We start from the raw sequence: 50,723 nt of genomic DNA on the forward strand, positions 1-50,723 counted from the left end.
TCGAAGATCCTTCCGAAGTTTCGCGCCGTCGCATTGATCGCATTGCGCATCGTCGGCTGCCGAGCCGCATCATCTGTCGCCTGCGCCTCCAGCTCCAGCGAGGTCACCGCACGGTCCGTGATTCCGCACGGCACAATCAGATCGAAGTCGCGCAGGTCCGTCGTCACATTCAGCGCGAAGCCATGCGACGTCACCCCCTGTGAGACATGAATCCCCATCGCGCAAAGCTTCTTCTCGTTCGCAGGATTTGGCGTCGACCCGCTGGCAATGGTCCAGACCCCCGTGCGCCCCGCAATCCGCTGCCCCGGCACGCCGAAGTCGTAACACACCCGGATCATCACCTCTTCCAGCATGCGCATGAAGTCCACCGGCCCCAGGTGCGGCCCCTTCTTGCCCGGCAGATCGCCGCGCAGATCCACGATGGGATATCCCACCAGCTGCCCCGGCCCGTGATACGTCACATCCCCGCCACGATTGATCTCATGCAGCTCCACGCCACGCGCCGCCAGCAGCTCCTCGCTCACCAGCAGATTCTCCCGATGCGAGTTCCGCCCCAGCGTCAGCACCGGAGGATGCTCCAGCAACAACAACGTGTCGCCGATCAGCCCGGCCTTCCGCGCCTCCACCACGCGGCGCTGCGCCTCCAGCCCCTCGGCATACGAAACACGCCCCAGCTCCAGAAGATGGATGTACCCTTCGCTCACGCTTCTATTATCCGCCTAAGGCAAAGTTGATGACGAAACAACGCGTTATGCGAACAAGCCCGTTTCGATTTGTTGGTCATCGCTCTTTGTCCCCATGTCTGCATCAAGCGGCAATACGCCACTACGAAGAAGAAAGCGGGCAGTCGCGTCGAACTCCTCCGGCGCATTTGTTGGATCATCTGTCGATCCGCGCGGCACAAAGATGACCATCCCTTGCCGCGCGCGTGTCAGCAGCACGCGGTAAGCGTTCTTACGGTAGCTCCTCTTCTCTTCATTCTTCATGATGTTCCATTTGCTTGGAGCACCATGGCGCAGCGCACGTAGCTGCCACTGCTTTGCTATCCACACCATATCGCCACCCCAGCAGAGTCCAATCCAGTCCAGCTCCAGTCCCTGAATCTCAAACTCCGTAGCAAAGACTTCACAGCAATAGCTCGAGCGAACATCATTCGGGCCGGCAAGATACCAATGCTCCCACGCGTATTCCGCGTGAAACGATGAGCTTGGCTCCAAGCCCTCCGCACGCAACCTGGCTGCACCCGATGACCCAACTAAACAGTATCGATTGTCACCACGTCGTTGTGCATGCAGCTTCCTCCGGAGCGTATCGAGGCTGCGGGTAAGAAAGATTGGGAAACGCTGCGTGACACCAATCGCTGCGGCTCCATCAGCATCTCCATCAAGGACGCAGTTCACCCAACTCGCCAGCTTCTCCGCTCGCAAACTGCGGTTTGAAGTGCGCAGATGAAGGTGTGGATTCGTGATAACAGTACAGTCGCTCGCTGCGTCTTCAAACAACTTGTGGCCAGCGGTCGAAGGCCCTCCTTGAAGCACTTCTGGCGATGCATAAATAGTCCACTTCTTCCTGCTGCTACGCAGAGCGCGCCCCCACTCCTCGAGCCCCGCTTCACCATCGTTGATCTCCTGGCCGCCACCCACCAGTGCCACAACAAAAGACCAGTCCTCATGTCGTTCCATAATGCGGAGCAGCATCTCCGGTTCGGAGTAATCGCGCTGAAATTTCTTCATGTTTTGCGCACGATTCCATGCCCTTTGCGCTTCATCAAAAACGATGGCGTGATTCGATGGAGCACCTTGATCTCTGTCGGTATAGTTCTTTGCAAACACATGAACGTTTTCGATCAACGTCCGCGCATGTTCCTTGGCCTCATGCGCTCGAGTCCCCTGGCGTTGACTCTCCTGCGCGAAGAGATGCTGTAACACCTTTACCAGCGGACCATTTCCACTCATGAAGTGAATAGGGTTCTCTTTGTTCTCGCTCGCGTGAGCGAGCCCCAGGCCCACCAGTGTCTTTCCCGAACCCGGCACGCCGGTAAGAAAACAGATACCGTGTCGCTGCTGCTCTCGCGCTATGTTCATGTAGTCCTGAATTGTCTCCCGGACGGCTTCAATCTCGTGTTCCGAGGCCTCTGACTTGGCAATCGCTCCGATGGATAGGCCGTTCCGCAGTGCAAGCGCGGCGTCGATGATACTCGGCACAGGAAAGTACGGACTGCTCTCCCATTCCGACACCGCAATCTGTCCCGTTGCATGCCGCTCGATGTTCAACAGGAGTGCCGGCAGATGCTCCCACGAACAGCTCGTCACAGGAGCAATCCAGTACGAGGACGTCTGAGGATAAAACTCCTGCTGATTTAGGGCCAGGTAATCAGGCGCCGATGCCCCAGCTAATACGAGCACCGGTACAATCTTCCGCTTGTCGGAGGCCTTGTGAAAGTAGTGCAACAAAAGTGCATACGTCTCTGCCTGTTGCTTTGCGCCTGCGCCCGCCTCACTCGTCTTCGCTTCGACGATCACGATCGTGTCCCGAACCAGCACAACGACATCAATTCGTCGCGCCTTCCGCGGCACGTCAAACTCCAGCACCACTCCCCACCCGGTAGCCGTCGCGGACTGCTGCATGCATTCCCCGAGGGTTTGTCGCAACGATCGAAGATCGCGCTCCCAGGTCAGTGTCTGATCCACAAACTGGGCAGTGAAGCCTTCGTGCGCGTATGCCGTCGACAATCTCGCCAGCAACGTATCAAACGATTCCGATAAGAACTGCGCCGCAGTAGAAAAGTAAAAGGAGGCCATAAGACAAGGTTGGAGGCCAGGATATCAACCATCTCGCATGCACCTGCAAAAGAAAAGGCGGCCCGAAGGCCGCCTCTTTATGCATCAGTCTATGCCACTAAACGTTGATCGCCTTACCCTCAACGCTCGAGAACGCATCCAGCAGTGCCTCCGCAACCGTCGGGTGAGCGTGGATGGTGAACATCATCTCCTCCACCGTCGCCTCCAGCTGCATCGCCGTCACGGCCTCTGCGATGATCTCCGTCGCATACGGTCCGATGATGTGTACGCCGAGAATCTCGCCGTACTTCGCATCCGCGACCACCTTCACGAAGCCGTCATGTGCATCGAGAATCGTCGCCTTCGAGTTGCCGACGAACGGGAACTTGCCGATCTTGACCTGGTAGCCCTTCTCCTTCGCCTGCGCTTCGGTGAGGCCGACGCTGCCGATCTGCGGCTCCGTGTACGTGCAGCCCGGGATACGCAGCCGGTTGATCGGCTTTGCATACTGCCCGGCAATCTTCGCCGCCACCACCAGACCCGCCATCGCACCCACGTGCGCCAGCTGCGGCATGCCGCCGACGATATCGCCGATCGCATACACGCCCGGCTCCGTCGTCTCCATCCACTCATTGGTCATCACAAAGCCGCGCTCTGGCTTGATCGACGTCTTCTCCAGGCCAATGCCCTCCGTGCGCGGCGAGCGGCCAACGGCCATCAGCACCTTCTCGGCTTCCTTCACCTGCGGCTTACCGTTCGAGTCCGTCCAGGTGACCTTCACGCCGCCCTTGGTCTTCTCGATCTTGGTGTCCTTGATCGACAGGTTCACGTCGATGCCGCGCTTCTTGAACTGGCGCAGCAGCTCCTTCGACACGTCCTCATCCTCCACCGGAACCAGCCGCGGCAGCACTTCGAGGATCGTTACCTCCGCGCCAAAGCTCTTGAAGATCGACGCAAACTCAACACCCACCGCACCCGAGCCGATCACGATCAGCGACTTCGGCGCCTCGGCGATCTTCAGAATCTCGTAGTTGGTCAGGATCGTGTCATCCGGCTTGTAGCCCGGCAGAACGCGCGCATCCGACCCCGTGGCCAGCACAACCTTCTTCGCCTTGATGGTGTCAGTCTTGCCGTCGGCCAACTTCACGCTGATGGTGTGAACGCCGTCCTTCGCCGAACCGGTCAGCGTGCCGAATCCCTTGAAGGTCGTGATCTTGTTCTTCTTCATCAGGAAGTCGAGCCCCTTGGTGTGACGCGTGATCACGTCGTCCTTGCGGGCCATCACGTTCTTCCAGTTCAGCTTCGGCGCCGAGACGCCGTCGATACCGTAGGTCTCGCCATGCTTCAGATGGTCCCAGATCTCCGCCGTAAACAGCAGCGCCTTGGTAGGAATGCAGCCCCAAAGCAGGCAAGTGCCGCCGAGTCTGTCATTTGCATCGACCAACGCTACCTTCAAACCGTACTGCGCCGCGCGGATGCCGCAGGTATAACCCGCCGGGCCGCCGCCAAGAACCACAACGTCAAAGATCGTATCTGCCAAAGCACTCTCTCCTTCTGTATACCCCTGACATTTTAGAGTACCGAAGCTGTCAAGGGCTTAAACGACCGATACCCGCACGGAGAGGCCATCCCCGGCGGGTATCGGTCGTTCTGTCAGTTAGTTGCCGTACGTCGCGTCCATATACCCCACGCGAGCCGCCATCCACGTCTTCAGGTAGACGATCTCGCCTTGATATGTCCCCTCAGCCACCTCATTCGGCACGCCATTCTGCTGTGAACCGCCCGAACACGATAAAGTGTTGGCGAAGAGGGGGAGGACACACCCATGTGCCGCAACATCAGAATGCTCTTTAACTTCGACCCGCCCGTCACCGACGACGAGATCCACGCCGCCGCCCTGCAGTTCGTCCGCAAGATCAGCGGCTTCAACAAGCCCTCGAAGGCAAACGAAGAGGCCTTCCAGCAGGCCATCGACGAGATCGCCCAGACCTCCGCCAAGCTCCTCGCCGCCCTCGAAACCAACGCCGCACCAAGAAACCGCGAAGAAGAGGCCGCACGCCTCAGGGCCCGCAGCGCGCTCCGCTTCCAGAGCTGAACCAACGAGGTCACCCGGAGACTATGCCGGCCTTTCGCCTGTCTTCACCGAAATATTGGCAAAACCCCGGTAGTTGCCCCAGGCCATCACCGCATCGACCAGCGGCCAGCCAATCGGAGCCCCCTTGGGGCGATAGAACACAGATAGCGGCAGCTTGATGGCGTCTTTGGCAATACGAAGCAGGGTCACGCGCAGAAGCTGTCTCCGCTTCCTGTCTCCCGTAGGGTCGCCGAAGATCGAGCCATGCTTTTGCGCCAGAATAAAGTTCCGCTCACCATACTTCAGGCGATGCTCATACAGCTCTGCCAGAGTCACGGGGTTACGATGCACCACAACGGCTTCGGGAACGAAGCCGAATCGATACCCCGCGGCGGAGAGCCTGAGCCCCAGATCCGTGTCATCGTGTCCTGCGCTCGCATCGAAGCCACCGATCTCCTCTACCGCCGCTCGATTGAAGATCGCGTTCGGCGTAGCGGTATAGCGAACCTTATTTCCAGGATCTGACAGATCGGGCTGCGCCACCCAGGCTGGCTGGTGCCGCTCCACCAGCGTCCTCAGCCGATAAGGCCTTACATAGCCTCCAAGAGCCCCTGTGTTTTCCGGAGCTTCCTCCATGGCATCGATCAGCCGGGCCATCCACTGCGGATCGGCCACGCAGTCACTGTCAATGCTGAGAACCCACTGACCCTTGGCAGCAGCAAATCCCGCATTGCGCGCGTTGCCGGACCCCTTTTCAAGGGCGCGAACCAGCTTTACCTGCGGGAAGCGTTCCGCAATCCACTCCCAGCTACCGTCCGTCGAGCCGTTGTCGGCCACGATGACTTCGAAGCGCTCGCGAGGATAGCTTTGCGCCTCCACGCTTTCCAGAGTGTCCCCAATCGTGCCACGCGAGTTATAGCAGGGCATGACGACTGAGACGAATGGTTTCAGAGGTTTAGTGGTGGAGTTCATGGTGCTCGCTGGGGCAAATGAGATGGACCATTGCAGCTAGCTTAGCAGCCGGACTCCCTCGTCACTACGCGCCAGCCGCCGAAAACTGGCAGATACTTGCCCTGCCGAAGAGCCCTGACAGGGCTCACTCGCTACTAATTCAGCGTCGGCTCGCTGACCTGCACTGCGGGGAAGTGACGGTCTTTCCATCGAAGCATTGGCTTCTCAATAAAGTGCCACGAAAGCCATGCGGAGAGAATCGTCAACACCACTGACAGCAGTGCCTGCGGAATCTCATAAGGCCGCTTGAGGGCTGCCATGAAGACTCGATTGACCAGGAACGCGACGATCATATGAAACAGATACATCGCATAGCTGATGGTTCCGATAAATTGGAACGGCCTCGTACGTAGTAGTCGGCAGACCCACCACTCTGTATTTGCGCGCATGACAAGCAATCCCACCAGGCTGGTCGCCGCAATAGAGATCAGGCCCAGCCCGATGCTGAGAAACAGCGGCGATTGCCGGAGGTCGGCTCCCGGCGCAGGCCGCAGGACGATGACGATAAGCGCCAGAAGGCATACGGAAACCAGAGCGACAATCTGCAGACCGCGTGTCATCCGAAGCTTGCCGTACATCTCGCGTATATCGAACATGTCGAAGAGCATTGCGAGGAACGCCCCATAAAGTAGAGCGTCGAGCCGCGTAAAAATACAGAAGTATGCGGCTTGCTCGCCGTACTGCATGCGAAGCCAGGCCGACACAAGGCAAACCGCAATCCCAACGCCGATTGCGACATTCCTATTGAAATGAAGAACCACCGGGGCCCAAAGCAGGTAGAAGTACTCCTCCACCGAAAGTGACCAGTAGATTGTCGTCGCGGCGGATAGCTTGGGATCCAGGCCGACCTCCGCCACCGTCAGATGCGGGAAAAGCGTAGGAATATGCGTCAGGTAATAGCCGAGGTGAGTCAACAGGCCGCGGAAGAACTCAAGGTCTTTAGGAGAGATCGCCTGCAGGAACAACAGCTGATGCAGCAGAAACTCTCCCGGATGAATAGCGTGTTTTGCGATAAGCCCCAACAACAATACGGCCGCGGTCGCAACAAGATACGGTGGCGCAATGCGGATCATGCGGCGCGAATAAAACGTCTTGTACGCTTGCTGCTTGCCACGCAGACCAAGAAGGATCTTCGTGATCAGATACCCGGACAGAGCAAAGAAAATGTCGACGCCAACCCATCCATAGGTGGGCAATTTCCAGAGCATATGCGAGAAGCCCGCATAATGAACGCCGAAGACCAGGAAGATAGCGATAGCGCGGAGACCGTCGAGCTCGACAATTCTTCTGTTCATACCAGGAAATTCACCACCATTGAATCCTTCGATAAAGAAGGTCGTATTTAGCCACTCACCGCTTCAGCAGTGAACCGGAGCGAAAGACTCCAAATGCAAAATCACGCGCCATGCCGCGCATCGGTGAGCGGCGAGGATACTGCCCGGTGCGGCCGGAACGTAATGCAGGAACGGCATATCCACCCGATGCAGTGAGCTTGAGAAACGCACCCAGGCGAGCCGGAAGGCCGGCATCCGTGTCAAAGATCCGTGCGCGCACGCGGTTGGACTTTGCGCCGCGCTCGAGAATGCGTGCTGCCTTGTGCGCCAGAGGAGCAGTTCCTTCCGCAAGGGGATGGGCTGCAAGACCATCAAGATATTCGACAGCGTGCTCCTCGATCATTGCCCGCTGGAGGTCGTTGCGTGGCCTGGATGCACCAGCAAGCGAATCACCCAGCCCGGTTGCGATGCCTCCCATCACGTTGTTGCCGTGCTGCCGGTACAGTGCCAGCGCATCCGGAAGCAACACGACACCACCGAAGATCGTTCCAAGAAACCAGATCCAGCGATCGTGGGACATCGGTTCTTCTCCCGGAAGCGAGCAGAAGCGATCGTGATTGTTCGCTACCTGCAACAGCTCGCGTCGAAAGACCATGGCATAGCCATACGACCCCTGCAGCGGATGAAGGGCGCATGGCTCAAATGCCTCGCGTCGTGGATAGTCGGGGATGCGGCGGCCGCTGCGCTCCTCGCCCCCTTCCCAGAGTTCTCCGGAATGGACACACAGCTTCACGCCGGGGTCGCGGAAGGTCTCCGCACAGATCTCCAGCTTGTTCTCCATCCACACGTCGTCCTGATCGCAGAAGGAGATGAGATCGCCCCTGCAAAGCTCGACTGCCTTGATGAAGTTGTCGCCGTACCCAAGCCGCGTCTCATTGCGATGAAAACGAACCGCAAAGGGGGCGGTGCGGGCAAATGCAGCGACGACCTCTGCCGTCTCGTCGCTGGATTGGTCGTCTGTGATGACGATCTCCATCGGCAGACGCGTTTGACGCGCCAGGCTATCGAGTTGATCCCGAAGAAAGCGCGCGCCATTGTAGGTAGCCATGCAGATAGAGATACTTCGCTCCGCGACTGCCTTGGATGAATAAGCGCCCGCGTCCGCGGAAGAGGTCATGCAACCACCTCTTGTGAGGGGCCCTTTGAACCAAACTTCAACCGCAGCAATTTGCCGACTGCGGGGCTAATCCTGAGGGACCAAACAATCGAGACCGCAATGATCGCAAGCTCGATGAGTGTGCGCACCGAAAGAATCTTTTGCGGCGGGAAGACGGCTGCCAGCAACACCAGGCCAAGGCCAGTCAGCACGCGCGTCCATCCGTTGATCTTGCTGCCGACGGCGAACAGCAGGGCGGAGTCAATCGCCATGCGGAAGGTCCACGCCCATGCCGCTCCAATCAGACCGAAAAAATGCAGTCCCAGCCACAACACACCGAGAAAGGGAACCAGTTCAATGGCATGAAACTTCGCCACCACATCGGGCTTCTCCATCGCCTGCAGCTGGCCGTACGGAATGTAACCGAGGGCGTTGAGCCATATTCCAATCAGCAGTACGACGCCGACTCCCCAGGAATGATCCGCAAAGCTGCTTCCGACCCACAGCCGCATGAAGATAGGCATGGAGGCGATGCCAATCACACAGATCGGCGTCATGACCGCCGCCAGTGCTGCCACCGCGCTGTAAGCCAGCTTGCCGCTCTCTTCTGGAGTGCTCGCCTGGCTCAGCCTCGGGAACAGGCTGGTCTGCAATGACCCTGGAATAACCGATGCGCGACTGACGAGGTTGAACGGCACGGAGTAAAAGGCAACAGCTTGTGCGTTCAGCACGCTGCCCACCAGCATGCGATCGGCAGTTGTCAGAATCGGATTCAGAAGATTGGTGACAGTAATCCAGCCGCCGTAAGAGAACAGTGGCTTGACCAGCCTGCGGTCGTACCCACCGCCCTTGAAAAGCGGCATCGCCGTCCACAAGGTAAAGCAATAAGGAGCGGCAGACACGATGCGTGTGATCAGTACTGCTGCAATCAGCCATTCCAGGTTAGGCCCGTGGAACTTGGCCACCGCCAGCGGCACGATCTGCGAAAGTATGGCGCCCACGACACCCACAATGTTGTAGGAAGCGAAGCGCTCGCGCGCCTGCACGGCGCCGCCGATCATTCCGGTTACGATGGAGATCGGCACCGAGGAGGCAAGCCAGGGCAGGCTGGCCATCACCTCTGCCCGCATGTTCTCCGGCATCTTGAACGTCGTCATGAAGACCGGCCGTGCAGCAAGATAAACCGCGATCCCGCCAACCAGACCGAATCCCAGATTCACCAGCAGTGCCGTCCAGAAAACGCTCTCGCGTTCCTTCGTCTGCTCCGGCTTATGAAGCCGCGCAATGTGGTACGTTGCAGCGCGGCTGATGCCGGGATCGAAGAGGCCAAAGTATCCCAGGAAAAGCCAGACCAGAGCCAGAACGCCGTACCGCGCATCCCCAATCGTACGCAGGTAGATTGGAACGGTCACCATACCGATAAACATGGGGAGGATGGAACCAAGAAGGTTGTAAAGGGTATTTCGTTTTAGGCTCATGGGCTGATATCAGTCTAACCGGATTTTGGCGCCTCACGAGCCGGCTTCCGAAAGAGCCGGCCGACCATAATATGGTGACCAACATCGTTAATAATGTGGCAGGAGCGCATCATACATAGGCAATTCAGTCTGCAGCGCAGCACAACTGATGCGCCTATGGATCAGTCCTGAAAAGCTATTTGTTTCACGACGAGCCTGTTCAGGATCCGTAGCGCCCCACTTCAAAGCACCCCTTCGTCTTGATAAACGGCTATAGATTGAGCAGTGTGCAGCCGCTCGTTTTTGCCGCAGCAAACCAGTGCGATCAGAACATTTTGAGATAAATGAATATTCTGCATAATCTTCATTTAAATGCGGGTTACGTTCGCCAGACGAGATAGTGCATCGCTCATCTTGCTAGAGATATTCACCAGCCGTGAGAAACTGACAGAAGAAAGCAACTCCCCTTTAAGTAGGTACATGCATGACCGGAGCCGTTCTGGAACATTCCCGGATGCGCACTGAGAGCAGCCAGCGATTTTATCGTCCTGAACTGGATGTCCTGCGCTTCTTCGCGTTCCTCCTTGTTTTCATGTATCACGCGATTTCACCGACGGCGCATCTGCCCTTTTTATTGGGGTTACTCAAGGACGCGGGTTCGTTCGGGGTTCCTATCTTCTTCCTGCTGAGCGCCTACTTGATCACAGAGCTGCTTCTCCGTGAGAAAGCGAAATCAGGAACGATCTCACTACGGCGTTTTTACGTCCGCCGCATTCTTCGCATCTGGCCGCTCTACTTTGGTTTTCTTTTTTCTGCCTTCGCGCTTGGCCAGCTGATTCACCGGCCTGAGTTGCACTTCGCCCCGATCACACTACTTGGCGCAATCCTCATGGCGGGCAATTTCATGCAGGCCGCTGGCTACAATATGGGCCTTGCTTCAATGCTCTGGAGTATCAGCGTAGAAGAACAGTTTTACCTGCTCTGGCCATTTCTGGCACGTATCCTCACTCGCGAGCGAGTGGTACTCGCCGGTGCAACGATCTGGGTTATTTCGCAGATCATCACCGCAGCCATGATTTATCACCACGTCCCTTACTACAATGCCCAATGGTATTCGTCCTTCCCGCACTTTCAGTACTTCGGGCTGGGCATCATGATGAGCGCCTATCGGCCACGAGCGCTGCCGATTGTGGCTCGCATCCTTATGGGCATCGCAGGATTCTTTGTACTCGTTGCCGCAGGATCCATTGCTGGACCTTATTTTGTCTTTCCCACCGCCGGGATCGGCGCCTTACTCATCTTTCTCGCGTTTCTCGGCTTCCCCATGGCAGCGGAAGGACCACTGCAAAGTCTAGGCAAGATCTCCTACGGGCTCTACGTTTTTCATGGCTCGGCGCTCTTAATCACACATGTCCTGTCGCACCGCCTTCCGTACTTTCGAGAGCATCCTGCCTGGCTCGTATACACCCTGTCCTTGCCGCTAACAATCCTGTTTGCATCGCTCTCTTACCGCTATTGGGAATTGCCCTTCCTGCGTCTCAAAGAGCGTTTTGAGGTCGTCAAGTCCCGGCCTGCATAGATGGCGCCTGGAAGTATTTTTCTCCTGTTACTTCATTGGCTTCCGCTCTGAAGCTCAGGCCACATTCTCAATCATGGGCTTCGCTTTGCGGCCGTCCCAAAGTTGCTGGAGAAACACAACAGCGATCACAGCAACCAGGCTTTGCGTTTCAAACCGGTAGCGCATGTTCTCGTTTACCTCTACCAGTGCCACTAGAAAAAATGCATAGTTCACCGTGGAGGAGAGCAACAAGCACAGGAGTTTTCGATCCTGATCCTTCCGCCAGAATGATTCCTTCTGCAGAGTCAACAGAAACGCAAGAATGACGAGCTCTCCTAGAACCGCGCCGATACAAAGTTTGGCGAGAAGATCGGAACCTGAGTGCCCGCCTTCCACATTTGACGCGCTATCAGAGTGGTTCTTAGGAGCAAAAACATTGCAGCAGAATCGATTAGCCCACACGTCGACTCCTGCCAGCTTCTTATACTGCGACTCGCTCTCTCCACCACGAAACATCAGATAATCTGAGGCAGGCTCAAAATATTGCACAATCCCGTGCATCACGGCCACTGCATACACTTTGGGCGCATGTTTGAAGAGAAAGACATCGTCTTTGAGCTCTGCATCATGCATACGCAGCATGGACAGGGAGTTCCAATTGGGATCGCCACCAACCGATTTCGTCACAGCATCGAGCTCAGGAAAACCCGTTGGTGCAGCAGGCCAGTGACGTCTCAGCTCCGTCGGCAGATCAGAACCGTCATTACGAAATGTCTGAATCTGGCCCTGAGCAACGAAGCCATCGATGATGGCTCTGTCTCTCTCCGCATTCCAGTGCTTCGCCAGACTGTAGGGCCCCCACGTGGAAGACGCAAAATGGCGGAATAGAAGATAGTTCTTTGCCGGCCACAGAAGAGATATCCCTACACAGATGGCCCCCGCTGTCACGATCTGCCGTCGATTGGAAGGAATGTAAAAGAACAAGATTCCAAACAGCAGGATCACCCACGGCCATTGATAACTGGACCGAAGCAGGGTGAGGCAGCCCATTAGGAAGCAGATACAGGCAATGGAAACAGAAGAGCGACGCTGCACATAGGAAACAATGGCAAGCGCGATCAGACAATGCAGACTTGAAACAAGCGCTGTATACAATCCATCGAAGTCAAAAGCGATAACCGTTGGATTGAGGAGCAATGCTGCACTTACGAGATAGGCGATGCCTAAACGGACGCGCAGCTTAACAAGAATGATGAAAACAGAGACGAAGGAAAGAAAGCTGAGCACAAACTGGATGGCAAGCAACAGGGAGCCATATCGCGAACCACCAAACTTTAAACACATGCCCACCAGAGCATTGAAGAGCGGTGGCTGTCCGTGAAGATGAACGAGCCCTCGCCAAAGGTGATGACGCAGGATATCGAGATCGAGCAGCTGCCACGACGCAGGATGCTGTGTGACTAGATAGTGAAAGCCATACCGCATTGCAATTCCACGGCTACCGAAGAACAGTATTGCGAGCCCTGCAATGGATAACCAGTTTTCCGCATACAGGGCTTTGTTGCCCTGTGAAGGCACCCTCGAACGGTCTACCTGAAGAATGGCGCCTGACAATCTGTGCCTCTAGCTCGCCGGATTTTACTGGGTCGATCTCAGTGTAGCGCAGTCAGCGTCTCATCTGATTATTTTTGGTCGCCCGGTCAGGCGCTCTTGAATTCAATCAGATTCAGCAATACGCACACTGAGCGTTATTGGGTGCATACGTGAGCTGCACAGCGACTCATAACCTCGCTCGCGCAGCCAGGTTCACTGCCACTCCTGCAGCCCTTACTGGATCATCTGCGAGAGCATCTCATCTTATTATGCGATTGATATCGCGTGGGTAAATACCACTTTACGGGGAGGGAATTGTTTCGCTCCGTCATTGCAGCGACGTGAACTCACGCTTCCATCGATCTCCGCAATGTGCCCTCTTACACCTGTATCAAAACTGGTCTTATTCCAGACAGAATCCTTGTTTTTCAAGAGTCATTCCGCTGCGCCGATGGGTCTACAAGCGCAGCGTGTTCGCATTCCGTGGACTGCTTTGACAGAGACTCGTGAACCGGCGCAAGGAGTACTTGTGTGCGACGGAACACGACTCATTCCTGGCTCACTGCCATAACCACTCTCGCCTTCATCACGCCCTTTTCAGGCTGCGGAGGTGGCAACCCATCAGCCCCCTCTTCCACGTCAGCGAGCAGCTCCCCCGTTGGTTCCTCATCAAAGCCGACGACCATCGCAGTCGCAGGTCCCACCTCAGTAATTGCAGGCGCGCCACAGCAGTTCAAAGCGACGGTGGCCAACAGCACCTCGGCCGTGCAGTGGCAAGTGAACGGAGTCGCCGGCGGTTCGTCGACTGTTGGATCAATTACCAGCAGCGGTATTTACACCCCACCTTCAATCGTTCCATCGCCAAACATCATCACCATCTCTGCCGCGATTGGTGCAGCAAATGGAAAGCTTGGCGTCACCGTCATGCAACCTGTTCCGACGATCTCTTCGGCCTCCCTCGTCTCCACCGATGGCGGCGCGACGGCATTGCTTACCGTCAACGGATCGTCGTTCAACAATGCTCCAGCGTTGCTGCTTCAGGGATCACCGATGTCCTCTCAGAGCACAGGAACGATTCTGACGGCGATGCTTTCGGCCTCTGCGTTTGGCAAAGGGCCAATCCAGATCGCAATCGAAAACTCCGGGCCAGGCGAACAAACATCCGGGACCACCTCCGTTCCCCTGCAGCTTCAAATGGCGTCGGCACGTGCAGCAGGCCGCCTGCTGGCGCAAAGCACCTTCGGTGCGACCATGCCGCTGATCCGGCAGGTGCAATCCGAGGGTTTGGACGCCTATCTGGATGAGCAGATCAAGGCAACACCAACGGAGTTCGCTCCTCTCGACATCACGGTTGCAGTGCCAGCCTATTGCGATAACAACATCAACTATTGCATCTGGTACAGCTGGTGGCAGCATGCGATGGAATCGCCCGATCAGCTGCGCCAGCGTATTGCATTCGCTCTCACAGACATGTTCGTGGTTGCCGGTCAAAGAGCGGATACGATGCCGACCTACCTCAACGCTCTGTCCGATAACTCCCTTGGCAACTGGCGCCAGCTCATGCACGACGTAACGCTCTCACTTGCGATGGGCGGCTATCTGAATATGTTCCAAAGTGCCAAGCCAACCGCCAGCGACATCGCCAACGAAAACTACGCGCGCGAGTTCATGCAGTTGTTTTCTCTGGGTATCTACCAGATGAACATGGATGGCTCGCTGGACCTGGATGCCTCCGGCAATCCCATCCCCAATTACACGCCTGCACAGATACAGGCCTTTGCGCGGGCTTATACCGGGTGGACCTACCCCGTCCCTGGAGGCGGCCCGGCAAGAAGCTGGACTCAACCGCAGACAGTCTCTCTATCCGGTTTCATGAGCCCCTACGATTCGCAACACGATACCGGATCGAAGGCAATCATCAGTGGCGTGGTCCTGCCCGCGGGCCAGACAGCAGAGCAGGATCTTGATGGAGCGCTGGACGCTATCTTCCAACATCCTTCACTGCCGCCCTTCGTCTGCAAGCAGTTGATTCAGCACCTTGTCACCAGCAATCCGAGCCCCGATTACATCAAGCGAATCGCGCAGGTTTTTGTGGACAACGGGAATGGCGTACGCGGCGATATGAGCGCCGTTGTTCGTGCCATCCTGCTCGATCCCGAGGCGCGGCTATTGGACGATCCGAACGCGTCGCAGCCAGAGTTCGGCCATTTGCAGGAGCCAATCCTTTGGGCCACGGCTGTTACAAGAGGTCTTCAGCCTACCAAATTAGTGGACGGCGCAAACGCTTACCAGGTGCTGGAATACTGGGCCATCACAATGAACGAGACGCCCTTCAATGCCCCTAGCGTCTTCAACTTCTTCTCGCCTTCGAATCAATTGCCGAACTCTACCCTTCTTGCACCCGAATTCGGCATCGAGAACACAGCAACCACAGTACAGCGGCTGCTGGTTGCAGACTGGGTCGTAACTCCCGGCCAGGCAGGCAGTCTTTCCATTGATTATTCGCCGACGGGCACTCTCGGCACTCTGGTGCAAGCCGGCCCCGACCAGTTGCTGGCTTACCTCAACACGGTATTCCTCCACGGAACAATGACCTCCGACATGAGGCAAACCATCGAAGCAGCGATGGAATCTACTTCTGACCCATCACTGAAGGCAAGAACCGCCGTTTACCTCGTCATCACTTCGTCTGCATTCAAGATTATTCGATAAGAAACTGCCGGAGACTATCCATGACTCAACTCTCACGTCGCAATATGCTCAAACTCGCCGCACTGGCAACAGGAAGCCAGGCATTGGGACTGCACTCTCTGGGTGCACTTCCAGCTATGGCACAGACAGTATCTGCAAACGACTACAAAGCGCTCGTCTGCATCTTTCTCGTGGGAGGCAATGACTCAAACAACCTCCTCATTCCTGCTGACCCATCATCTTTCCAGGCCTATCAAACCATCCGCGGCGCACTTGCACTGCCCCAGGAAAACCTGCTCAGCCTGGGGAGCAACGCTTCCGTCATGCTGAATGCAGCCATGCCGAATCTGCAAAATATGTACCAGGCAGGAACGGCCGCTCTGGTGACCAACGTTGGGCCTCTTGTCCAGAACATGACACGCGCTCAATATTTATCGGGCTCCATGCCAGTTCCATTCGCTCTATTCTCGCATCGTGACCAGCAGATCGGCTGGCAGAGCGCGAATCCGGCGACGGAGACCGGCTTGGGCTGGGCGGGATTGGCTGCAGATCAATTAGGTCAGAACGCTGGCGGATCGTTGCCCAGCGTCATCTCTGTTGGGGGAAACCCCGTCTTCATGTACGGCCAGAAAACAACCGGCCTGTCCGTGCTTTCGACAACAACAAGTTTCGCTCCGGAGTGCGGCATGCCCTCAAATGCGTGCGCAGCGCGAATAGATGCCGCACAACAACTTCTTTCGCTGGATAGCGGAGCAATGCTCATTCAGGCGGACAACACGATCGCATCCAATGCTTATGGGTACTTCAGCGATCTTTCATACGCGATGAAAGCAGCTCCCTCGCTGAAGACCATCTTCCCCGCTAACCCATTGGCAACACAGCTATATCAGATTGCTAAGATCATGTCCGTTCGATCATCCATTGGAGCAAATCGTCAGATATTTTTTGCGAGCTTTGGCAGCTTCGATACACACACAGGGCAGCTGCAGGCGCAGACCAAACTCCTCGGGCAGTTGGATAGCGCAATCGCAGCCTTTCAACAAGCGATGGAAGAGTTGAATCTCAGCGAACAGGTGACCGCCTTCAGCATGTCAGACTTCAGCCGTGCCATGGTCCCCAACAGCGCAGGAGGAACCGATCATGCGTGGGGAGGCCACCAATTCGTGTTGGGCGGTGCCGTGAAAGGGGGCCGCATGTACGGCTCCATGCCAACAATGTTGCTCGGTGGACCAGATGACTCCACCAATGACGGGCGATGGATTCCAACCATCTCCGCATCGCAATACACCGCGACTTTGGCGAACTGGTTCGGCATACCCACCGCCAACATGGCCTCAGTGGTTCCAAATATAGGTAACTTTGCTATACGAAATCTCGGTTTCGTATAGTCACTCTCCATGCAAGCGTCTCTGAAATAAGCGTTCACCGCTGAAGCAGGCTTTATGGATCCACACAGATTGAATGTTGCATGACCCACAAGTTGTATTTAAAGATCACGTTGCAAACAGACGTAAGCAATGCGGCAGGAGTTCACCATTCACCAAGCGAATCGCATTACGGGATCTGCTAAGATCATTGAAAATACGATTCAGATCGCAAATCGGTTTTTTGAGCAGCTTATAGGCTTACGATTATCCCCAAATCTGAGCAAAGTCTCCTGTCACGCTGTTACGCAATGCCAAGTGAAGCTGACGCATTAAGTGGGTGCACCATAAGCCGCCATAGCATCGATCGTTGCCTTTTTCTGCAAGCAAAGTTAGCTTTCGACTTTATAAATATTAACCGATGAGATCGATACTCGCGGCGAACTTCTCGACCCCAAACATTCAGATCTCTAACAGTTAGAGCATTTACCGCTAATCGATCTGCCGGCGCAGTCTAAGCAACCTAGATGGCCAATACTCTTGATACAAGGAAGAGAATGCGTAACGCTAGTTTAGATGGAATCCGCGGTATCGCCGTTCTATTGGTCCTCTTTTACCATCATAATTTGCTGAATTTTGGTTGGCTGGGTGTCGATCTCTTCTTTGTTTTGTCTGGCTATCTCATTACGACAATTCTCCGTAAAGAAAGAATGGCTCGTCATTACTGGTCAAGTTATTGGATCAAGCGCGCCACAAGAATTTTTCCACCTCTACTCCTGCTGTTGGCAGCCGCTGCAGTACTAGGTGTCTCTCTGAGCTTGTCGCAAGCGTTCCTTTATCTCGCAAGCGCAGGTGACCTGTTTGCCATACTTCGTCCCCATGTCGAGTCGCTACGACCACTATGGTCACTTGCAGTTGAAGAGCATTTTTACCTGCTGTGGCCGCTCGCTGTATACCATCTCGACGCGAAGACACTGAAGCGGATATGCCTCGCATTAATACTGCTCGATCCTCTTGCGCGCGCGATCATGAGCCTCTTCACGCAAGATTGGCAGATTGTCTACTTTTTGACCCCATTCAGGCTTGATGGTTTAGCTCTTGGATGCTTGCTCGCTCTGCTGTTCGAATCCAATATCGCGATTGAGAGAATTCGCCGGATGAGTTCATCGGCAACAATCGCCTTTGTTTTGGCATGGCTGGCTCTGCGCGTCATCCTTGGACATGGCTTTACGAGAAATAATCCAACACCGGCGTATAACGCTTTCTGCTATTCACTCGTAGCGCTAGCATGTGCGGCAGGGATCAGCTACGTGCTTACCCACCAGCATTCCTTCGTCTCTCGTGTACTTTCATGGCGCCCGATTGCTTATATAGGACTGATTAGCTACGGGCTTTATCTTTATCAGGTACTGATTATTGAAAGCATGCAGCGATGGACTGGAAAATCCGTGCATGCGGTATTCCTCTTGGATTTTCCTGTGTGTTTCGTTCTCGCAGCATTGTCCTTCCGGTTTTATGAATCTCCATTGATAGCCTGGGGAAGAGCAAAGGCGAAGTCACACGCGGAACGGGTTATTCCAAAAAACGCAGAGCAAATATCAGAAGGGTAATTGCGCAATAGCCACATACCATTTGCAGAATGAAGTCATCTGCATACAGGCGTCGTTCATAGACTTGAACGTATACCGTATTGAACCGTAAGCACGCATGCTTTAGTAGCAGCGAGCAATCCCTTGAAACCGTATCGACGGGTGAGCGCCAACGCCAGCTTCGGCGGAGCAAGCATGGAAAACAATAGGAAGCGCCCAACGTTCTTCTGATACCGCAGATAGTCCTTCGCCGTGGTGTACATCCGGGAGGCATCGACTACACTCGCGTACTCCTCCCGATTCACCGGCGATGGATAATGATCCACCCAAAGCTCCGGCTCAAACTCAACGCGGTATCCCAGCGAAGCTGCATGTCGAATCATGTCGATCTCTTCGGAGCCATAGCGAAGCAGCGGATCGAACTGAGCCTTCCGAAATAACTCCATCGGAAAGATACCCGCGTTGATCACCATCGCTTTGAGCTCTCCAGCGGGCTTCACACGCTGATAGCCCCAGAAGTCGGCATTGTGCGGCTCCACGCGAAAACATTCAGAGCTGGAAACATGCTTGAACTCGATGCCGGAGACAAGAGGCTGCGGCAGCTTCTCCGCATTGACCTCGCAGAGACGATAGGCAAGCGGCACGAACGACGGAGGCAGCACGACATCGTCGTCGATAAAACACACAAAGGCGGTCCGAACCGATGCCAGGCAGGCATTGCGATTTGCACCCAGGCCGATTCGGGGACCACGCTGATAGGCTGCAAAAGGAAACTCAGCGACGACAGCCTCCGATGTTCGTCCATCCTGGCCATCGTCGCTGACGATGACCTGATCAGGACGTCGTGGAGAATCCGCAATCGACTGCAGAGCCTTCCGCAGATCCTGCGCACGGTGCCGCGTACAGATACAGATTGCCAGGCTAGAAACATGTGACATCGTCAACGCGCAATCACCTTGAATTGGTTGTAGTAAAAGTCTCTATACCAAGCAAGCCGGCTCGAGAAAGAATTCTGTTGTAACGCGGTTCTTCGAGTCTAGATGGCCTGTGATGGAGTCGCGCTCTTCATCGGAACCGTAACGCTTCCAAAACGGCAGACGATTCCAATCACCAGCCACAGCCATGTGTTTTCTCCATACTTTCCTGCCATAAGCCAACCACCAAGAGTGCAGGCAAGAATACCGGCGATCGGTAACGCAATATTTTGCGGAACGTTTTGGATCAGGTACGAAGCTCGCTTTGCCACGACAACGATAATAAAGATGTACAACAATCCGCCGATCAGTCCCGTTGTCAGGAACATGTCGCTTATATCAATCTCGGAGCTACCCGCCGATGACGAATCTCCGCCCAATTTAGCGGTTGCGAAGGTTGATCCCAAGCCCCTCCCAATTGGGTTGCGAAATCCATCCAGGAGTCCCCCCAGGAGCATCTGGCCATGTAAGTTCGCTGTAGAGTGCTTTGAATCGAAGGGATGGGCAAGCCCCTGCACCTGGTGTTGAGTAGACAGTCCTGCGGCTGTGTTGTCTTTGCTGTCTCCACCCGTGTCTTCAGAACTCGCCGCATGAGTAACAGAAAAAATGAGCGCCCCGAGACCAATCACCAGAGCGAATATCAGCCGAGGAACCCAGACCCTGGAATTGCGGCTACTGACAGTCCAAGCAATAGCCATGCCGAAGACGGAAAGCAGAATCGATGTGCGCGACGATGATAGAAAGAGACCGAAAGCGATCAGGGGAACAAGCAGCAGATAAGGACGTTTCCCCGCGATAAACAATGCCATGGAGGCCACCAGGGACATCGAAAGAAGTCCCATAAACTCCACACCATTGACGGAGAAGCCAACAGCACGAAGAACTCCTGCGCCCAGATACATCGAATGGATATGAGAACCCACTTTATCTAGCCACGCCTGCTGCCAAGGCAAGTATCCGATGTACGTCTGAATGATACCCATCATCGCTGCAATAACACCAAGCGCAACCAGCAGCGCAATCAGGCGACGCAACAACTGCAGCGATCCATACCTCCAGCCGAGCCAAAACCAGCAGATCGGGATCAGATAGGTCATGGCGCCGCCAAAGCCAACGATCAACGGTCCCTGGATCGGATTGAAGATCTCCAGGGTCATGATCACCATCAACCCCAGCATGGCCTTCTGGACAGGATCTCGCAGCTTCAAATCCATCAGGATGGGAGCCACCATGATCAAACTGAATATGGGCGACACCAGCAACAACGGATCGAACGTGGGGATCTCGCCCGTGAAATCCATGATGCGTCGCAAATCACCCAAAAGAAATGCAAACGCCGGCACCACCACCAGACTGAGCGGCTTGTTCCAGTAGACGATAAGAAAGAACAGGGAGAGGTAAATAATCCCTGCCACCAGGTTGTAGCGCCCATGAAATATCAGCCACAACCCGGCGAAGACCGCCGCCATGGTTCCCAAAAGAATCTTTACCGACCGCGGAATCGCAAAGGACCCAAACCGCCCGTCAGATCTTTCTGCTGTAATGCCCGACATAATCTGCATGATGCGATCCCGTTTACCTAGTTAAGTATATGCTGCCGCTATTCCAGGCCCGGCGTCATTGGCAGTGGTGCAGGTTGGGGTTGCAGGGTACGGCGCTTCGCTCCAAGCCCAAGCGCCGCCAGCAAATCAAATCGCTCCAAAATCATATGCAGCGCAAGCGGCAGCACGACCCCGGCTATAGTGCCTGCAATCAACTGGGGAGCCCAGGCAACGACATGGGCACGCTCCAATGCCGCACGCACTGCTGCCGCCACCAGCACATGAAAGATGTAGATCGTCATAGACGCTCGCCCGAGAATGCCAAACCAGTCGGCAAAAGCAGAGGAGCCCTCCACAACCAGATGGCTCAGACTAACCATCAGCACAACGCCGGCTGCCGTCACAGGCCAGGACCAGATAAGCTCAGGCCGACCGTGCGATAGACCGCGACACACATGCGACAGCGCAAGCAACGTTACAAATGAGCACGTCGCCCATGCCAACGCCACGATCCGGTTTGGCTGCCAGCGCATCAACCTCTTGCCGATGAAAATACCGGCCAGATAAAAAGCCAGCGATGGACAGAGCGTTCCCGTCAGGCCATACGGTGAGAGCCTGCCCTGCGCGATCAAAACTGCTCCCCCCACTCCTGCAGCCATCAAAGCTGTCAATAACCCGCGACGCGCTCCCGTAACAAAGGCAAGAAGATGGCAGAAAAATAGAACGAATAGAAACCAGAACTGCTCTACAGGAGCCCAAAGAATTGTGAGTAGTGTGATCGGCGAATGAACCGTGTTCATTGTGCCCTTAGGCGCCAGCAGTTTCAGAGATAGCTGGAACCAGGACCACAGCAAATACGGATACGCAATCGTCATCAACTTGCTCTTCAGGAACGGCCATCGCCCCTTTGAGAGCGACCGATCTACCTGCATACCGGCAAGGATGAAGAACAGCGGCATGTGAAAGGTGTAGATCGTGTAGTCGGAAGCCCAGATGGGATTCGCGGTCGAAAGCATGTGAGCCGCCTGCAGGCCACGCAGCACATGGCCGTACACCACCAGCACAATGCCAATGCCGCGAGCAACGTCAATCCAGGCAATACGCTTTGGGGGAGTGGTCATGCCCTGCTTCCGTAAAATCGCGGATATCTGAGGATCAAACAATATGTCGGCGTCTTGTGGCGCAAAAATGCTCGCATGAGATAGCTACTCAATTTATAAGCCCTTACCTTGCTCGATGACGAACGAACCGGCCAAATCAGTACTGACAACAACAGCGAAGAGGGCACCTGCTCAAGCTAGGCGCGTCCCCTGACGACTCCCTGATACCTCTGTTCCCTGCGGGCAAACAACCGGCGGAGCAGGCGGCGCGCAGGTTCCTCAACACCATAAAAACCTGCCGCTGAAAGCAGCATCAGCGCCACGCAATCGACGGCAAACCGGCCCGGCACAGAACTCATTTGAAGCATGTCGCACAGATGATTGACTGCCGTCTTGCATGGCCATTGCAGGAGATAGATTCCAAAGCTGATCTGGCCGCCAATGATGAGCAGGCGCGTCGACAGCAACCACTGCAGTGGAGACTTTTCGGCGGCCAGGCAAAACAGTAGCACCGCGAAACCCAGAGCCGTCCACGCGGCAGCGCCGAGCAATGGCTGGGATAGCAGCCACAGGCAGGCCACCGTAGCGAGCATCGTAAGCACGCCGCGTCCTGGCAGCAGCGAAGCCGTGGGCCGCGCCGAGCGCATACGCAGGAAGAGGTTCCCCACGCACACACCAATCACGAACTCCGGCACATGCACCAGAGCAAGCGGAACGTAGTGCAATCCTCGCGTGTCGGTGTAGTTGATTCCGCCGGTCTTTCCCGCAACGGCAAGCGTTACCGCGAGCGCGAACGTCATCCATAGCACCCAGGTCCGGCGGCGCTCCAACCATTGCTGCATCGGCGGAAACAAAAGGTAAAAGAATGCTTCCGTTGAAAGTGTCCAGCAGACAAAGTTCCAGCTGGCAGCCATACCCATATTGAAGGGGTTCCATGACTGCACCATGAACAACGTGGCCACGGCAGCAGAGATGGAATGCGGCGTCGTGTGATCGAAGATGCTGCTGAGCAGAAGAGAGACGGTGTAAAGCGGCCAGACGCGCGCGAACCGCGCCTCCCAGAATCGCCGGTAGCCACCCGGACGTTCAATCTGCCCCTCGTAGGTGTAGCTGAGGATCAGTCCCGACAGAATAAAGAACAGCGGTACTGCCAGCAGGCCGTTGCGAATGAATTGAGCTGCAGCCCAGAGATGCTTCTCCTCCAGAGCCACCGGCAGATGTGAGTGGTAGAAAACCACGTAAAAGGCGGCAAAAAAACGTATACCGGTCAGTGCCGGCAGCGATGCGCGATGCGCAGTCAGCTCTCCGCGACGAGGCTGCACCGCAGGAACCTTATCTACAGGTATGGAATGAGCGGTCCTAGCCAAGGCCAATTTCCTTCAGCATCCGCGCTGCGATGGGCCGCGAAGTGTAGTGCTCCAGCGCCCAGATGCGTCCCGCCTCGCCGATACGGCGCACCTCGTCGGGATGATCGAGCAGCGGGCGCAGGCTCTCCGCCGGACGATCCAGGCTGACGGCGATGTAGTGCTTCATGGGCTCGGGCTGCGGTCCGTCGAAGAGAAAGCCGTTGCGCTCCATATCAAGATGCAGCACAGCCGTTCCCGCGGCAAAGGCCTCCCACATTCTCCAGCTGTCCCACTGCGCGATCATCGTGCTGGTTCTGCCCAGCGACTTCATCACGCGGCGTCCCCACATGCAGGCCGGGCCTGCCTCCTGCTGGGGCACAGGCAGAAGAAACCAGCCGCCGAAACATGCAGCCATGGTGGACGAAGCCATACGGCGATAGTACGCAGGGAAGTGTCGGCCCTCCGTCTGTCGCAACATCAGGTTGTCGTAAAGGTTGTTCTCCACCTCCGGGTCGACCTCTGAGCGAAAGGGGACGCCGGATTCGAGCACCGGCCTGACCTCCTTCTCCGCCCAGACCCGCACCGTATGAGGAAACTGCTTATGGCGAAAGTTCCAGATCAGGCCCTCGCGCGGCTCGTTCACAACCTCTGAGGCAGCCACCACGCTCGCTTCCGCGATGCGGTCGGAGATACCGAAGACCATCTGGCGAAGATTTGCCGGGTAGCGGAAGCGTCGATTGCCGTGGGTCCGAAAGATCGCCGCAAAGCGCTCATACGGCTTGCTGTACAGATCGCGAAGGTTGTCACCCAGATCTCTGCGGTCCAGAAAGACCGCTGGCACGGAACAGCTGGTGATCGCCACCGGCAGCGCGGGCGATCCCTGCAGCATGAAGTAATCTTCCGCAACGACCAGAAGATCGCAGTCAGCAGGCCGCGGAGCATCCACATCCCCCGGAAACAGGAATGGCGCATCCGGCTGAGGACGCCAGGTCTCTACATCGGAGACAATACGCCAGCCCAACGCCCTCAGCCCTTCGGCGAACAGAATCGCCTGGTGCGGATAGCCGAGAAAACGACCGTCCGGCGTACGGCCCAGGAAAAAGTAGGCAGTGCGCTGCTTCGTCGTTTCACTGGTAGCGTTCAAGATGGCCTGGCCCATGAGAGATATGCTCTTGTTTTACAGCATCAGGCGGAAAACCGCTGTCGCCGATGTACCTTCGCGAGGATAACTACCCACACGCAAGCAAACCCACGCAGCTGGCAATCGTCTCATCGGTAGACGCAGGTTCACCCTCAGGCCTGAACGAATTGGAGCGAAAGAACTTTTGCCCGATTACATTTCGAACATCCCGCAACCGTCCCAGGCTCTGTTAGCCGCATGTCGGGAGTTGAATCACCAACCACGGTCAGGAACGTTCTTAGCATCCACCGCTACCCCCCTCATGCTGTTTGAGGCAGGCCAACCCGCCGGCAACTCACTGAATGCACAGAGCTCCGCCGCGCTGCTCGAAAATTTGCGTAAAGGGCAGCGGCTGCTCTTCACCTTCGGTGCCTATCCCGGTCAATCGGTGTTCTGGCTCAGCCGTGCGCTTCCCAGTACCGGATGGACTTCGCAGCAAAGGTCACCCGTATACGGTCCCAAGGGTCCGGTACCGCTAGTCGCGGCCGATCCCGACTTCTTCCATGGTGCAGACCTTGAAGGCTTTGCCGCTCCCCTCGGGGTGGACATTCGGCCCGTCTCGGCAGTCGAGCGTGGACAGGCCCGCTATGAGCGCTATCAGATACAGCATCCGTTCGTGGGCTTCGACATCCCACCCCACAGCGATCTCTGGTCGAGACCACTGCTCAATCGCGACTGGACGGTCCGCATCTGCTACGACGATATCGCCCGGCTTCCGCTACTGGTGACGGGGCGCTACGGAGCCGGCCGGGTCGCCATGCTCTCCACATCTTCCTCCGCGCTCGGCGAATCGCCTGCCGCAAAAGATTTCTGGCGTGCCGTGGTTCGGTGGCTCAGCGAACCGGAGCCTGCGTCCCCCCCTGTCGCAGGCGTCAAGCCAACCCTCGCCATGAGCTTTCCTTCCTCAGGATCAGTTCGCTTAACCATCGGGAATCCTTCGAAGACGACCCTTCCCGTACAGCTTGTCATGCGAGCGCTTGATCGCAACGGAGCCATGCTGGGCGATGCAGCCGGAGAGCTGCTGAAGCCGCTCTCCCTGCCTCCGGGCCGCTCCACCGTACTCAATCTGCCACTCCCTGCTCCGGCATTGCCAGGGCTGGAGACCTACGCGTCCGAGACCAGCTTTCAGGTACGGGCAGGCTTACTCTCCGGCGACGGTTCTTCTCTGCTCGCCGAACAGCGCGCCGCATCTCCTCCGCCCCCTTTATCAATAGAAGTGGCAATGGAAAATGTTTACTCCAGGCCTGTTCCCTATCCCGGGCCGGGAACGGACTCTCTGTTTGGTTTTCAGGGCCGCATGGGCCTCCCCGTGGCGACGTACGCTTATCCGCCCGGATCTTCCGTGCAAGGCACCGTGACCATTGCCCTGCAAACCTCCAATCTCGCGCCGACCGCAACAATAGAGGACCTCACCCAGCCCGGGAATGCCTCCGTTATCGCTTTGAATGACCGCGGAGCCGGATTGCGCCGCACACCCGGCGATCATATCCAGGGGTATGGAACCTGGGTCGGGAAGCGCGATGTAGAAAACGTCCTGCGGCTCACCCTGCCCGAGCCAGCGCACATCTCGGCCGTCACGCTTGTGGCCAGCGGCGGAGGCGCCGTTCTGGATGTGCAGCATAACCCCGGACGGGTTGCCATCGAACTGGACGGCCGTCCGGCAGCAATGATGGATGATCTGGACGCGGCTCTCAATCAGGGGAATGGACAGGTGCGAATCCAGCTCCCCCAGGGGGCTTCCGGCTCCACGCTGACGGTGCGGCTGCCGTGGGTTCCCAAGTGGATCAATCAGAACCGCGCGGAGCCGTGTCTGGCAGAGATCGCCATCGAAGGCAGGCGAGCATCGGAACCCGCACTGGCATCCCAAAGCGGCAAACTCACCGTGGTGCTCGTCGATGTGCTCCGTGGAGAGCGCACTCCCGTCCTCGCAAAGTCCATAACGCTGGGTGCAGGCCAGGTATTCTCCGAGCACGTGACAGCCACGCTTCCTCACTCCACCTCCCCCGGTATCTTTCGCCTGGAAGCTGTCTTTCACCCTGATAACGAAAGCGGTCCCGCGACCGCAGCGGCTCCTCTGCTCGCTATCGCTTCGCGCAAAACACTGACGCCAATGAGCACCATTGCGAGTTACGCGGCCTTTGGGACCGGCCTTCTTGTCTCCAGGGGTTTCACTCTGTTCTTTCCACTAGCAACCGGGACATCCGAACCCGGTGGCGGATGGGGGCACTCGGACGATCTGATCTGGGCCTACAGCCGGCAGTTCAAGGCCATTCCCCCCAAGGCCAAAACGGCAGCCAACCGCCTGTACGCCACGGAGACCGACATGCGCCACTACACCAATCCGTGGCATGAGTTCGGTAATGGCGAGCCCTTCTTTCAAACCGCCATCCCCTCGTTGATTCAGCAACTGAAGACTCAGCCTCGATGGGCTGCCGCGCCCACCGTCGTGCTGACCTTCGCGGACGGTTGGGGGATCGGTCCCGAATTAAGCAACTGCAATAGCTGGCAGGAGTACGTAGCCTTTGACAGCTATCTCCGCAGCAAGACCGGCAAGGGCATCAACGGACGCACGCACCCCGAGGTGGAAACCGCGATCCACGCCGAGCACGAGAACCAGTGGCAGGCCTGGCAACTGGAGCGCTACGTGGATGCAGTTCGCTCCATACGGGCGGCCTTTAAGGCCGAGGGCAAAGATGTCGTGATCTATGGACAAGGCTGCCCGGTCATTGCAGGGGAGGCAGGCCGGGAGCTGGCCAAAACCATCCGCGGCATGAACGACGACACTACCTGGAGCATGCAGGACAACAGCCCAAGCCTGACCACAGGACGCACGCTGGCCTGCCTTGCCTTCAATCCGGTATGGCAGCTCAATGCACTGATGCCATGGGGTTTTGTCTCTCCCTTGTTCAACAACTGGCAGTGGCACAATCCGATAGGCACAACCGAGCCAAGTCGTCGCCTGCATTGCAACAACCTCTGGCGTGCTGTCGTCTGGGCGGATGGCTCCTATGGAGGAGCGCATACCTACGGCTTCGGCAACAATGTAGGCACGCCCTTCAACATGACGACAGAGGAGTACCAGCAATGGTGGAACCTGCAGCAACGCGGTAATCTGCTGCAACCCGAGTCTCCTCTTGGCGCCGGGCTCGTGATCAGTTCGCAGAAGAATGCCGATCCAGCATCGACTCGCTGGAACGGCATTGATCCCACGGCACTCCCTGAGGTGCGGATGCTCATGGATGCCTTCCGGTCGCTCGTGGAAGCAGGCGTCAGTCTCCCCTTCACCACGAATGCCTCCACGCTGAGTTCCTGGAAACCGACGCCGGGCGCATCGCTCATCGTATTGAACCTGCAGGATTTCAGTGCGGCAGAGATCGACGCTCTCAGTCATCTGCAGCAACGCGGTGTACGCATCGCAGCCTTTGCCTCTCGCAGCTCTCTCTCTTCGGACGCTGCTTCTCTCTTTAAACGCCCGGGCTCGCTCCTGCTGGAAGCCGCGCCGACCGGCCTGACGCACCCGCAGGCGCTCGAGCTGGCATCCCGGCTCATCCCAGCGCTCGAACTCCCGCTCACGTTCTCGACGGGCTTCGCGGGTTACGGCTTCCGCTGTCAGGATCTCAGCATGATCGTGCTGGAAGACTGGCTCGAACAGGCACGGGCCGCAACGGTCCGGCTTCGCAAATCAGCAGGAGCCCAACACGCCTCCGCATCCAACCTCAACGATCACAGCACACTCACGTTGACCAGCGACGGCGAATTCTGGAAGATCACCGTCCCCATGCGCTCCGGGGACGCAGCTCTGCTGGCGGTACGGGAGGCCTGATGACCCACATGAATCGCCGAAGATTTCTGGAGATCACCACCGTCGCCGCTGCGGTCGCAAACCTCCCCTCAGCTTCTGCTGCCTGGTGGCAGGGGCAGCCGCAGGCAGCCAACACCAACCCCGAGAATCGCGGGCTGCTCCTCTATGTCGACCCAAGGCTGGGCGCAGAAGCACAGGCGTATCGCCGCAACATCGAAGCAGCAAGTCAGCAGCATCCCCTGCTTGGCATTCTTGCCGGTGGGCGCCAGATACTCCAGATACAGTCGCCGACCCCGCAGCAGCTGGCTTACAACCACGTCCTTCTCGTGGCCCTGCCGGACGATCCCTTGCTCGTCCAGGCATGGCAGCGCGAAGCCGCCATCCAGCCGGCGTCCCGTTCGATCTATGCCTTCGGCTTCGGGCACCTGCAAGGCCCGATCGGCTACCTCGAGTCGGACCGGAACCCATTCCTGCACGCCGCAGCCATCATCAAGTCGCCCTATGAGTGCGAGTGGGTGAGCCTGACAGGCACTGACCGCGCTGGAGTTGGCCTTGCCGTCGATGCCTTCCTGAAGCAAGGTCTGGTCAACGGTCTCGTCGCCGCTCCGGGATGGAAGCGAACCGAGCCTACCCTTCTCGATCGCGATCCCCTCGCACCCGGCTTCGTAGCGCCCGCCATCCTGCCCGAGACCATCGGCTCGCTGCGGCGTATTGCGCTTACCCAGGTCGCCGAAGACGAATATCGCGGCGCCCTGGCTGACGGCGGAGTCATGCCGCTCTCCATCTGGCAGGCCAAGTACTACGAGAAAGGCCAGTGGGACAGCGCCGGGCAGATCGCCTCGCTCTATCAGTACGCAACCGGCCTGCATCGCCGCGCTTACGGCAATGCCGTGTGGGCCGCCCGCTTTAGCTCTGCCGCTGAAGCGGCACAGGCCGCTCCCCGAATCGCAGCCGCCGCGAAGCTCAAGCCGGCAGGCTCCAGCCACTGGACCGGCGACCTGCCCCGCTATGCCTGGGGCATGCCCGTGATGGGTGACGGCGACTCCACCGGCACGCTCGAACTGCGGCTGGACGGTGACAGTGTTTTACTGATCGCCCTGGCTCGCCGGATGACATAGACCTTTTGTCATCGGAATCGTCACGAGGTTGGGTACACTGAAGGCACCCATTGCCAAAGAGTCGCATCCACTCAACTCCCTGTTTCCCCAGTACGGTCCGCTGTACCTCCAGGGCGGCCCGAACTCAGAAGGTTCTTTCGCTTTGACGATATCCGCAATGCCTCTAAAAGCTGACGCCTCAGCTCTGGCCGATCTATCGACGCTGCGGCTGGCCATTATCGCCCATCGCTTCCAGAAGAACGACGGACAGGGCCGCGTGAACTATGAGGTCGCCCTGGCTGCACTAAGCCGCGGCGTAAAGCTGACCCTCGTCACCGCGCACTGTGCGGAGGAGATCGCAAACCATCCCTGCGCAACCGTAGTGAAGATCGGTCGCGAGAGCTGGCCGACCCAGCTGGGAAGGAACATCGGTTTTGCCCTCGACAGTGCCGCATGGCTGCGCAAACATCGGGGCGAGTTCGATCTCATTCAGGCAAACGGTTTCATCACCTGGGAGCCCTGCGACATCGTCGCGGCTCACTTCATCCACACCTCGTGGATGGCCAACCGCTTCTATCCCTATCATGGCCTCAAGCCCTACCAGCTCTATCAACGGACCTTTTCCCTGCTGAATGCCCGTTGGGAAAAGCAGGCTTATCGCTCTGCGCGACAGGTTATTGCGGTCTCCGAGATCGTCGCGGACGAGGTTGCCGCCCTCGGCGTGCCGCGGGATCGCATCGAGGTCATCCTGAACGGCGTCGATACCGACGAGTTTCACCCCGGACCATCCGAACGCGCCTCCTTCAATCTGCCGGAAGGCGTCCCCATGCTGGTCTTCGTCGGAGACATTCGCACGCCTCGCAAGAACCTCGGCACAGTTCTGCGCGCACTGGTCCATCTGCCCGGCGTACATCTCACCGTGGCAGGTGCGGTAGACGGAAGCCCCGCGCCGGAGCAGGCCCGCAGCCTCGGCATCGCCGACCGCGTACACTTCCTGGGCAAAACACCCCGTGTGCCCGCTCTCATGCGTTCAGTCGACCTGTTCTGCTTTCCTTCACTGTATGAACCCTTCGGCCTGGTCGCGGTCGAGGCCATGGCCACCGGCCTTCCCGTCGTGGTGTCGCGCAATGTAGGTGCGGCGCAGAGCTTTGGCCACAGTCTCACCGTCGTGGACGACCCCGAGAACGCCGAAGCTCTCGCCAACGTCGTTCGCGATCTGCTGGACTCCCCCGGACGAAGATCTGCCCTGGCGGAATCCGCTCTCTCGCTCACCCAAAATGTCGGCTGGCCGGCGACCGTAGAGGCTTATCTCCATACCTATCAACGTCTGCGGCCACGATCGGCGTAGAGAACAAACTCACTGTTCCTGCTGTCTGCAAAACACTGACCGTTACACTCGAGCTAGAGGAGCCGGCAACAAATCTCATTCCGTATGCGTCTTTCCGTCCTGATCCCAACCTATCAACGACCAGAAGACTTGACTCGCTGCCTGGAGGCCTTGAGCCGCCAGCAACGCCTCGCCGATGAGATTACGATCACGGTCCGCGATGAAGATACGCTGACACGGCCCGCGCTGGAACCCTGGCTCCATCGGCTTCCACTGCAGGTCGTCACCGTGAGCCTGCCGGGCGTCGTGCATGCCCTGAATCAGGGGCTGGAGCGCTGCACCGGAGACATCGTCACCATCACCGACGACGATTCGGCTCCGCACCCCGACTGGCTGCTCCGCATTGAGCAGCACTTTGCCGGCGACCCGCAACTAGGCGGTCTCGGAGGCCGCGACGCCATCCTGGACAACGGCCAGTTCCTGCAACCCACCACCACCGAGGTTGGCCGGCTCTATCCCTACGGACGCATGATCGGCAACCATCACCTGGGAATGGGTCCGGCGCGCGTCGTCGAGCACCTGAAGGGCGTCAATATGAGCTGGCGACGAAAGGCCATCGGCGACCTGCGCTTCGACGAGGGCCTCCGCGGCAAAGGAGCACAGGTGTACTTTGAGCTCGCCTTCAGTCTTGCGATCGCCACCTCCGGCTGGCGCCTCAAATATGACCCCGCGGTTCTGGTCGATCACTTTCCCGCCAAGCGGTACGGCAACGATCAGCGGGGCAAGGTTCACCTCGAAGCCGTTGAGAACACCTCCTACAACTACTACTGGGCGATTCTTCGCTACCTGCCCGCCGGTCCTCGACAGTGGGCCGCCCTTACATGGGAGAAGATGTTGGGAACAGCAAACCGCCCGGGATGGCTCCGCATGATTCTCTCCCGGGCTCGCGGCAACTCACTTGGTATCGATCTCTATCGGGCGGCACAGAGTGGCCGGATCGCTGCAAAAACCGCAGCCTCACATGGAAGATCCTGAACGCATGTCGTCTGGAGGATTTGTGGAACGTCCGCGCATCGGAGTCGTTATGCCGCTGGGTTACCAGCAGGGCGGCGCAGAAAACCTATTGCTGCACTGGCTGGAGCAGGGCAGCGAACGATACACGCTGGTCTGCGCGTTTCTGCAGGACGGGCCCATGGTCGACTTCGCTCGCAACCTCGGGCTGCGGGTTGAAGTCATCCCGGCAACCCGCCTGACGAACGCCGGTAACTATCTCAAAACCGTCCTCGGACTGCGCCGCTGGATAAAAAACGAGAAGCTTGCGCTGGTCTTCTCGTGGATGCCCAAGGCCCACCTCTACGTCGCCCCGGCAAGCCTCGGCACGGACGTGCCGCTGCTCTGGTTCCAGCACGGCATTCCCTCCCCCGATAAGCTCAATCGCATCATCTCCCGCCTGCCCACCGATGGTGTCCTCTGCTGCTCGAAGACAAGCCAGGTGGCACAGAGACGACTCTCCCCCGTCGACCAGACCATCGTCTGCTATCCCGGAGTTCCCTTCCCTGCGGTCACGCCGTCCCGCGAAGAAGCCCGCGCACGTCTTGGCATCTCTCCCGAGGCGCGCGTCGTCGGCATGGTCGCCCGCTGGGAGCGATGGAAGGGTGTCCACGTCTTTCTCGAAGCCATCCAGCGCAGCGCCGAGACACTCTCAGACGTCACCTTCTTTGTGGCAGGCGGCGAACACCCACGCGATCCCGGGTACGCCGCCGAGCTTCGGCAGCTCGCCGATAAAACCAATCTTGGTCAGCGTCTCCGCCTGCTCGGTCAGATTCCTTCCGCCGAGGTCCCGCAATGGCTCGCTGCCGCCAACCTCATCGTGCATCCCGCCACTGGACCGGAGCCCTTCGGCATGGCTGTCGTTGAAGCCATGGGAATGGGACGCGTCGTCATCGCAAGCAACCAGGCAGGCCCCGCCGAGATCATTCAGAACGAGATCAACGGGTTGCTCGTCCCGCCGGGAGACGCCGCTGCACTTGCCGCCGCCATCGAGCGCATGCTCACCTCCCCGGAGCAGCTCCGCACCATGAGCGAAGCCGCATACACTCGTGGCCGCAGCTTCTCCGTGGCGCAGCTCTCCGCGCGGCTCGATGAAGTCATCTCCGGCGCCCTCACCGGCAGGAAGTCCACTTAGTGAATCCGCCGACCGCAATCGGGCTCTCTACCGATCCGAACCTCCTGGCCTGCGCCACACAGGGGAACGGTGGCGACGACGAGGCTCGTCTGCGCGAGCTGGTCTCCGGCTTTCGTTACACCCTCGCGGACTTCTCCAAGCGCGACAAACGAGGCAGCGCCAGAAAACTTCTTGCCCAGCTGAAAAGCCGCCAATTCAATCTTCTGGTGCTGGAGGGAACGGGAATCGCCGGTGGCATGGCCGCGATTCTCGGTCGACGCATGTACGGCATGCCGTATGTCGTCAGCAGCGGCGACGCCGTGGCTCCGTTTCTGGCAGCCCGCCACCCCGCAGCAGAACCTCTCTTCCGCCGCTACGAGCAGATGCTCTACGCCAACTCCAGCGGATTCATCGGCTGGACACCCTACCTCGTCGGACGCGCCCTCACCATGGGAGCCACACGCGGCATCACGATCCCCGGATGGGCTCCCTTCGAACGCACCCCGCAGCAGCTCGCCGAGGGACGGCGCACCATTCGCGAGCGTCTCGGTCTCGACGACAGCACCGTCGTCTTCGGCATCGTTGGATCGCTCACCTGGTCCACCCGCTATCAATATTGTTACGGCGCGGAGCTGATCCGGGCCATTCGTCGATCGCAGGGACGAGTCGCGGCAGTAGTGGTCGGCGATGGGTCCGGCCTGCAGAAGCTTCGTGAGATCGCAGGCGACGCGCTCGACCGCACAGTTCATCTTCCCGGCCGCGTACCGCGGGAAGAGGTGCCCGACTGGCTCGCTGCAATCGATGTCGGTTCCATCCCTCAAAGCGTGGATGGCGTAGGCAGCTTCCGGTACACAACAAAATTGAGTGAATACATGGCGACCGGTCTTCCCTTTATCACCAACCAGATACCGATGTCTTACGATCTGGATCAAAGCATGCTTTGGAGACTGGCCGGACAGTCTCCCTGGGACCCGGTCTTTCTGGAGGCCCTGGTCGGCCTCATGGACAGGCTTACCATCCCGGAGGTACTCGCAAAGCGCCGGGTCACCACCGATGCACCTCTCTTCGAACGCATCTCACAGGTGAGCCGGGTCACCCGGTTCCTCCACGAAGTTCTTGAGGCGGAGCAGCTGCACCGCCCACACGGAACCAGCCATCGCTAACCGCCTCGGCAGGATCGACACCAAAACAGGAGGACCGAAAGACCACATGGCTGTACAGACGCTCCGTACTCTGCAGATCGGCAACGACTGGTTCGGCGAACGCCAGGGTGGCCTCAATCGGGTCTATAGCGAACTGCTCCGCTTTCTTCCGGAAGCCGGTGTGGAGGTTCGCGGCCTTGTCGCCGGAACTCCCAATGTTGCAGTCTCGACGGGTGGCGTCGTCACCGGCTTTGCACCCGCCAAAGCGCCCCTGCCGCAGCGCTTGCTGGCCGCCCGCAAGGCAGAAATCCAGGAGCTGCGTACAGGACGCTTCGACCTGATTGCCTCCCACTTTGCCCTGTACACCGTGCCCATCGTCGATAAGCTCTCCCGCACTCCAACGGTGATTCACTTCCATGGCCCCTGGGCCGCGGAGGCAGGCGTTGAAGGGCAGTCCTCTCTTGGCTCACGCGTGCAGGCAGCTATCGAGCACGCGGTCTACCGTCGCGGTCGCCGCCTCATCGTCCTCTCCGAAGCATTCAAGCGCGAGCTGATTCGCAGATATCGTATTCCCGAAGACCTGGTGCGAATCGTACCGGGCGGCATTGATTCAGACCGCTTTAACGACCACCTGTCCCGCGCCGAGGCTCGCGAGCGCCTGGGCTGGCCCGTCGATCGACCCACCGTTCTCGCCGTTCGCCGCCAGGTACGCCGCATGGGCCTGGAAAATCTGATCGACGCAACCATCGAGGTCCGCAAGCGTGTACCTGAGATCATGATCATGCTGGCTGGCTCGGGACCGATCCTCGGAGAGCTTCGCGAACGCATCGCCGCTGCCGGGCTCGAAGACAATATTCGCCAGCTCGGTCGCGTCGAAGACGCTGACCTGCCGCTGGCCTACCGCGCCGCCGACGTTTCGATCGTCCCCACCCAGGCGCTCGAAGGCTTCGGCATGATCACCCTCGAATCTCTCGCCTCCGGAACCCCCGTACTGGTCACACCCGTCGGCGGCCTGCCCGAGGTGATTCGTCCCTTCGCACCAGACTGCGTTCTCGCCGATACCTCTACTGACTCCATCACAGAAACCCTCACAAGCTTCCTCACTGGCGCCCAGGCCTTACCCTCCAGTGACGCCTGCCGCGCTTATGCAGTTAAGAACTTCGACTGGCCCGTCATCGCAGCGAAGACGCGGCACGTCTACGAGGAAGCCCTCACATAACCCATCACCCCGAGACGCTCTGAAGCGTCTGGTAGAGTACGCTTATGCCAACCGTTCATCAGGAAAAGACATCGACCTGGAGCTCCGTGCATCTTGACGCAGTGCGTGGGTTGGCTGCTCTGGCTGTAATGATGTTTCACGATAAGAGCTTCTTCTTTTCGTCCCTGAGCGACTCGACGGCGGATGTACAGGCACCTGTTCTAAACAGTTCGACTGCGACCCCGGCTCCTCCGCCTGTCTTTCACCGCCGCGCCGACATGGGAAACACCCCTGTCATGATCTTCTTCGTGCTGAGCGGTTACTTAGTCGGTGGAAGTGTTATCAAGAGTCTCAAGCGGCAAACCTGGTCAGCGAAGACTTATCTGATCAAGCGCCTGACGCGTCTCTGGGTTGTGCTGCTCCCCGCACTGCTGTTCGGCCTGTTACTGGACAATATCGGCTATCGCCTGCTGGGTGCACCGGGGCAAATTTACGTTGCGCACATTGGCTTCGTCTACCCGCATGTGGCGCAGGACTTCCGCCTCACGACCATCCTCGGCAATATCTTCTTTCTGCAGGGAATCTTCGTCTCAACCCCGGGAAGCAACGGTGCTCTGTGGAGTTTGAGCAACGAGTTCTGGTACTACATCCTGTTCCCGATGCTTGTCGTTCCGTTCGTGCTGAAGCGCTCCGCGATGGTGAAGATCGCCTCCGTAGGGTTCGTTGTAGCTTTTCTGGCGTTCGTTTCAGCACGCAGCGATCCCGCTTCGTTGAAGCATATCCCGATCCTGTTTCCGATCTGGATCATGGGAGCCCTGGTAGCGCTTGCACCGTTGCGCGTTCCGGATCGATTCCGCGGTGTCACAACCGGCATGATGCTGTTGTTGCTCGTGGCGGGCACGTTGCTGCTGCGCAAGTTTGATATCGGAGTTCATAAATCGCAATACATTATCGGTATCCTGTTTTCAGGCCTGCTGTACCTGCTATTGCATTACAAGGAAACCTCTCGTCCCGGATGGTACAGATCTGTGGCTGGCTTCTTCTCGAAGATTTCCTATTCGCTATATGTGCTGCATATGCCGCTGGGTACTTTCCTGGCCGCGCTGCTGCTTCGCCCATGGCACATGCGCACCAAGACTCCACTCAATGTTGCAGAGATGGTCGGCTTCTTCTCCCTTATCGTACTGATCACCTTTGGCTTCTATTCCGTCTTCGAAGCCAACACAGACCGTATTCGCAATCTGCTCTTTGATCGCCGCGAGCGAAGCATTGCGGCCGTCAACAGCCCCGAACTGCCGGCACGTCCCAAAGCATGACCCGGCAAACGCGATAAACCATCCCCCGCGTCTATGAGGAGCTCCTTGCGTGAAAGTATTATTCGTTGACCAGACCGGCCAGCTCGGCGGCGGCGAACTCAGTCTGCTTGACATCGTCAAAGGGACATCGCATACAGCCGAAGTCGTGCTCTTTTCGGACGGGCCCTTTCGCAAGCTTTTGGAAGAGATTCCCGTACCTGTCCATCTGCTCTCCGCTGGAAACGCCGCCGATGTGCGTCGAGAGGCAGGTATATCGGCTCTGCTCTCGGCCATCCCCTCTTTTCTCAAGTTGAGAAACAAACTCGCCGAGATCGCCAAAGACTTCGACGTCATCTACGCCAACTCGCAGAAGGCTTTCATCGTAAGCGCTCTTGCAAGGAGGCCGGGACAACCCCTGATCTGGCACCTGCGGGACATGCTGCAGGCAGAACACTTCAGCTCCCTCGTACGGCTTGTCGCCGTCTTCGCCGGCAATCATGCGGCAGATCTGATCGTTGCCAACTCACAGGCCACCCTGGACTCGCTCGTCGCGTCAGGCGGCGACCGCGAAAAGTCGATCGTCATCTACAACGGCATCAGTCCAGCCCCATTCGACGCCATCACCAACCAAATGGTCGACGATCTGCGAACTGAGTTCGGCTGGCAAGGCAAGTTCGTCGTGGGCGCCTTTGGCCGTTTGTCTCCATGGAAGGGACAACATGTTCTCCTGGAAGCCATCAAGGAATTACCAGACGTTCATGTTGCCATCGTAGGCGACGCACTCTTTGGCGAGCAGGAGTATGTCGATTCCATGCACGCCCTGGTTCAGCAGTACAAGTTACAGGATCGCGTCCACTTCCTTGGTTTCCGACGCGATGTCCCTCAGCTCATGCGTTCCGTCGATGTGATTGCCCATACCGCAATCGCACCGGAGCCATTTGGCCGCGTGATTGTAGAGGGTATGCTGGCACAACGCCCTGTCATTGCAACCCGGGCGGGAGGTGCACTCGAGATTCTCCAGGACAATAAGACAGGACTACTTGTTACTCCAGGGGATGCAGCAGCCCTTCGCCAAGCCATCACACAACTACAGACAAATAAAGGCCTTCTGCAGCAGCTCGTCACAGCGGGTCGGCAATGTGCTGTAGACGACTATTCCGTAGAAAAAATGGTTAGCACAATCGATACAACAATCGTTCGGTTCACACGCTAGACCTTTAGCATTTAGCCGTCCGACGTCAGATAGAATGAGAGCAACCATGCCCCAGTTACAGCCCGTGCAGCCCCTCCCCCCGTCCGGCCACGACATCCCTGAAGCAGAGGGTACTTCTTTTGCCGATCTTTTCCGCGCCATTGCGAAGGGTAAGTGGTTCATCCTTATATGCACTGTTATTTGCGTGGTCGCTTCCATCATCTATACCTCCACAACCACTCCCATCTATGAGGCTGCGGGAACGGTGCGCATCGACCCGTCTCGATCCGGATCGCTTGGGCTGACGGATGCATTGATGGGAGGAGATTCAGACGTTATCCCCACTGAAATCGGCATGCTCGGAAGCGACCAGGTCGCTCTCGCCGCGTTGGAGATGCTCACACCGGAAGAGTTTCAGCAGTTTGCCGGATTCCCAAAGAGCGAGATGAGCTTCTCGGAGGAGGACGCACAACAGCGGCCGGTGCCATTGACTCCTCGGCAGGCAGGAGCCGTCGATCGGTTTAAAGGCTCCGTGAAGGCATCGCAGGTTGCAGGCACCCAGCTGGTTACCATCTCATTCCGGGGTCCTAATCCAAAGCTTGCAGCGGTGCTTGCCAATCATGCTGTAGACGCTTTTATGCGGAAGGACTTTGAAAGCAGATACAGTTCGGTCGCTCAGGTACAAAATTGGCTCTCCGCGAAGATGCAGGATTTGAGGAACCGTGCGGCAGACGCTCAAAGCAAGCTTGTTCAGTTTCAGGAAAGCAACAATCTTGTGGGAACCGATCCCACCAATAACACCGAAATGGATCGGCTCCGGGATCTCAATAGCGATGTGACAAAGGCAGAGGGCGATCGAATTGTGAAAGAAGCCCTCGTGCGGGCTGCCCAAACCGGGGATCCGGCTGTTCTCGCGTCAATGACGACCGATCCTAATCTGACGGCCCTTCAGGCCACGGAAGCAGCCCTCTACACGCAGGCGGTTCAGCTCGAAGCAAAGTTCGGCGAAAACTATCCTCCGCTGATCGAGACTCGTTCGCAGCTTGCCAAGGTTCGCCTGGAGATCAAGAACAACATCAGCATCATTACCTCTCGCCTGCAACAGGACCTCAGCGCCTCAAAGAATACTGAGGACATGTTGCGTCAGGCTTATGAGAAGGCCCTGACCCAGGCTTACGCCTTGAATCGGAAACAAGCAGATTATGCCGTGCTCGTCGCCGAAGGAGGATCCAGCCGCGACCTCTACAACACCCTTGAGTACAAGCTGCAGCAGGCAACCGTCAATGCTGGCCTGAATGCGATCAACACCATGATCGTAGACCGCGCCCGCACTCCAACCGTCCCGATCCTGCCGAAGAAGGGTCTGATTCTCGTCTCTGCACTGATCCTTGGTCTGGCTGCCGGTGTTGGTGCTGCCCTCCTGAAAGAAGCAATGGGCGGTGAGATTCAAACCCTTGCCCAACTCGAATCCAGTACCGGCCTCGCCAGTCTTGCGATTGTGCCGCACATGGATGTCTCTGACAGGAAGTCACAAACTGCCCCTGCTACCGGACAGACAAAACGTCTGGTAACCATCTCGGATCCTCGCTCACGATATGCCGAGGCCTACCGGACACTTCGCAACTCGGTCCTGCTCAGCTCAATCGATAATCCTCCTCGCATTGTGCTGATCTCGAGCTCGCTGCCGCGTGAAGGAAAGTCATCGACCTCCATCAACTATGCTGTCGTACTTGCTCAGAAGGGCGCTCGGGTTCTGGTTCTTGATGCGGATCTTCGCAGACCTCGCCTGCACGTCGACTTCAATGTCTCCAATGTCAATGGCATTAGCGACTGGTTGATCGATCGCGCAGATTCGACAAGCGTTATCTCTCCCATCGAAGACCTTCCGAATCTCCACTTCATTCCCTCAGGCCCCAGCACCGCCTTCCCCGGAGAGGCACTCGCATCTCAGAAGTTTCAAATGCTTCTGGAGCAGTGGAAGGGGGAATATGATAACGTTTTGATTGATTCCGCTCCCCTTCTGGTCGTCAGCGACAGCCTTCCGCTCGCCAGAATTGCGGATGCCACCGTGCTGGTGGTAAGAGCCGGCTTCACTCCAGAGTCAGCCGTGAAACGAGTCAAATCGATTCTGCTACGTGCGCACGCCCGAATCGTTGGTGTGGTTCTCAACGATTCCACCATTGGACAAGACACTGGATACTACGGGAAGAACAGCTATGGCTATTACGAATAACGCGGCATGCTTCCTGATCGCATTTTCCCTCTTCTCCGGAGTCGGGAACGCGCAGGCCACACCTTCGTCCGGGCAATCTGCGGCTTCGCAGGCTACACCCGTTGCTTCTGACCGAGGCCCACTAGAAAACATCCCTATCTCGTCTGGTGACTTGCTGGATGTAGAGGTCTTTTCGACCCCGGAGCTTTCTGGTAAGTTTCGGGTCGACCAGGAGGGTTTCATCACCCTGCCGGTTGGAGGCACCGTCAAAGTAAGCGGCCTTCTGCCAGCCCAAACTGCGAGTATTATTCAAAAACACCTGGTAGCGGAAAAGCTTATGCTGAATCCTTCCGTTACCGTCGATATCGTTGAATACTCCACGGAAGGCGTCACCGTGCTCGGCGAAGTGAAGAGTCCGGGTGTCTATACGCTTCTGGGACCACGCTCTCTCTATGACGCCTTAGCCGCAGCAGGCGGAGCTACGACAAGTGAGGGTTCCACCATTACGGTGACCCACGCCAACGACGCCAGCCACCCGGTTGTGGTCAATGTCACCACTCCGAACTACTCCCCCGAGCAGAAAGCCACCATCGTACTTCCTGGTGACACCGTTGTTGTGAACCGGGCTCCTCTTGTTTATATCGTTGGCGATGTGGCTCGTTCTGGTGCATTTTTCATCCAGGGCGGCACCACGCTGACCATACTGAACCTGCTCTCGCTTGCTCAGGGGGCGAATCGAACTGCCGCCATGGGCCGGGCCGCGATCATTCGACCAGAGCCAGACGGAACCGCAACGACGATCCATTTCAACCTGGATAAAGTCATGAAGAACGAGGCTCCCGATCTCGCCATGCAGGCTGGGGACGTACTCGTATTGCCGCGAAGTGGCTTTAAGACCTTTGCCGCGACTGCGTTGCCAGCGGCCACCAATTCAGTCACAAGTGCGGTCGTTTATTCCCTCATCAATTAGCCTTCAAAGGGGGGAGGCAGTCTGAAAATATGGCGGTATTTTGCCAAAAATCGTGCTTATTCCTGGCTGCAGCTGTTCTGCTGAGTGCCGGGTTCGCTGGCAACGGATATTCTCAGACTTCAGCGAATCTTTCCTACGGAGGAGCGGCCGCAACGATTGCATCGCCGGACCTGGGCTTTACGCCTTCGGCTGATGCCGGCATCTCTGCAGCGGGAGGCAGCGGTGGTGGAGGCGGGGGTTCTCACAAAGCCCTAAGTACAAGCTCGGCTTCAACACAATCTTCGATAATCTCTCGAAGGATGCTTTCGCTTTCCACGAGCTCCGTTAGTTCGGTCGTCTCCCGGACAACTAGTGGCGCCCAAGCTGGTCGGAGCTCCATGAGCTCACGTAGCTCTCGCTCCACGTCGAGCCTCCCCAGCACAACAGGAAGAAGCTCGTTCCAACCTTTGCCGATCACTCCAAAGGTTGGGACTCTGCGCTCTCCATCCTCAGGAAGTCGTCTGGAGAAAGGCATGGGCAGCGGACTCTCCTTGGGTAAGTCTTCCACGCCTCCCCCCAGTTCCGGCACCGATGCCTTTGGCTTCAACTTTGGAGGATCGGGTAGTAAGGGTGGATCGGAAAGTAACGGAGGATCGGGTAGTAACGGAGGATCGGGAAGTACGGATCGTAGTCGTGATAGACGAGGAAAGTCTTCGTCCAGGCACTCTTCTTCCACAAATTCCACAAAATAAAGGCGAACGAGCCAATTAAGTGAGTTGGGAAGAGGACGCACGGAGCAACAATGCTATTCACTCACCCAAGCATCTGATGTAGGCTATATCAAACCAACGAAACTTGGGACAATCGCTAAACTCTTATCCATGATGAGTTAGGGCGGCCCTCAACACCAGGCTCAGTACAATCCTAAGAGGATGCCCTTGCTGCTTTTTGATCGCATCTCCCCCCTCACGAATGCATGCGCGTAGCAATTGTTCATCCCTGGTTTCTTGCCTTCGGCGGCGCAGAGCAGACCGTCAGCGCACTAGCTGACATCTTCCCGACCGCAGATATCTTCACGCTGTATTGCGATAAGAAGACGCTACCTGCGAACCTTCGCGATCGTAAGTTCATTACGTCGTCCCTGAATCGCATACCTTGGCGTTACACGCTTTACCGGCACCTTCTCCCCATCTATCCCTATTTCTTCGAGTCCCTCGACCTTCGCGGTTACGATCTGATCGTTTCGAGCGACTCCTGCCTCGCCAAAGGCATCATTACGGACCAGGACGCAACGCACATCTGCTATTGCCATAGTCCAATGCGATGCCTCTACGATCAGTATCGAGAGTATCTCGAAGACTTACCGCCGGTCGTTCGATCCATCTTCGGCTTTACAAGCCACTATTTGCGAATGTGGGACTTCATTGCCGCGCAGCGCGTCGACTTGTTGATCGCCAATTCCAAGAACGTCGCCCATCGCATCAGCACCTATTATCACGCCCCTTCCGAGGTCATCTATCCCCCGGTGCAGGCGCAAAAGGGTTACATCCATCCCGAACCAGGCGACTACTTCCTTACAGTGGGCAGGCTCACCACTCCTAAACGGGTTGATCTCCTCATTGAAGCCTGCAATCGGCTAAAGAAACGTCTCATCATCGTCGGCTCAGGAAGAGAGCGGCGAAAGCTTCAAAGCCTGGCAGGCGAGACTGTGCATTTCGAAGGTTATGTCACCGACGAACAGTTAGCGGAGCTCTATGCGCGCTGCCGCGCTTTTCTCTTCGCGGCAGACGAGGATTTTGGGATCGTTCCCGTGGAGGCGCAGTCGTATGGGCGCCCTGTCATCGGCTACGGACACGGCGGCCTGCTGGAAACAGTAATAGAAGGAACCACGGGTGTGTTCTTCAAAGAGCAGACAGTGGAGTCTGTGATGGAAGCTATTCTTCACTTTGAGACCATCGAAGGGACGTTCCATCCAAACATGATTCAGCGTCATGCCAAGGAGTTCGACGAGTCGCTCTTCAAGATGCGTTTACGTGAAAAGTCTCTTTCGGCAATGAAGAAAAAGGCTTCCGCCCCGCTAGTCGTCTGGAAGAGGACACGTTTAGCGGAAGAGACCATCGAAAAAAAGGAAAACGTCGTATAGCGTTTACCCATACGGCCTTCCCCTCCTGGCCTCTGAAATCCACACATAACGAATCAGGGGCGAACAGACAAAACCAAATCATGCCGATCTTCGTCCGAGAAGGACAAACGAAGATCGGCATGATTTTTTGAACGAACAAACTTGTACTTGCGATGGTGGAACCGCCGGCCGGGGATGAGAGTCCGCTCAAAGAGCCTTATGTGAATACTTCTGCTCGACGAGCGGGAGACCAGTCCCACCTACAGCCGTTGTTCTCTTCTGAATCAACCGGGACTAGAAGTGGTAGACCAAACCCGTGCTGCCGGAAAACGAATTCAGACCCGGCCCGACGAAGAATCGGGAGTAGCTGAAGTCAACAATTCTCCATGCAAACCTGCTGTCTTTGATGTTGAAGTCCGCGCCACCTGCAAGCTGTATGGCTCCGCCCGTCGATGAAGTGGCGTATGGATAGACCACATAGCGGGCGCGCCCTGCGCCGCCTCCGACAAAGCCATACTCGGTCAACCTGCCCTGGTGGAATGCGGCACGCACTCCAGCCACTGCAGTGTATTGCGGATAGTTTACGTACCACTTCGTCATGGTTCCGCGAACTTCCAAGCCAAATATGTGGGAGGATTGCAGGTATCCGCCGACTGAAAAGCCAATACCACGATCACTCTTGACGCCGAGATCCGTGGCGTTGGCTGTACCGTAAACCCCTAATCGGGCTCCCGAGGCAGCAGCTACGGCCTGCGCCTTTACGCTCTTACCAGCAAGGGTCAAGAGAGCGATGATCGCAACTTGGAAAAAACCGGTTCTCAAACGACCCAGCCCTCTGATCCCAGACGTCCTAGACAATTTTGTGCAGTACAAGTGGATACTCCCATGTATGGAAATAAAATTACGGCTGTGCACCCAGGCAAATGCAGCTGTATACCATGCACCCTGACTAGAAGACTGCACCCTAACTAGAAGACTTTGATGCAGATCGAAAAGGCTCTGCTTAAGCTAAAGCGTAACACTAACTGGTCCCTTTAGTAACCGGGGTAACCATTAAAAAGTATTATTAATTCCCTCTCGAGAAGAGTTCGTCACTATCTGAAAGTGGCATCCCTCGCCAAGCGAAAATCCCCATATCTCCGGCACTAACCTTCACCCGGCAGATCTCTCCCGGCAGCGGCCAACTTTAGCTTTCCTTGCGATAAAGAAGGTCTTTGATCGCCGCCCGCCGGTGAGCATTCTGCTCCGCATTCCCCGAGTCGAGACGATTGTCCTTCTCACTCTCTTCTTCTTCACTACAGGATGGGCATCGGTTCGCAAAACCGGGTTTCCCGGGCTTCAGTTCGAACTCATCGCCACAGACAGCACACACCTTGATCGGAAACGGCATAACAATTAAATGATAACGCCATCTCTGGGCGTTGACCGACTCTCCGCCATCTTTGATAGCTCTAAAAGCGAAGATGGGCCACCATGAAAGCGGAGCTGCTCCGATTCAACGTCGCCGTCGCACGCGATCCCTCCATCGAATCACTCTGGATAGCTTCATCTCTGGATGCAGCATCTTAAAATTTGAGGAGCCCATGACAACTGCATCGGAAAGTCTCAGCCCGTCTCCGTTGAAGAGCCGTGTCGCACTCGTCACCGGCGGCTCGCGCGGAATCGGCAGGGCCATCGCCCTGGCATTGGCCGAAGCAGGCGCATCCGTTGCCATCAACTATCGCGCGCGCGGCAACGAAGCAGACGCTGTCGCGGAGACCATACGAGAGCGAGGTGGCCGCGCCGAAGCCTTCAGCGCGGACGTCTCCCAGGGCACCGCCGTACAGGAGATGATCCACTCCGTGCAACAGCGTCTCGGGCCAATCGACATCCTGATCAACAACGCCGGCGTCGCCGCACACGAAACCGAAATCACCGAAGAGGACTTCGACCGCACCATCGCCATCAATCTGAAATCGGCCTTCCTCTGTACGCAGTCCGTCCTGCCGGGCATGCGTGCGCGACGCTGGGGAAGGATCGTCAATATCTCGGCGATGGGCGCGCGTGCGGGCTCGCGCAGCGTCGCCTATGGCGCGTCCAAGGCCGGTCTCGAGGGCTTGACGCGAAGCTATGCCCTGCAGCTTGCGCCGGAGGGCGTAACCGTCAACGCTGTCGCGCCCGGCCTGATCGACACCGAGATGACCGCGTCGCTCATCGCCGCAGGCAGCACCTCCACCCGCATTCCCGCCCGGCGCGCCGGTACAGCAGACGAGATCGCGCAGGCCGTCATGTTCGTTGTCTCCAACAACTACATCACCGGCCAGACCATCGCCGTGAATGGCGGAGCCTCGTTCGCCTGAAGCACCGGAGCAATGCGGCTCGCAGCATAATAAGATCGATTGCACTGCAAGCATCAGGAGGATGAATGGCAGACACGAAGACCACCATCGAGCAGGCGTACACCGCATTCAACAAGCGGGACATCGACGGCGCCTTAGCGCGGATGACGCAGGACGTGAGCTGGCCCAGGGCCTCCGAGGGCGGCAAGGTCGTCGGAAAAGAAGAGATCCGCGCCTATTGGACGCGGCAATGGAGTGAGTTCGATCCCCATGTCGAACCGCTCGCAATGACCGAAGAAGACGGAGGCAAAATCCGCGTCAGGGTGCACCAGCTCGTCAGGAGCCTTCAAGGGGATGTCCTGTCGGACAGCGAAGTGCTTCATGTGTTCACCTTAAACAGCGGCCTCATTGCAGCGATGGACCTCGGGGATGATGCCGATACAACCGCCGCCCCGTCTGCCGCATTCGCGCATCGATCCTGACCGGCAACCCACGCATGGCCTTCCGCAGCGATGCCTCGAATCCAATTCGCTTAGTCAATAATTTCGGCGCTTCCCGTCTTCGAACGCTCCAGGCCTGACCTCATTTGTTGAAGTTGGTCGGGTGAGTGTCCCTGCCACTTTGTGATCTCTCCCACCACACGAAGCGGATCGCGCGAGCGGTAGGACAGCGTTGGATTGCCAGGAAATTTCTTGTCCGTCAGGTTGGGGTCATCCTCGACCGGCCCAGTCGCCTCGACGAGATAAATCCTCTCCGGCCCACTCCCAACGGCCAGTTCAGCGCCCCATATTGCGGCGTCGAGCGTGCCCGTGCAATACACCCAGGACAACGATTTTCTCTCGCCGTAGTTGGAGCTGTAGCCAACTACGATTAGATCGCCGTGCTGAAGATTCGCGCGCGTGCCATGAAAAAATTGTCGACGAAATTTGCTATCCGCTACTGGCATCGTTCTTCTTCCTCACAGAGATAAAAGACGTGGAACCCGGCTCAGGACCTTTGTTGCTCAAAGTAGTTTCCGCAAGTCAAACTGCAGAATCCGCACGTCGCTGGCGACGCGAGTCCCTCACGTCGAATGACGATGATGACGCAGGACACGGGTATTGCCGCAAGCCCATGCGCACCTTGTAAACTAAGAATGGGAAGGGTTGACTGGGACCTGCGGAGTCGGCCTGCAAAGTCAGCTATAAGATGGTTGCGAGCCAGAGAAATCGAATCCTCTGATGCGGCGGCCCTACTCTCCCAGGACAGCGAGCGCTTTAGAAGAGTTCTTCCGCCAGGGCGACGATGATGCCTGCAGGGCCTCGCATGTAACAGAGTCTGTACTTGTCTTCGTACTGGGCAACTTCGCCGATCAGTTCGCCACCGTTGTCGCGCAGGCGAGCGACCGTGTCGTCGACGCTTTCAACTGTAAACATGACGCTCCTGAGCCCAAGCGCGTTTGGCGGTACGACTTCCGGTTCGATTTTGACCAGCTTTGGATTGCGAAACTTCGTTAGCTCCAGCCGCCCGTGGCTATCGGGAGTCCTCATCATAACGATGTCAACTTGTACACTTGCGATGCCGTTGACGCGGTCCACCCACGATCCCTCAATCGGCGCCTCGCCTTCTTTCGTCATGCCAAGCGCGGTGAAGAAATCGACAGCGGATGCAAGATCGTCGACAACGACGCTGACGTGATCCAATCTCTTGATCGTCATCAGGGGTCCTCTTATCTCTCTTCCGGAGTGAGACCGTGCCGCAGCATGACGGCAGCGATGGCCGCACCATCGGGTGGTCCTCCGGCAGCGGCACTGGCGATAGCTGCAATCTCGCGAAAGTATTCCGAACCGAGTATGCCAGGCGTGATGACAGCCAGCACCTTCGCCGTTGCAGGCAGGGGATTGTCGAAGCGGTGAACCGCTCCGCGAGGAATAAAAAGAGCTTCTCCCGGCCCGACTTCGACCCGCGCGCCCTCAAGCGTCATCGTCAGAACGCCTTCAAGGCCAAGGATGGTCTCGTCGAAGGCGTCGTGGCTGTGAGCCGCAGGAACCTTGGCGCCAGAAGGAACCGCCATCTCAAACATCGTCAGCGAGGCTCCGGCAACAGGACCGTCGATGAGAAATCGAAGCGCGAGTTGACCGATGCGAATCTCCGAGGAAACTCCGTTCTGTCCGTTAGAAATGCCCTCGGTCATCTGACTCTCTCTCAGCTTTCTTTGTTCATGAAGTCTTGTGGTGAGCGCAATGGTATCGCATCCTGCTCTACCTTCCGCCCGCATTCGCGATAAAGTTCCCTCATGCCCCAACGCAACGGAAGCGGCATGCGCAAGCTGCGTTTACTGCCGCTGCTGGCCGCCACCTACTTCATGGTGTCGGGCGGCCCCTACGATCTTGAAGACGTCATCGGCTACGCCGGATACGGCTACGCGCTGCTGATCCTCACCGTGCTGCCCTTCTTCTGGAGCTTCCCCACTGCGCTCATGCTCGGCGAGCTTGCCGCCGCCATCCCCGACGAGGGCGGCTTCTATGCCTGGGTTCGCCGCGCGCTCGGCCCCTTCTGGGGCTTTCAGGAGGCGTGGCTCTCGCTCTCCTCCTCCGTCTTCGACATGGCGATCTACCCCACGACCTTCGTCCTCTACCTGCAGCGCATCGCGCCCTCGCTGACGGTGGGACACCGCGCCATCGCGCTCGAGCTTCTCGTGGTTGCCGCTGCCGTCTTCTGGAACCTGCGCGGAGCCGCAGCCGTCGGCGAAGGCTCGCTGAAGCTCTGGTTCTTCGCCATCTCGCCCTACGTCGCGCTGGTCGGCATCGCGGTCTACATCGGCCTGCGTGTGACGCACGGCGGCGGCCACAGCATTGGCGGCGTCTTCGGCACGGGACACGCCTCGCTTGCCCGTCCCGCCAATCTGCCCTTCTCCACCGCCATCCTCGTCGCCATGTGGAACTACATGGGCTGGGACAACGCCACCACCATCGCCAACGAGGTCGACAATCCGCAGCGCGACTACCCGCGCGTCATCCTCCTCGCCGCCGTCATGGTGATGCTCACGTACCTCATCCCCGTCGCTGCGGTGGCATGGGCAGGCATTCCGTCCTCGCGCTTTACCACCGGCGCCTGGGTCGACGCCGCAGGCCTGCTCGGCGGTGCCGCGCTCGCCTTCACCGTCGTCCTCGCCGGTTCGCTGGACGACTTCGGCACCTTCTCCAACCTGACGCTCTCCTATACGAGACTGCCGCACGCCCTCGCTGAAGACGGCCTGCTGCCCCGCGTCTTTACGAAGCGCCTGAAGAACGGCGCGCCCTGGGTCGCGGTTATCGCCTGCGGCATCTGCTGGGCCCTGGCACTGGGGTTCACCTTCGAGCGTCTCATCACCATCGACCTCGTGCTCTGGGGACTCTCCATCATCCTCGAGTACATCGCCCTCGTCGTCCTCCGCCACAAGGAGCCGAACCTTCACCGCCCCTTCCGCATCCCCGGCCCCAACTGGGTTCCTATTCTTCTGGCAGCCGCACCCACAGCCCTCACCGTCTACGCTATCTACGCCGCGCGCGACGAGCACGTAGCCGGAGTGCCAGCCGCCGTGTTCGCCCTGGGCATCGCCGTCTTAGGAGTCCCGCTCTACCTCATCGCCAAACGCAGCCGCCACACCGCCTGACGCGCATCACTTTTCATCCGGAACGAATGCCAATAACAAGTCCCGACTCCTGAACCTGCCTGGAGTGCAAAATATCAAGATGAGCCTTGCGATAACCCGTGAACTCTTACAAACAGCTGCTGTCGAAAACATGCCGGGCTGGGAGACGCGCCTGTTTCTCATCACCTATCCGGCGGGTGCGGATGGCAGCGGCCATTCGCATCCTGTTCCGGGCATTGGGTATGTTCTGCAAGGCACGATGGTCTCGGCATTCGATGAGGATGCCGAAGAGATCATCGTCGCGGGTCAGGGCTTTCAGGACAAAGCCAGCTTTCATCGCGTGAGCCGCAATGGAAGCGCGACTGAGCCGATGCGGTTTGTCATCGCATATACGGTAAAGACTGGTGAGCCCAATACAACGTGGCCTTCAAAATAGTCCATCGATACAGATCCGTATCGATAAGTCACCTTGGCGGAAGCGCAGGATGCCAACCGCCACCCACAAAATCCAGCGTACCCACTCACAAGTACTCTCATCGTCCGCAAAACAGACCTTCGCACCCCACCCACTCGCACTCACGAAGAGATACGTGTCATCCCGACCGAAGAGCGTAGCGCGCAGTGGAGGAACCTGCTTCTCAACCCCGACCCTCCGTCCCGCCACAAACCAAACCCACACGTTCTATAGTGGTCAGCACATGCGACTCCGCGCCCTGGCCCTCACGATCGTCCTCGTCACCGCTACCCTGCTTCGCGCCCAGAACCCTGTCATCATCGACACCGACATCGGCGACGACATCGACGACGTCTTCGCTCTCTCGCTAGCGCTCTCCAGCCCCGACCTTCAAATCCTCGGCGTCACCTCCGCCTGGGGCGATACCGCCCTCCGCGCCCGCATGATCGACCGCCTCCTCTGCGAGACCGGCCGCACCGCCATCCCTGTCCACGCCGGCGTGCCTACCAGGACCGACACCGTCTTCACGCAGAAGACCTGGGCGCTCGCCGGCATCGAGCACCCACACACCGACGGCGTCGCCTTCCTGCTCGAACAGATCAAGGCCCACCCGCACCAGATCACGCTCATCGCCCTCGGCCCGCTCACCAACATCGGCGCCGCCATCGACCGCGACCCCGCCACCTTCCGCCAGCTCAAGCGCGTCGTCCTCATGGGCGGCAGCATCTACCGTGGCTACGGCCCCACCACCAACACAAAACCCGAGCCCGAGTACAACATCGCCCGCGATCCGAAATCCGCGCAGAAGCTCTTCACCTCCGGCGTTCCCCTCTACGTGCTCCCACTGGACTCCACACAGCTGCCCTTCGACGCCGACCGCATGGCCGCCTTCACCACCATCAGCACACCGCTTACCGACGCCCTCCAACTCCTCGCCGCCGAGTGGAAGTACAACTCCAGGCAGCCAGCGCCCACGCTCTACGATGCCGTCGCCACAGCCTACGCTATCGACCCCGCCACCTGCCCCATGACACCGCTGCATCTCGAGGTCGACGACAAAGGCATGACACTGCCCACGGAAGGCAAGCCAAACGCGCAAGCCTGCCTCACCCCGCACCCCGAGGCCTTCTTCAACCTCTTCACTCCACGC

Annotated in this window: 40 protein-coding genes (1 of these 40 only partly in view); 22 read left to right on the top strand and 18 right to left on the bottom strand. The window is 57.8% G+C overall.

Going from position 1 to position 50,723, the window contains the following annotated elements; all coding sequences use genetic code 11:
* From lipB to lpdA, 3 genes are all read right to left on the bottom strand, one after another.
* A protein-coding gene (lipB, locus tag PW789_RS19805) for a lipoyl(octanoyl) transferase LipB (RefSeq protein WP_299380288.1) crosses the window boundary here: on the bottom strand, positions 1–704 show its 5' portion. Its footprint begins 61 nt before the window's first position; 704 of the gene's 765 nt are visible here — the first part of the coding sequence; the start codon lies at positions 702–704; its stop codon lies beyond the left edge, outside the window.
* A 45-nt stretch (positions 705–749) separates the two neighbouring features.
* Entirely contained in the window at positions 750–2,801 is a 2,052-nt protein-coding gene (locus tag PW789_RS19810) for a DUF2075 domain-containing protein (RefSeq protein ID WP_299380291.1), read from the bottom strand.
* 97 nt (positions 2,802–2,898) lie between these two features.
* Positions 2,899–4,320 (bottom strand): dihydrolipoyl dehydrogenase, encoded by a 1,422-nt coding sequence (gene lpdA / locus PW789_RS19815; protein ID WP_299380294.1) that lies wholly within the window; start codon positions 4,318–4,320, stop codon positions 2,899–2,901.
* A gap of 285 nt (positions 4,321–4,605) precedes the next feature.
* On the opposite strand from lpdA, the gene PW789_RS19820 reads away from it, so the two are divergent.
* Positions 4,606–4,875 carry a DUF2277 domain-containing protein gene (locus PW789_RS19820; protein WP_299380297.1) on the top strand — a complete coding sequence of 90 codons (270 nt, stop codon included), beginning with the start codon at positions 4,606–4,608 and terminating at the stop codon, positions 4,873–4,875.
* Between the two features lie 21 nt (positions 4,876–4,896).
* Here the strand turns inward: PW789_RS19820 and PW789_RS19825 are convergent, their stop codons facing one another.
* The 4 genes from PW789_RS19825 to PW789_RS19840 form a co-directional block, all read right to left on the bottom strand.
* Positions 4,897–5,826, bottom strand: coding sequence for a glycosyltransferase (locus tag PW789_RS19825; protein WP_299380300.1), 930 nt, complete (start codon positions 5,824–5,826; stop codon positions 4,897–4,899).
* Between the two features lie 134 nt (positions 5,827–5,960).
* On the bottom strand, positions 5,961–7,160 hold the full coding sequence (locus tag PW789_RS19830) for an acyltransferase (protein ID WP_299380303.1): 1,200 nt from the start codon (positions 7,158–7,160) through the stop codon (positions 5,961–5,963).
* Positions 7,161–7,215: 55 nt separating this feature from the next.
* On the bottom strand, positions 7,216–8,316 hold the full coding sequence (locus PW789_RS19835) for a glycosyltransferase family 2 protein (RefSeq protein ID WP_299380306.1): 1,101 nt from the start codon (positions 8,314–8,316) through the stop codon (positions 7,216–7,218).
* The gene (locus PW789_RS19840; RefSeq protein ID WP_299380309.1) at positions 8,313–9,773 is read right to left on the bottom strand and encodes a flippase; all 1,461 of its coding nucleotides are present in this window, start codon (positions 9,771–9,773) and stop codon (positions 8,313–8,315) included. Before PW789_RS19840 ends, PW789_RS19835 begins: the two co-directional genes overlap by 4 nt.
* A gap of 463 nt (positions 9,774–10,236) precedes the next feature.
* Between PW789_RS19840 and PW789_RS19845 the strand changes: the two genes are divergently transcribed.
* Positions 10,237–11,331: an acyltransferase gene (locus PW789_RS19845; protein WP_299380312.1), complete on the top strand. Its 1,095-nt coding sequence runs from the start codon at positions 10,237–10,239 to the stop codon at positions 11,329–11,331.
* 54 nt (positions 11,332–11,385) lie between these two features.
* Here PW789_RS19845 and PW789_RS19850 read toward each other — a convergent pair whose 3' ends face one another.
* Positions 11,386–12,924 carry a hypothetical protein gene (locus tag PW789_RS19850; protein ID WP_299380315.1) on the bottom strand — a complete coding sequence of 513 codons (1,539 nt, stop codon included), beginning with the start codon at positions 12,922–12,924 and terminating at the stop codon, positions 11,386–11,388.
* Between the two features lie 510 nt (positions 12,925–13,434).
* Between PW789_RS19850 and PW789_RS19855 the strand changes: the two genes are divergently transcribed.
* The 3 genes from PW789_RS19855 to PW789_RS19865 all read left to right on the top strand — a co-directional run bounded on the left by PW789_RS19855 (position 13,435) and on the right by PW789_RS19865 (position 18,568).
* Positions 13,435–15,615, top strand: a complete 2,181-nt coding sequence (locus PW789_RS19855; protein ID WP_299380317.1) for a DUF1800 family protein — start codon at positions 13,435–13,437, stop codon at positions 15,613–15,615.
* Positions 15,616–15,635: 20 nt separating this feature from the next.
* The gene (locus PW789_RS19860; protein WP_299380320.1) at positions 15,636–16,982 is read left to right on the top strand and encodes a DUF1501 domain-containing protein; all 1,347 of its coding nucleotides are present in this window, start codon (positions 15,636–15,638) and stop codon (positions 16,980–16,982) included.
* A gap of 533 nt (positions 16,983–17,515) precedes the next feature.
* Positions 17,516–18,568: an acyltransferase gene (locus PW789_RS19865; protein ID WP_299380323.1), complete on the top strand. Its 1,053-nt coding sequence runs from the start codon at positions 17,516–17,518 to the stop codon at positions 18,566–18,568.
* A 56-nt stretch (positions 18,569–18,624) separates the two neighbouring features.
* On the opposite strand, the gene PW789_RS19870 is transcribed toward PW789_RS19865, so the two are convergent.
* The 5 genes from PW789_RS19870 to PW789_RS19890 all read right to left on the bottom strand — a co-directional run bounded on the left by PW789_RS19870 (position 18,625) and on the right by PW789_RS19890 (position 24,667).
* Positions 18,625–19,485 carry a glycosyltransferase family 2 protein gene (locus PW789_RS19870; RefSeq protein WP_299380326.1) on the bottom strand — a complete coding sequence of 287 codons (861 nt, stop codon included), beginning with the start codon at positions 19,483–19,485 and terminating at the stop codon, positions 18,625–18,627.
* Between the two features lie 98 nt (positions 19,486–19,583).
* Positions 19,584–21,083, bottom strand: coding sequence for a hypothetical protein (locus tag PW789_RS19875; RefSeq protein ID WP_299380328.1), 1,500 nt, complete (start codon positions 21,081–21,083; stop codon positions 19,584–19,586).
* Between the two features lie 38 nt (positions 21,084–21,121).
* A complete protein-coding gene (locus PW789_RS19880; RefSeq protein WP_299380330.1) occupies positions 21,122–22,183 on the bottom strand; it encodes an acyltransferase in 1,062 nt (353 codons plus the stop codon).
* A 176-nt stretch (positions 22,184–22,359) separates the two neighbouring features.
* Positions 22,360–23,529: an acyltransferase gene (locus PW789_RS19885; protein WP_299380332.1), complete on the bottom strand. Its 1,170-nt coding sequence runs from the start codon at positions 23,527–23,529 to the stop codon at positions 22,360–22,362.
* On the bottom strand, positions 23,522–24,667 hold the full coding sequence (locus tag PW789_RS19890) for a glycosyltransferase (protein WP_299380334.1): 1,146 nt from the start codon (positions 24,665–24,667) through the stop codon (positions 23,522–23,524). The genes PW789_RS19885 and PW789_RS19890 overlap by 8 nt, the downstream gene beginning before the upstream one ends.
* 283 nt (positions 24,668–24,950) lie before the next feature.
* Here PW789_RS19890 and PW789_RS19895 point away from each other — a divergent pair, with 283 nt between their 5' ends.
* From PW789_RS19895 to PW789_RS19945, 11 genes are all read left to right on the top strand, one after another.
* Complete coding sequence (locus PW789_RS19895; RefSeq protein ID WP_299380336.1) at positions 24,951–28,511, top strand: hypothetical protein; 3,561 nt, start codon at positions 24,951–24,953, stop codon at positions 28,509–28,511.
* 8 nt (positions 28,512–28,519) lie between these two features.
* Positions 28,520–29,608 carry a hypothetical protein gene (locus PW789_RS19900; protein ID WP_299380338.1) on the top strand — a complete coding sequence of 363 codons (1,089 nt, stop codon included), beginning with the start codon at positions 28,520–28,522 and terminating at the stop codon, positions 29,606–29,608.
* Between the two features lie 157 nt (positions 29,609–29,765).
* Positions 29,766–30,935: a glycosyltransferase family 4 protein gene (locus tag PW789_RS19905; RefSeq protein WP_299380340.1), complete on the top strand. Its 1,170-nt coding sequence runs from the start codon at positions 29,766–29,768 to the stop codon at positions 30,933–30,935.
* Positions 30,936–31,019: 84 nt separating this feature from the next.
* Positions 31,020–31,949, top strand: a complete 930-nt coding sequence (locus tag PW789_RS19910) for a glycosyltransferase (protein ID WP_299380342.1) — start codon at positions 31,020–31,022, stop codon at positions 31,947–31,949.
* Between the two features lie 22 nt (positions 31,950–31,971).
* Positions 31,972–33,099 (top strand): glycosyltransferase family 4 protein, encoded by a 1,128-nt coding sequence (locus PW789_RS19915; RefSeq protein WP_299380345.1) that lies wholly within the window; start codon positions 31,972–31,974, stop codon positions 33,097–33,099.
* Positions 33,099–34,241 (top strand): glycosyltransferase, encoded by a 1,143-nt coding sequence (locus PW789_RS19920; RefSeq protein ID WP_299380346.1) that lies wholly within the window; start codon positions 33,099–33,101, stop codon positions 34,239–34,241. The genes PW789_RS19915 and PW789_RS19920 overlap by 1 nt, the downstream gene beginning before the upstream one ends.
* Before the next feature lie 46 nt (positions 34,242–34,287).
* Positions 34,288–35,439 (top strand): glycosyltransferase family 4 protein, encoded by a 1,152-nt coding sequence (locus tag PW789_RS19925; RefSeq protein WP_299380347.1) that lies wholly within the window; start codon positions 34,288–34,290, stop codon positions 35,437–35,439.
* A 44-nt stretch (positions 35,440–35,483) separates the two neighbouring features.
* Positions 35,484–36,734, top strand: a complete 1,251-nt coding sequence (locus tag PW789_RS19930; protein ID WP_299380348.1) for an acyltransferase — start codon at positions 35,484–35,486, stop codon at positions 36,732–36,734.
* Between the two features lie 49 nt (positions 36,735–36,783).
* Positions 36,784–37,926 carry a glycosyltransferase gene (locus PW789_RS19935; protein ID WP_299380349.1) on the top strand — a complete coding sequence of 381 codons (1,143 nt, stop codon included), beginning with the start codon at positions 36,784–36,786 and terminating at the stop codon, positions 37,924–37,926.
* Between the two features lie 46 nt (positions 37,927–37,972).
* Positions 37,973–40,138 (top strand): polysaccharide biosynthesis tyrosine autokinase, encoded by a 2,166-nt coding sequence (locus PW789_RS19940; RefSeq protein ID WP_299380350.1) that lies wholly within the window; start codon positions 37,973–37,975, stop codon positions 40,136–40,138.
* Entirely contained in the window at positions 40,122–41,087 is a 966-nt protein-coding gene (locus PW789_RS19945) for a polysaccharide biosynthesis/export family protein (RefSeq protein ID WP_299380351.1), read from the top strand. The genes PW789_RS19940 and PW789_RS19945 overlap by 17 nt, the downstream gene beginning before the upstream one ends.
* A gap of 241 nt (positions 41,088–41,328) precedes the next feature.
* On the opposite strand, the gene PW789_RS19950 is transcribed toward PW789_RS19945, so the two are convergent.
* A complete protein-coding gene (locus PW789_RS19950) occupies positions 41,329–41,601 on the bottom strand; it encodes a hypothetical protein (protein WP_299380352.1) in 273 nt (90 codons plus the stop codon).
* A gap of 441 nt (positions 41,602–42,042) precedes the next feature.
* On the opposite strand from PW789_RS19950, the gene PW789_RS19955 reads away from it, so the two are divergent.
* Entirely contained in the window at positions 42,043–43,209 is a 1,167-nt protein-coding gene (locus PW789_RS19955) for a glycosyltransferase (protein WP_299380353.1), read from the top strand.
* 273 nt (positions 43,210–43,482) lie between these two features.
* Here PW789_RS19955 and PW789_RS19960 read toward each other — a convergent pair whose 3' ends face one another.
* Positions 43,483–43,788: a hypothetical protein gene (locus tag PW789_RS19960; protein ID WP_299380354.1), complete on the bottom strand. Its 306-nt coding sequence runs from the start codon at positions 43,786–43,788 to the stop codon at positions 43,483–43,485.
* 983 nt (positions 43,789–44,771) lie between these two features.
* Here PW789_RS19960 and PW789_RS19965 point away from each other — a divergent pair.
* Both PW789_RS19965 and PW789_RS19970 read left to right on the top strand, forming a co-directional pair.
* Entirely contained in the window at positions 44,772–45,527 is a 756-nt protein-coding gene (locus PW789_RS19965; RefSeq protein WP_299380356.1) for an SDR family NAD(P)-dependent oxidoreductase, read from the top strand.
* Positions 45,528–45,592: 65 nt separating this feature from the next.
* Positions 45,593–45,988, top strand: coding sequence for a nuclear transport factor 2 family protein (locus PW789_RS19970; protein ID WP_299380358.1), 396 nt, complete (start codon positions 45,593–45,595; stop codon positions 45,986–45,988).
* 50 nt (positions 45,989–46,038) lie between these two features.
* On the opposite strand, the gene arr is transcribed toward PW789_RS19970, so the two are convergent.
* The 3 genes from arr to PW789_RS19985 form a co-directional block, all read right to left on the bottom strand.
* The gene (gene arr, locus PW789_RS19975; RefSeq protein WP_299380360.1) at positions 46,039–46,452 is read right to left on the bottom strand and encodes an NAD(+)--rifampin ADP-ribosyltransferase; all 414 of its coding nucleotides are present in this window, start codon (positions 46,450–46,452) and stop codon (positions 46,039–46,041) included.
* 310 nt (positions 46,453–46,762) lie between these two features.
* Entirely contained in the window at positions 46,763–47,203 is a 441-nt protein-coding gene (locus PW789_RS19980) for a VOC family protein (RefSeq protein WP_299380362.1), read from the bottom strand.
* Positions 47,204–47,214: 11 nt separating this feature from the next.
* Entirely contained in the window at positions 47,215–47,679 is a 465-nt protein-coding gene (locus PW789_RS19985; RefSeq protein ID WP_299380364.1) for a cupin domain-containing protein, read from the bottom strand.
* A gap of 102 nt (positions 47,680–47,781) precedes the next feature.
* On the opposite strand from PW789_RS19985, the gene PW789_RS19990 reads away from it, so the two are divergent.
* From PW789_RS19990 to PW789_RS20000, 3 genes are all read left to right on the top strand, one after another.
* Complete coding sequence (locus PW789_RS19990; protein WP_299380365.1) at positions 47,782–49,140, top strand: APC family permease; 1,359 nt, start codon at positions 47,782–47,784, stop codon at positions 49,138–49,140.
* 79 nt (positions 49,141–49,219) lie between these two features.
* On the top strand, positions 49,220–49,555 hold the full coding sequence (locus PW789_RS19995) for a cupin domain-containing protein (protein ID WP_299380366.1): 336 nt from the start codon (positions 49,220–49,222) through the stop codon (positions 49,553–49,555).
* A 262-nt stretch (positions 49,556–49,817) separates the two neighbouring features.
* On the top strand, positions 49,818–50,723 hold a 906-nt coding region (locus PW789_RS20000), incomplete at its 3' end, for a nucleoside hydrolase (RefSeq protein WP_299380367.1).

The organism is Edaphobacter sp. (genome assembly GCF_028283685.1).
GTDB lineage: Bacteria > Acidobacteriota > Terriglobia > Terriglobales > Acidobacteriaceae > Edaphobacter.

Bases quoted from the DNA above. Each gene is read 5' to 3' on its own strand.
- PW789_RS19810 (WP_299380291.1), bottom strand. From the start codon at position 2,801: ATGGCCTCCTTTTACTTTTCTACTGCGGCGCAGTTCTTATCGGAATCG.
- PW789_RS19820 (WP_299380297.1), top strand. From the start codon at position 4,606: ATGTGCCGCAACATCAGAATGCTCTTTAACTTCGACCCGCCCGTCACC.
- PW789_RS19825 (WP_299380300.1), bottom strand. From the start codon at position 5,826: ATGAACTCCACCACTAAACCTCTGAAACCATTCGTCTCAGTCGTCATG.
- PW789_RS19830 (WP_299380303.1), bottom strand. From the start codon at position 7,160: ATGAACAGAAGAATTGTCGAGCTCGACGGTCTCCGCGCTATCGCTATC.
- PW789_RS19835 (WP_299380306.1), bottom strand. From the start codon at position 8,316: ATGACCTCTTCCGCGGACGCGGGCGCTTATTCATCCAAGGCAGTCGCG.
- PW789_RS19840 (WP_299380309.1), bottom strand. From the start codon at position 9,773: ATGAGCCTAAAACGAAATACCCTTTACAACCTTCTTGGTTCCATCCTC.
- PW789_RS19845 (WP_299380312.1), top strand. From the start codon at position 10,237: ATGACCGGAGCCGTTCTGGAACATTCCCGGATGCGCACTGAGAGCAGC.
- PW789_RS19860 (WP_299380320.1), top strand. From the start codon at position 15,636: ATGACTCAACTCTCACGTCGCAATATGCTCAAACTCGCCGCACTGGCA.
- PW789_RS19865 (WP_299380323.1), top strand. From the start codon at position 17,516: ATGCGTAACGCTAGTTTAGATGGAATCCGCGGTATCGCCGTTCTATTG.
- PW789_RS19870 (WP_299380326.1), bottom strand. From the start codon at position 19,485: ATGTCACATGTTTCTAGCCTGGCAATCTGTATCTGTACGCGGCACCGT.
- PW789_RS19875 (WP_299380328.1), bottom strand. From the start codon at position 21,083: ATGCAGATTATGTCGGGCATTACAGCAGAAAGATCTGACGGGCGGTTT.
- PW789_RS19880 (WP_299380330.1), bottom strand. From the start codon at position 22,183: ATGACCACTCCCCCAAAGCGTATTGCCTGGATTGACGTTGCTCGCGGC.
- PW789_RS19890 (WP_299380334.1), bottom strand. From the start codon at position 24,667: ATGGGCCAGGCCATCTTGAACGCTACCAGTGAAACGACGAAGCAGCGC.
- PW789_RS19895 (WP_299380336.1), top strand. From the start codon at position 24,951: ATGCTGTTTGAGGCAGGCCAACCCGCCGGCAACTCACTGAATGCACAG.
- PW789_RS19900 (WP_299380338.1), top strand. From the start codon at position 28,520: ATGAATCGCCGAAGATTTCTGGAGATCACCACCGTCGCCGCTGCGGTC.
- PW789_RS19905 (WP_299380340.1), top strand. From the start codon at position 29,766: ATGCCTCTAAAAGCTGACGCCTCAGCTCTGGCCGATCTATCGACGCTG.
- PW789_RS19910 (WP_299380342.1), top strand. From the start codon at position 31,020: ATGCGTCTTTCCGTCCTGATCCCAACCTATCAACGACCAGAAGACTTG.
- PW789_RS19925 (WP_299380347.1), top strand. From the start codon at position 34,288: ATGGCTGTACAGACGCTCCGTACTCTGCAGATCGGCAACGACTGGTTC.
- PW789_RS19930 (WP_299380348.1), top strand. From the start codon at position 35,484: ATGCCAACCGTTCATCAGGAAAAGACATCGACCTGGAGCTCCGTGCAT.
- PW789_RS19940 (WP_299380350.1), top strand. From the start codon at position 37,973: ATGCCCCAGTTACAGCCCGTGCAGCCCCTCCCCCCGTCCGGCCACGAC.
- PW789_RS19945 (WP_299380351.1), top strand. From the start codon at position 40,122: ATGGCTATTACGAATAACGCGGCATGCTTCCTGATCGCATTTTCCCTC.
- PW789_RS19950 (WP_299380352.1), bottom strand. From the start codon at position 41,601: ATGCCTTTCTCCAGACGACTTCCTGAGGATGGAGAGCGCAGAGTCCCA.
- PW789_RS19955 (WP_299380353.1), top strand. From the start codon at position 42,043: ATGCGCGTAGCAATTGTTCATCCCTGGTTTCTTGCCTTCGGCGGCGCA.
- PW789_RS19960 (WP_299380354.1), bottom strand. From the start codon at position 43,788: ATGACGAAGTGGTACGTAAACTATCCGCAATACACTGCAGTGGCTGGA.
- PW789_RS19965 (WP_299380356.1), top strand. From the start codon at position 44,772: ATGACAACTGCATCGGAAAGTCTCAGCCCGTCTCCGTTGAAGAGCCGT.
- PW789_RS19970 (WP_299380358.1), top strand. From the start codon at position 45,593: ATGGCAGACACGAAGACCACCATCGAGCAGGCGTACACCGCATTCAAC.
- arr (WP_299380360.1), bottom strand. From the start codon at position 46,452: ATGCCAGTAGCGGATAGCAAATTTCGTCGACAATTTTTTCATGGCACG.
- PW789_RS19980 (WP_299380362.1), bottom strand. From the start codon at position 47,203: ATGACGATCAAGAGATTGGATCACGTCAGCGTCGTTGTCGACGATCTT.
- PW789_RS19985 (WP_299380364.1), bottom strand. From the start codon at position 47,679: ATGACCGAGGGCATTTCTAACGGACAGAACGGAGTTTCCTCGGAGATT.
- PW789_RS19990 (WP_299380365.1), top strand. From the start codon at position 47,782: ATGCCCCAACGCAACGGAAGCGGCATGCGCAAGCTGCGTTTACTGCCG.
- PW789_RS19995 (WP_299380366.1), top strand. From the start codon at position 49,220: ATGAGCCTTGCGATAACCCGTGAACTCTTACAAACAGCTGCTGTCGAA.